This window comes from Tumebacillus flagellatus, assembly GCF_000714935.1.
GTDB classification, from domain to species: Bacteria; Bacillota; Bacilli; order Tumebacillales; family Tumebacillaceae; genus Tumebacillus; species Tumebacillus flagellatus.
The window spans coordinates 57,672-114,463 of record NZ_JMIR01000005.1; the positions used below are offsets into that span (position 1 = coordinate 57,672).

Genomic DNA, 56,792 nt, shown 5'->3' on the forward strand with positions numbered 1-56,792 from the left:
GCAGGTCTTCCTGATCCAAACCTTCCCCAATCACCACCGCGAACGCCTTCACGCCGTCGACGCCGGGGTATTCGGTGACCAGCGGGGTCGGGGGGACGTATTGGAATTCCTGGAGGGTGCCGGTTTCTTCATCGGTGAAAAAGCCCTTCGCCCGCAGCACGCCTTCGGGGAGATCGTAGAGGAAGCGGTAGAGGCGATCAGCGACCACCGGGCCCGTGAACTCGTAGTGCAGCGTCTGCAAGTTGCCAAAGCTCGTGACCGGGCGCGAGGTCGGGGTGACTCTGTCTTGCGCGGCGGATGTGCTGCCTTCCGCACCTTCCGTCCGCTCGCGGACCCGGCGCATGATGCCCTTGGGCAACGTTGCGGCGGGCTGTTCCTTTTTATCCGGGCGCTTGTCGGCATACTGACTGCGCACGTCGAGCAACTGCTTCACATCCACTTGCCCGTTCGTCACGGTCAGAATCGGAGCTTTTGCGTTCAACTCCCGCACGACGCTCTCCACCGCGAATTTGCGCCCGAAATCGGCGGCGTCCGTTTTCGAGATCAGCACGATATCCGCATACCGCACCTGATCAAACTGCGTCCGCTGCAACTGCGTCTGCGAGAACTCCGGCGGCACCGCCAGCGGGAAGCGCGTCGCGCCGACCAGCGTGAACACGCCGCCCAAACTCACCGCGCCGTGCAACTCCGGCTCAAACAGCGCATCCACGATGTCCACCGGATTCGCCACGCCCGTCGCTTCCAAAAAAATCACATCCGGCCGCGCCGCTTCGATCAACTGCAACATCGCGTCTGCCAAACCGCCCTTGACCGTGCAGCAGACACAGCCTTCCACCAGATCCATCACCGGGACGTTCGCGCCTTGCAACGACAGCGTATCGACGCTCTCCATGCCGAATTCGTTCATCACCACCGCCGGACGCAAGCCGTCCGCTTTGACCGCCGTGAGCAGATTCTTCAATAATGTAGTCTTCCCGGCCCCCAAGAAGCCGGTCAATATGTAGACGGGAATCATGCCGCAAAACTCCTTTCACATCCATACCCCTTTACTATACACGAAAACGCAGGAACGAAATAAGACCCTGTCATTTCACCTCTGCCTCGACATACATATAATACTGCCGTCCGTGGGCATTGCCCCAAAAATGGGCGGGCCGAATCTCGTGCGGTCGTCACCATACCAGGGCATGCGCATAGGATATAGGGACAGATGACCCAAGAACCTCAAATTCCTACAGGGTCGTGCAGACGTCGGAGCCTGACGTGATCAACTTCGCACCAGAGGCGAATGTCCCGCATAGTGATGGTACTACGTGCGGCATCGGCCCACTTCAACGACGTCGCAACGTGACCGTATCACACGAAAACGGCCTGCACGTTCTGTTAACCTAAGAGGAGGTAGCGAGATGAGCACAGAGAAAGACTATCGCGCCCGGGAGATCATCACCAACGCGGTCTGCGGCAAAGGCAGCAAATACTCCCAGACCACCTTCACGATCTTTCCGGCGAACCGTCCTACCACCATTGGTGGCTGCTGGGTGATGAACCATATCTTTGAGGCACAATTGGTGGGAGACAGCGTGGAAGTGGTCGGCAACTTCGACATCAACGTGTGGTACTCTTACGACGGGAACTCGGAAACGGCGATCGCCAAAGACACCGTCTCCTACACCGAGACCATCCCGCTCAAAGACCTCGACCCGCACTGCACCCGCGACGGTCTGCGTGTAAGCGCCAAAGCGATCCAACATCCGAACTGCCTCGACGCCAACGTCGTCGACAACGGCAGCGAGATTCTGGTTCGCGTAGAAAAAGAACTCTACGTCGAAATCATCGGCCAAACCAAAGTCTGGGTGCTCACCGTCGAAGCCCCGAACTTCAAGGACGTGGAGGACGACGGCGAAGACGACGTGTACGAAGACGACGATTTCGAAGACTGATGGGGCGACGCCTTGCGCGTCGTCTTATTTTTTTGTTCGGGAACCTGCGCGGAGTTGGTATGGAACCTGCTTGGAACCAAGACAACCCTTTCCGTCATAGCTTGAAGGCAACGGATCGGGAAGGAGGAGACGCATGAATCCGTTTGTCCCGGACCGTGCGCCCCCAACTGCGCCGCCCGATTTCCGACCGCGACCTCAAGCAGATCAATCGAGAGGTCGAACGTCTCGAAGACCGGTTGCAATACTAGACGACCCGATCTCTGCATCGGGTTTTTTCTTTCCGGAGGGATCGTGCAATGTCCCACACTTGGCTTGGCACCGCGAACATTCAAACTTGGCCCGGCACGGACGAACTCCTCCTCACCGTGCCGGGCGAGTGGCATGAACATCTCACGCTGATCCACAAGAACCGCCGCGACCAAATCCGCATCGTGTGCGGCAACCGCGAGGCGCTCGCCGACGTGGTGTTTACCGATGAACGCGAAGTGCAGGCGACCGACGAGCTGCGGCGGACGCTGCTGTTGCCAAAGGGAGAGATCTCCGCGAAGGCGGTGGACGGCGTGCTGCACTTCGGGCCGTTCATCGGGCTGTATGCCGCGCCGTCCGCCCGTCCGGAACGACCGTTCGGCGGGCTCACCGCGCTGTTTCGCGACATGATGCCGCTCGCCGAGCAACTCGGTCTCTCGCTGTACGTGTTCACGCCGGGCGACGCGAAGTGGCAAGAAGGCTGGGTGAACGCTTCGGTCTACAACCCCCGAACCAAGCAATGGCAAAAAGCCAAACGCCCGCTGCCCGACCTCGTGCTTCCGAAAATCCTCGGCACGCCCCCCGCGTGGCGGGAAGAAGTGTTGCACGACACGGAGCAGTTTCAGCGCCGCGTCCCCTGCGGCACGTTCAACAACGCCACCGGCAACAAATGGACGGTGCACGAACAGCTCCACGCCAACGCCGACTTGCGCCGCTGGCTGCCGGAGACAGAGCGGATCACTTCACCCGGCGTTGTCGACGCGATGCTCGCCCGCCGCGGCTCCGTCTACATCAAGCCCGCCATCGGCACGCAAGGGATGAGGATCTACCGGCTCGACACGCAGGACGGAAAAGTGCTCGTCCAACACCGCTCCAAATCCAAAACGGTGCACCGCAAGTTCGCGCCGGAGAGCCGTGAACTCCACGCTTTTGTCAAAAAAAACTTCCTCGCCCGCCGCACGTTTCTCGTTCAGCAAACCCTGCCGCTGCTCACCCTGCGCGGCGGACGGCCTGTCGATTTCCGCTGGCTGGTGCAAAAGGACGGCAGCAACGAGTGGTGTGTGACGGCCCGCGTGGCGCGCGTCGGCGCGGCGAACCGCTTGACGACCAACTTGCACACGGGCGGGTCGGCGGTCTTGGCAGAGACCCTTTTGCAAAAAAACGGCTGGGGCGACGCAACGGCCCGCCGCCGTCTGCTTGAAGAGCTCGACGAAGCCGCGTTTGCGATCTGCCGGACGCTGGAACGACACGCCGGACGAATCGGCGAACTGGGGCTTGATTTCGGGCTGACGAGGCAGGGGAACGTGTACTTGATCGAAGTCAACCCGCGCCCCGGACGGCAGATGCTGCTCGACACGTCTCCGGACCTGCGGCGATTGTCACTTCTCCGCAACCTTGAATATGCTAAGAGCACAACAGGGTATCAGCCCTGAAAGTGACAAGCACAAGGGGAGGGACGGCAGATGGCGAACACCACCCGCATTCGCATCGACACCGTTTCCTCGTTGCAGAGCGGGACGCTGTGGTTGCCCAAAAGCGCGATGAAAAGTCTGCAGCTCCAAAGCCATTCGACGTTGCAACTCGCGTACGGCGGGAGGGAGATGCGGGTGCACGTGCGCGAATTGGGGGCAAAGTCGGAGCAAGCGCGCGCTCAGATCGCGGAAGATGTGCAGCGCGCGTTGCTGGTGCCCGACGGTGTTCGCGTCGAAGCGATGCTGGCGGGAGATCGCCTGCGCTTGGGCTACTTGCTCGGCATCGCGGCGCAACTGAAAACGGAGGGCGAAACGCTCGTCGGCCAACAAGCTCCGGTGTTTAAACATCTCCTCAACGCAGCTGAAGAAGCGGGGATGAGCGGTTTCGTGTTCTCTCCGCTCGACATCGACTGGGAGAACGACTTCATCACCGGCTACGGCTGGGATGCCAAGCGGCGCGTGTGGCGGCGTCGGAGGATGCCGATGCCCGACGCGGTGTACGACCAGATCGTGTCACGGGTTTTTCAAAAGCGCGCCGACGTGGTCGAACAACGGGAGCGCTTGTGGAAGCAGCTGGGAGCTCGGGCGTTCAACCCGGACTTTTTTGACAAATCGCAAGTGCACCAATGGCTGTCGGGCTCTCCGCTCACCAAGCCGCACGTGCCCGACGCGATCACCTACAAGAGCATCACGCAAGCCAGTCAGTTTCTCTACCGCTACGCCGACGTCTACATGAAACCGATCCACGGCTCCCTCGGCATTGGCATCTTGCGGTTGAAACGCAAACCGGACGGCCAGGTGCACTACCAGATGAAGAAAAAAGGCGGCGCCCTCGTCAAAGGCACCAGCGGCTCGATCTCCATCTTTCTGAAAAAATTCGCGCCGCGCCTGCGCAGAGGCCCGTATCTGATCCAAGAGACCCTGCACCTGAAAACTTGGCAAGGACGTCCGTTTGACATCCGCATGCTCCTGCAAAAGGACGGCACGGGCCAGTGGCACCGCACCAAGACGTTTTGCCGCATCGCCCAAGACGGAGATATCACGAGCAACCTCTCCACCGGCGGCGACGCGCTTGCGGTCAAAGCGGTGCTCAAAGAGATACTGCCCGGCGACAAAGCGGTCAACCGCGTGATGCGAGAGCTGAGTCGGATCGCCGAAGATGTGCCGGCCGTGTTGGAAGCGACGGTGGAGGGCACGCTTGGCGAACTGGGGCTTGATCTCGGGCTTGATGAGAACGGCAAGATCTGGGTGATTGAAGTGAACGCCAAACCTTGGAAAAAACCGAACATCGAAGACGGCGAATGGCGCGAGTTGTCGCTGCTCGCGTTCGCGCGGCCTGTGCAATATGCCAAATATCTGTGCCAAACGACCCGCGACCGCTAATCTACTCGCAGAAAGGAGACATGGCTATGGGGTACCTGCTGTTGCATTCGGGTCAACCGTCCGCCAAGCGTTTGCAAAGACGCGTGGTAGAGTGCACCGGCGTGGAAGACCTAGACCCGGTGGCCAGTCACGATGTTGTAATTCGCTTTGGTAATACAAACGGGGACGACAACCGGGCGGCGTGGACGCTGAACCCCCGCCAAGCGATTTTAAATACAACGCCGCGCAAAAAAATGCTGCGGATCTTAAAACAAAACGGCGTCTACACCCCGTCGGTCAACATGGAATGGGGAGCTGAACTTCCGACCGACGTCATCTTGGAGAGCGGCACGCGCGTCAAACTGATCCGGTACTACCGGGTGCCGGTGTTTGATTTGCAGGCGATCGGGCTGTACCGCGCCGACAGCAAAGACGTGTGGCTGGAATCGAGAGTCAACCAGACCAAGGACCGCTTTCAAGAGATTGCGTTTGACGAGGACGTTTACGCCACCCGCGCCGTGCGCTTGGCGATTCGCTCTCTGCACGCGCTGGGGCTGGACTTCGGCTTGGCGACGATCGGCATCACGGCGCGCGACCGCACGATCTGCCTGAACGTCAACGCCGCGCCGATCTTGCACGGGCGGATGCTGGAGCAGTTTGAGGAAGCCCTCAACGCGTACATCACCCGCGACACCACGGAGCAGGCGGAGTGGGAGCGGGCGGGGCGCTATCCCAGACCGTTTCAGATGGGCACCGATCTGGAATTCATGCTGCGCTCGGCGCAAGGGCGGATGGTGCTGGCGTCGAAATACCTGCCGCGCCGCGGGCGGGTCGGCTGCGACGACCGCTCGCTGGCGCAAGACGGCGAGAGGTTTCCGCTTGCGGAAGTGCGTCCCGATCCCGCAACCAACCCGGAGGAGCTGATCACCAACATTCGGGAGACGCTGTCCGAAGCGCAAAAACTGATTCGCCCGCGCAACATTCAATGGCTGGCCGGTTCGATGCCGTTTAAAAACTTCCCGCTCGGCGGGCACATTCACTTTTCCGATCTGCCGTATTCGTCAAGGTTGGTCAAAGTGTTTGATACGTACTTGGGCCTGCCGGTGATGATGATCGAAGCGAACAACACCGCCGCGAAGCGACGTCCGAAGTACGGCTTCCTCGGCGACGTGCGCTTCAAATCGCACGGCGGCTTTGAATACCGGACGCCGGGCTCGTGGCTGGTGTCGCCGGAAGTGGCGCTCGCCGTCACGGCACTGGCGTACGTCGTTGCCGTTCACCACCGCGATCTGCGGGTAGATCTGTTCGTCTCCCCGCGCAAGCAACGGCAGTTTTACCTCGCCGACAAGCGGGAGTTGCGCGCCGACTTTCAGCGCATCTGGGCGCAGATTGAAGCGACGTCCACCTACCGCCGTTACCAAGGCGTGCTGCGCCTCTTCCCGGAGATGGTGCGCGAAGGCATTTCGTGGGACGAAGCGGTCGACATCCGCCGCTCCTGGGGCTTGCCGGTGGAAAAAACACCGCAACCGCGCCTCAGCGCGCCCGCTCCGAAACGCAACAACAAAAAGAGGGGGAGGAACGCGTGAACCAACCCAACACCAACCCTTCAGCGCTCGTTCTCTCCGTCTCCCGCAAGAAATTGGAGGAGTGGGGATTGCAAGCCGGCCGCACCGTCCGCGTCCGTTACGGCTCCGTGCAAGGGCAGGCGATCATAAGGCGGCTGACGCAGGGCGGGGAAGACAGCGTCACGCTGCAAGCGGCGGGCGACCGCATCCAATGGAGTCAGAATTCGCTTTCCGGCAGGCTCGTCTTCAGCCCGGGCGAAGGCGTGCAGGTGGGACCCGTGATCGGGATTCTGACGCTTGGGGTCAAAGACGATCCGAAGCGGCCGGTCGGCGGGCGCACGAAACTGCTGGGGAGTTTCGTGAATGCGGCAAGGGAGCTTGGCGCGCTCTGTTTTTTCTTCAACGCGTCCGATGTCGACTGGTCGCAGAACCTCGTGCGGGGCGTGACGCTGGTGCAGACCGGCAAGAGCCTGCCCGTGTGGCGGATGCGCACGTTCCCGCTGCCGGACGTCGTCTACAACCGCATCCCGCACCGCAACGGCGAGATCGCCGACTCGGTCGTGCGCGCCAAGAAAGAATTCCGCTCGCGGGGCATTCCGCTTTTTAACGAGCGGTTTGTCAACAAGCGCGAGATGTACGCGTACATGCTGGAGCAAGACGCGACCAAGGATCTCGTCCCGCGCACCGACCGCCTGCGCACGGCGGACGGCTTGGAGCGCTTCACCCGCACGCATCCGTACGTGTATTTAAAACCGATCGGCGGTTCGCTTGGCATGGGCATCCTCGCCGTCAAACGCCGCGCCGATCACTATGTTACGCGGTATCGCAAACAAGGCCGCCACCAGACGGCGAAGTTTCGCGAGGCGCGCTCGCTGTATTCGTTCGTCAAGCGCTACAACCCCGACCGCATCTACATGATGCAAGAGGGAATCCACCTCATGCAGCATGACGGAAGCCCCACCGACTTCCGCGTGCACATGCACAAAAACGGAGCGGGCCAGTGGCAAGTCGCCGGGATCGGAGCCAAGATCGCGGGCAAAGGGGCGGTGACGACGCACGTGCACAACGGCGGCCACGTGCTCGCCGGCGACGTCGTGCTGCGCGATTGGTACGGAGACGAAGCGGCTGCGATGCGCAAAAAAATCGAAGAGACCTCCGTACGGGTGGCACAGACGATGGAAGGCATGCTCCAAGGGCCGGTCGGCGAATGGGGTTTGGACGTCGGCATCGACGAAAGCCGCCGGATCTGGGTATTTGAAGCAAACGCCAAGCCGGGGCGGGCGATCTTTGATCATCCGGATTTGCAAGCGGACGGGCGGAGAGCGGCGCATCTCCTCATTGAATATGCGTCTCTCCTCGCGAATTTTCCCGCGCGCCGTGAAGGGGGAATGGGATGAAAGCCAAGGGAGACGTTCTGATCGGCATCTTGACCGTTCGGCGGCCGGGCACGAAGTCGTTTCGCGGCAACCATGAAAACTTTCGCGACATCTGCGAGATGGGGCGGCGGCTGGGGTTGCAAGTCGCCGTGTTTCCCGCCGAAGCGATGAACGGATCGGAAGACCGCATCGAAGCGTACCTCGACGCCCGCCGCAACGGCAGACGCGTGTGGAGAAAAACCACCTTGCCGTACCCGACGGTCGTCTACAACCGCGTACCCGACCGCAAAACGGAAGTCCAGCCGGCGGTTCGCCAAGCGAAAAAAAAGCTTGCCGAGCGCGGCATCCCGCTGTTCAACCAGCATTTTTTTGATAAAAAACAGCTGGCGGCGTGGCTGTCCGGCGAACCGGAGACGGCGGGGTACTTGCCGAAGACGGAAGAGATTCGCGATCTTCACCACTTGGAGCAGTGGATGGAGCAGAGTACCCTGCTCTACGTCAAACCGGTGGACGGCAAAGCGGGAGACGGCATCCTGCAGGTGACGCGCTCCGGTTCCGGCTGGCCGTATCGGGTGGTGGCGCAACAAAACGGCAAGCGCACCCGGATGTTTTACAAGACGCGCCAAGAAGCCGCTCTGGCGGTGTGGGGCCGCGTGCAGGGCCAAGAGTATCTGATCCAGCAGGGCATCGACTTGGCTTCGTGGCGCGAGCGCAAGTTCGATCTGCGCATGCTGGTGCAAAAAAACAGCACCGGCGCGTGGAAAGTCACCGGCGTCGGGGCCAGGGTGGCGGACCGCGACGGAATCACCACGCACGTGCCCAACGGCGGCGAGATCGCCCGTGCCCGCACGACGCTGCGGGCGGCGTTTGGCAGTGCCAAGGGCGACGCGATTCTCGTCAAAGCCCGCGAGACGGCGCTGGTGTTCGCCCGGACTTTGGAGCAGAGCGTGCAGCGCGAAGGCGGATTGCTCGGCGAGTTGTCGCTGGACGTGGGCGTCGACACGGCGGGAGAGTTGTGGTTTTTTGAAGCGAACGCCAAGCCGATGAAGTTCGACGAGCCGTCGATTCGCGCCAAATCGCTGATGCGGCTGCTCCGCTATTGTGAGTTTCTCTCGCGCACGAAGTAAAAAACCCCTCGCGTCTGCGGGACGCAAGGGGTTTTCTTATGAAGTCGGATCCGGGGTGAGACGGTCTTGGATGCGGCGCAGGATCTGGTAGCGGTTTAACAGGCGAACCAGATGGTGTTGGTCCGCTTCTCGGATGAACATGAATTGCACGCCGTAGTAGAAAACGCTGTCCACCTGGCGCTTCCAGACGATGCGCCCGAGCAAGTTCAACTTTTCTCCACCCAGCTCGATGAGAAACTGCCACGCGAGCAACTCGCTGTTGGGCAAGTCGCGCCGGGACATGAAGCTCAATCCGCCGCCGGAGATGTTCTCCACGAATCCGTCCAACATCTCACCTGTGCGAAACGTGCGGTTTCCAAGCGTTCGGAGCCGGAATCGGCAGGTGGTCCGCAAATTGACCCGGTGGTACTGACGCGCGTTGTTTTGTCCGTTCATGACGGGGGCTGATCTCCTCGTAGTTTTCTGAAATCAACGTCTACTCTTTACAAATATAATACGGTGTGCAGGCTCAGTTTGTCAAAGTCATGCGGTGTTGGAAGGGAAGTTTTCCCTCCATGAAGAACAAAGTAAGGAGGAAAGCGTTAGGGAAGAGAGGATGAGCTCGATGAAAGAGGTTCGAATCTACCAGATGGACGCATTCACACACATCCCGTTTGGCGGCAATCCGGCCGGCGTCGTGCCGGAAGCGGACGGCTTGACGGCGGAGGAGATGCAGAACATCGCCCGCGAGATGAACGTCTCGGAGACGGCGTTTGTTTGCAAATCAGAGCGGCAGGGCGCGGATTTGCGCGTGCGGTTTTTTACCCCGACGGAGGAGATCGATCTCTGCGGGCATGCGACGATTTCGACGTTTGTCGTGCTCGGGATGGAGGAGCGCTTCGGCGCGAAACTGCCGCTGACGGTCGTGCAGGAGACCAACGTGGGGCTGTTGCCGGTGATGATCTCCCGCGACGAGGGAGGCCGCATCCAAGCGTTTATGACACAGGCGGCGCCGGCGTTTAAACCGTGCGACGTGTCGCGCGAAGAAGCGGCGAAGCTGCTTGGGATCGACGCGGCGGACATCGACCCGAACTTGCCGATGGGACTGGCGTATACGGGCTTGTGGGATCTGTTCGTGCCGATCATCGGCTTGGAGCCGTTTTCGCGCATGCAGCCGGACCTTGCGGGGTTGACGGCGATGAACAAAAAATTGGGAGTCGCGAGCACCCACTGCTATTCGCTGGCGACGGCGACCCCGCAAGCGCACGTGCACACCCGCGATTTCTCGCCGGCGGTGGGCATCCCGGAAGACCCGGCGACGGGAACGGCGAACGGGGCGCTGGGAGCGTTCTTGCTCCATCACGGCGTGTTTGCCCCGGAGCGGGAGAGCGTGCGGCTGTTGGTGGAGCAAGGCTTTGAAATCGGGCGTCCGAGCTACATCCACGTGGAAGTGGACGGCGAGCCGCGCAGTCCCCGCACGGTGCGCGTCGGCGGGACGGCGGTGCCGATTTTGCAGGGTGTCATGAAGTTTTAGTTTGCCGTTCGTTGCCGTTTTCAGGAGATTGCAGTTGACAGACAGGAGCATCCCGCTTAAAATTTCGTGGAACTGATACCCTAGTACATAAGAATCTTTCCAACAGGCGGAGGAGTTCCATGAACGATCGTTTGCAATTGTTTCTCATGAATTTGATTCCCAAGAACGCGATTTCCCGCTTGGTCGGCAAATTTGCGGCGAGCGGGTTCAGCCGGTTGTTCATCCCGCTGTACGCCCGCAAGTTTCAGATCAACTTGGACGAAGCGGAGCACCCGCTGGAGCACTATCCGAGCTTGGTGGAGTTTTTTGTCCGCCGTTTGAAACCGCATCTGCGGCCGCTGGCGGAGGGCGAGGACGTCGTGGTGTCGCCGGTCGACGGCAAAGTGTCGCAGTACGGCCCGATCACCGACGGGCGGATCGTGCAGGCGAAGGGCGTGACGTACACCGTCGAGGAGCTGTTGGGCGGCGACCGCGAGCGGGCGAAGCGCTACGAGGGCGGGACTTTCCTGACCGTGTACCTCTCGCCGACCGACTATCACCGGATTCACACGCCGCTTTCGGGAACGGTCACCGGCTATACGTACGTGCCGGGGACGCTGTTTCCGGTCAATCCGTTCGGCGTGCGGGCGGTGGCGGGGCTGTTTGCGAAAAACGAGCGGCTGGTCACGTACTTTGACACGGCGGCGGGCGAAGTGGCGCTGGTGAAAGTCGGAGCCACGATCGTCGGCTCCGTGAAAGTGCTCTACGACGTCAAAGCGGGCACGAACATTCGCGGCGGTCGTCTGGAGCGCAAGGATGTTGCGAACGGCCCGCACTACGCCAAGGGCGAGGAAGTCGGGCGGTTTGAGTTCGGCTCCACGATCATCCTCTTGTTTGAGCCGGGCGCTGTGGAATTGGACGGCGGCCTGCACACGGAGGGGCGCGTGCTGCTCGGGCAAGCGATCGGGAAAGTGAAGGCGCAGGTGTCTGCGCGCTACTAGGAAAAAAGAGCCGCGTCCCATGGGGGATTCGGCTCTTTTTGTGTGTGCAGGGGTTGCGGGATTGGGATTTTTTCGTGAGGCGGGCGCGGGTTATGCTTCGTTCCCGCGCTCGCGTTCGTGCTTGGGACCTGCGTTCGGGTCGATGATGTGGCGCGACTCGTTTTGCTTGTTGATTTCACTGAGCGTCGTGCGGCGGCGACGGTCGTTGCGATCGTCGTTGACCGGGCGTTTGACGTTGGACATGGAGATCACCTGCCTTTCTGTGAGCTAGGGTACTCTGTTTTTCGACAAACATGTTGTATAATAGAACGAATACCCGCATAACAAACAATACACGAGTGCCTTTACGCGGAGAGGAGATGACGAGAATGAACCGATTTATTAACGTCAAGACGTTATCAGGAGAACTGAAACGCACGGAGATTCGCCGGGGGATGGGGTATCGATTGACCAACAAGGAGATGATCCTGCTCCGGGATGACATTTCGTACCACATCTTGTTGGAGGACATCCTCGGCCTGATCTCCCGCGACGAGGAAGAAGATAAATTCCACGACCGCAACATCGGGGACATGCGAGTGAGCGCCAACGGGGTCGCCGGCGCGAACACGTACAAGATCGTCGTGAACAAGATGCGCGTCTACAACCGCAGCGGCGTGCACGAGCGCGGCGCGTCGACGTTGTACGCGAACTTGTCCAACGGATTCTCCGAGCAATTGGTGGAACTGCTGCAGGCGATTTGACATAGGATATCCCAGACCTATAGCTCAATGTCTGGGGGAATTCAATCATGGCAGCAGCAGCACCGAAGAAACCGGCTGCGAAAAACAGCAAGAAGAAAGTCCAACTCGACAAAGTGCGCCAACCGCAAATGCAGATCGTCACGGTCGATGTGTGTCTGAAATGCCCGACCGTCTGCGCGCGGGGAGCTCAGTATATGGAGAACATGAAAACGCCCGGAGCCATCGGGTTCGGCGTGCCCTGTCACCTGCGCAAGAAGTAAGCGGCGCAGGGGAGGTCGCGGAAGGCGCGGGCGGAGAGGGGAGAAAGCCTGTGTCAGAGTGGCCGAATGTCGAAGAGATTCGCGCCAAGGTCTCGGACGTCCGCGTCCGCTCCGTCAACCCGCGCGACCCGGTTCATGTCAACAGCCACCCGGAGACCTGGCGGGTCATCGGCGTGGGGAATTCGGCGGCGGTGTTTCAGCCGAAGGAAAGTCCTGAGTTGGCGATCAAAGTGTACGCTCCCGAGTTTGCACAGGTCTGCGCGCAAGAGGCGGGGATTTACGAGCAGCTCGGGGAGAATGAGTTTTTCCCGCGGTATTACGGGCGGGGAGAGCGGTTTTTGGTGATCGAGTACCGGGCGGGGAAGAATCTGTACGACTGCTTGGTGCAGGGTGTGGAGATTCCCGAGCAGGTGATCCATGATGTGGATACGGCGATCGAGTTTGCGAAAGAGCGGGGGTTGAACCCCTCGGATATCCATGTGAAAAACGTCCTCGTCCATGGCGGGCGAGGATTTTTGGTCGACGTGTCCGACTACCGCAACGAGGGTGATTGCAAGCGCTGGCCGGACTTGAAGGCGGCGTATTACCAGTATTACCGCGAGCTGTACCGCCCGGGCTTGACGATCCCGGCGTGGGTGCTGGAGACGATTCGCAAGTGGTATAAGTCGCCCGAGGGCGGGTCGTCGAATATCGCGGTGTTTGCGGAGCGGATTATTCGGATGTTCTTCTAGTCTAGCGATATTTACCTACTGAAAATTCACATAAACCGTGGTATACTCTTCTCGTAACCGTTTCTTACTCGAACAAACAATCTGGTTGAGACCCCGCCGGTGCCCGGCGGGGCTTTTTTTGTTTTCCTGAACAATCAGGTGGCATTTTCTAGTCGTCTTTGCCAATGGACATGCGTGAAATCCCCCTTGCTGATCTTGACTGTTGGCGTCGAGATAAAATATGGGCATCACGCCTGTTCGCGTTTGCGTAGCCGATTGGCTTGCCGCTCCTTACCGAGCCACGGCGGGTTGCGCGTACGCAGGGATGGCAGCAAAGTCTGTAAACGAAGCGGTCACGGCATTTTCGCGCCTCAGCGTGTTGCGCAAGATCACCGCCGCCACTTCGGCGCGTTTCAAGAAGGGTCGCACGCGCGTTCCTGCCTTTCCGAAAAACTACAAAGTGTTCTCATTGTCACACGAATGTCACAACTGCGCATTGCGAAAATGCTGGAAAGGGAAGGGACGGCGACCGTCAAAAAATAAAACTTCCCGACTCGATACGTTCGGGAAGTTAGTCGGTCAGTTTGATCTCTCGGGAAGTCGTAGTCCAACCTTCGCCTTCAATCTCCAAGGAATAATCGCCCGGCGCAAGGCTTGAGGGAAATTCGAGGGGGAGGTTGAAATGACCGTCCTTCGGGTGGGCGATCAGGGTCAAGAGGACGTTCTCGCCCTGTTTCAACCGCACGTTGACGCGGTCGGTGAGCCATTCATTTCCCTCCACCTGAATTTTGCGTTCACGTCCAAGGCAGGCGCTGTCGGGCACGATGAGGAGAGGAACGTCAGGCCATGTCCGGCTCATATGATCCACGTACTCATAAAGTTTTGGCGAGAGGGCAGGGTAGGCGTCGGCGCTGTCGGATGTTTGGATGAGGACATGGTCGGGAACCGATTTGCAAGTGGTCTGAGTAGAGGAGGGGGACTGGCAGGAATACGCAAAGTCCACGTAGGTCTTGGTGCCGTCCTTCCTGACGATTGTCACCGTCGAGGGGAACGCATGTGTCGGAAAGATCAAGTTGTCGTCCTTGACCGGTTTTGCTTCGCGAATCTCCTTCAACAACTCCACGATCTGCGGACCGTCCCGGTCGGGAAACAACGGGTTCACAGAAGTGCCTTTCGGACCGCGATCGAGATACACCCATCGCACGTCAGTCAGCGGACTTGAAAACCACTGCACGCCGAAAAAAACAACCACGGCCGCCGCTGCGACTCCGGTCGCGCCCAAGACCATACGATGTTTTGGTATTTTTTTTTAGTACCAAATGGAAACACCTCCTTGGTCTGGTAGACACAGGGAGGTGTGGGGGAGTTACTTTTTCCTTAGACGGTTTGCAAAAACTCGCGCACGACGCGCAGGTATTCGTCCTTCTCCTCGAAGTACGCTTTGTGCGCGCTCTCTTCAAACACATGCAGTTTCGACCCCGGCACGAGGCTTTGGTAGTATTCCAGCGTCTCCGGGCGGGTCTCGTCGTAGCGCCCGCAGAGGAACAGCGTCGGGATCTCAATTTCGTGCAGGCGGGGCGTCACATCGTACGTCTTCAAATTGCCGGTCGCGCAGAATTCGGAGGGGCCCCACATCGTGTTGTACACGACGCCGCCGAACGGGCGGTCTGCCGGGCGTTTCGGCGATTCGACGCGGCAGAGGTGGCGCTTGTAGTATTCGGCCATCGCTTGTTGGTATTCTTCGGAGTCGGTCGTTCCTTCCGCTTCGCAGCGGGCGACCGTCTCTTGGAACTCCAGCGGGAATCGGAACAGGTGGAGCGCTTGGTCTTTCTGCCAAAGCGACGCGCTCAAGCACGGACTGGAAAAAATCACGCTCTTCACACCCTCCGGACGCGTCAACAGGTACGACGCCGCCAGCATCGTGCCCCACGAATGCCCCAAGAGGTGGACTTCCTTCAACCCCAACTGTTCGCGCACTTGGCCCAACTCTTCCACGAAACGGTCGAGGTTCCAAAGCGACAGGTCTTCCGGGCGATCGGAATAGCCGCAGCCCAGTTGGTCGTAGATAATGACCGGCCACTTGTCCGACAGCGGCTCCAACGCCTCCAAGCCAAATCCGGTGGAACCCGGCCCGCCGTGCAAGGCGAGCAGCGGCACGCCGTTTGCCTCTCCGAAGATTTGGTAATAGACTTTGCCGCCTGTAACGTCTACATATCCTTCTCTCATCGTTCACACTCCTGTGGAAATGACAATATCCTTATTATACACGGAATTCTCAGAAGGTGGCAGGATCGAGAGGAAAGATGTGGAATCTACTGTATGAAAAAATAACTCCCTACAAACCCTTCAAGGAGGAACGCCACTTCAATGCCTGCCAAAACTCCGATTCAAGCTCGAATCAACAACACGTTCATCCCGGTGCGCGACATCGAAAAAGCGCGTGCGTGGTACAACACTCTGTTCGGTCTCGACGGCGGCGAGATCGTCGCGGGGCATCTGTACTTCCCGCAGATGGACGGCGACGCCGGGTTCACCCTCGACACCATGCCGGTCTGGATCGGGCAGGGCGGCGAGTTCCGTCCGCTGCCGTACCCGTCCGTCTCGTTCTGGGCAGACGACATCGAAGCGGCGTACGCGTTCATGCAGGAGCACGGCATCGAGCTGGTGACCGGCATCGAGAACGGACACTGGTTCGTCTTCAAGGACCTCGACGGCAACCATTTGATGGTGTGCAGCCAATAGAGAGCAGGAAACGACGAAGGACGCCTGGCCCGTGCGGGGAGGCGTCCTTTTTATTAATGACCTAAAGAAAAAAGCCCGGTACGCGGACCGGGGCTTTTTTCACTGTTTCGACTTGTTGTGGAAGCTGGCGAGCGTTTTGACGACTTGGCGAACGGCGTTGTAGTTTTCGGGTGTGAGGTAGTCTTGCAGTTTTTTGGGTTGAGGCTGTTGGGGCGGTAACGTCGGAGTTTGTCCATTGGGCCGAGGCGGGTCGCCAAGACGTCGTTTCACACCGCGGTGGATCATTCTGGACATTTCATGGAAGGAGTCATGCTGCAGAATGCTCGCGGCATGTTTCGTTAATTTGAGAAAGGTATCGAAATTCATCATCCATCACCCAACACATCATATTCACCTCGTCCGAAATGTGTTTTGGTTGCTTGTACTGCTCGCGCGACTCGTTTTTCCAGCTAGGCAAATTGGAGATTTGTGGTAAACTATTACCAAACTTCACGAACATTCAGGAGGGATTGTCTTGTCGAAAGAGTGGGAGATCAAAGCGGTTTCCACCCCCGGCGAACGAGATTTGGATCAACTGGCGGAGTTGCTGGTCGAAGTCGTCGGGCAGGGGGCGTCCGTGGGATTTTTGCCGCCGTTGAGCGTCGAAGCGGCGTTGCGGTATTGGCAGGGGGTCTGGTCTCCGAACGTACAGGTGTGGACGCTCTCGGAGGACGGAACGATCGTCGGCACGGTGCAACTGCATCGAGCGTCGAGCCAAAACGGAGGGCACCGCGCTGAAATCGCCAAGCTGATGGTGCATCCGAACGCGCGCGGCCGCGGGTATGCGCGCGCCCTGATGCACACGGCTGAAGAGCAAGCCCTTGCGGACGGCCGCACGCTGCTCGTCTTGGACACGCGGGCGGGCGACCCGTCCAACAGCCTCTATCAATCTCTCGGGTTCCTCGAAGCCGGGCGCATTCCCGACTACGCGCAATCGGCGGACGGCTCCTTGCACGAAACGGTCTACTACTATAAAAAACTGACCTGATCCGCAAGACTCCGCCCGCACCGGCGGAGTTTTCTACTTCTACTTCTCGATCTCAAGTTTCAAACCGTGCACCGTCGCCGGGCGGTCGGTCGGAAACCACGGACGTCCTTCCTGCACCACGACGAAAACGCCGCTGGTATCCCCGTAAAACGAAAACGTGTCCGACTCCGCTCGAAAAATTGTCGGCCATGCTTGCGCTTCCTCCGACGCAACAAACTCGGTGACGTTACGCACTGGGCGACCGACTTCCAGCAAGCGAATCCATTTGTCGGAGCTGACTTCGGTTTTTTGCGGGAGACCGAGGATTTCCACGACATTTCGCTGAGGGTCGTCAAAATAAATCTGCTCCGACGTGTGCCAGATCTGGGATTGAAACAACGTGTAGCCGTTTTTGCCCAAGAGAGGCGTGCGCTCCGTCACCCGCGCTTTCATCTCTTCAAAAAACTCTGTATTCAAAGCGAACGCAAAGTGGTAGAATGGCACATCATCGACTGTCTCTTCAAACGTCACCAACGTGGCGCCGGCCCGCACGGTAAACCGGGTTTCAGACTCCGCTTCCAAGGGCATCTGGAGCACGTTCGTATAGAATTCTTGCATTTCGCGCACTACATTTGTGAAGAACGTGACATGACGAAATTTCATGGAGATACCTCCTACAAGATTTTGGAAACTGTTTCGACGAAGATCTCAACAAAACCTTCTAAATCTGGAGAGCTAGAGAGAAAAGGGGCGGGGTTCCTTTGAAAAAAGCCAAATACGCACTCTTGCTGACCTGCGCCGTCGGCTTGATCTCGGCGGGTTGCGGCAACAGCGGCCAACGTGTCAGCGACAGACCGTCCGCACCGCCCGTTCAGAACGCACAGGAGCCGGAAGAAAACTACGACAACGTGCAGGTGCAGTCGAAATCCCAAGAAGACCTCGACGGACATATCAAAGTCGAATATCCGCAACTGTCGGGGCTGAAAAACGAAACGATCCAAAAACAGATCAACGCTGACCTTGAAAAGCAGGGGAAATACAGCGACGAGACGATACACGAGATTCAAGGAACGTTGGATTACCAGAAAGAGCACCCGGAAACAGGCGGCAGCGCCGGGTACACCAGCAAATACGACGTAAAATTCCGCAAAAACAACGTGTTCAACTTCGTCTTCAACAGCTACATGGACACCGGAGGCGCGCACGGCATGCCGTTTCGGTGGTCGTACATCGTGGATGTGAAGACGGGCAAAAGTTACAACCTTCCAGACCTCTTCAAGCCCGGTTCCGGTTACCTCTACCGCTTGAGCGAGTTGGTGAAGGAACGGGACGTGAAGAAAGACCTCGATACGTTCCAACCGTTTTCCGGTGTCGAGCCTTACGACAGCGTGTATCTGACGAACGAAGGGCTGACGGTCTTCTTCCAGCCGTACGAACACGCTTCGTATGCGCAAGGATTCTTGGAGTACTCCCTGAACGCGCAGGACTTCATCGACCTGATCAACCCCGACACGCCGTTTGCGAAACTCTGGGGCGATGTCAAGCCTGCTCGCACGAAGGAAAGCCAAGAGACGTTGGTGCGCGACCTCGTGCGCCGCTATGAAACGAATATGGTAGACGCGGTCAACGATGGGAATCTGCGTGCGGTGAAGCCGTATCTCAAACCGGGCAGCCAGCTCTACCAAGACCAAGAAGCCCTCGTCAAGAAATTGCATGACCAAGGGATTTACGAACATCTCGTCTCGTACAACATCGACCGCATCGACGGCAATCAAGTGTATGTGACCGACACGATCGAGATTACGGAATCTGCCCAAAACGGCGGAACAACCAAGCGCACCGAGACGTACCGCTGGATCTACACGGTTGACCCGGAGGTCTTGCAATTGACGAATCTGGCAGCTTGGAAATAAGGAAGGAGACAAACTCGTGTTCAAGTCAAAAATTCTCGCATCTTGCGCCGTGCTCTTGCTCGCCGCGGCGGCGTCCGGCTGCTCGTTGGCCAGCCAGCCGGCGACGGTCTCCAACATTGACGGCAGCGCGGTGCAATGGGCGTTTACGCAAGCGGACCAGCATCCGGATCAGGTGTTGGAGCAACAGATCAACACCGCGCAGAAAACACTGGACATCGCGATCTACTCCCTCACGGAAAAAGGCATCGTGCAAAGCATCCTCGATGCCAAGAAGCGCGGCGTCAAAGTCCGCCTGATCACCGACAAACAGCAGATGGCAGGGAAGTCGCAAGCGGAGCAGTTGAAAAACCTCGCCAAAGCGGGCATACCGATTAAGTACAACTCCCACTCCGGGCTGATGCACTTGAAAGTCAGCATCATCGACGGGACGGAGTGCACGACGGGTTCCTTCAATTACAGCAACCAAGCGTCGACCGACAACGACGAAGTGCTGCTCGTCGTCAAGGACCCCAAAGCCACCGCCGCTTTCCAAGCCCAATTCGACCGCATGTGGAGCGATACAAAGGGATTCAAAGACTACAAATAATAAGCGCGTGCAAAAAGCCCCTGTCCACACCATTGTGAGCAGGGGCTTTCGATGTGCCGCAAGGACAGCTGATGATGCAGAGCTCATGCGTGGCAGAAATAAGTTTGCGTCACGTAAGCACGATGAGAGTGTTTCGTGCCAGGACGATGCATCAGCTGTTTGCACACCGTAAGCACAAGATGTGCGGCACAGATTCTTTTTTACTTCACGGTCACGGCTTGTCGTCCGAGTTGCTCCCAGCGCAAGCGGAACAGGTCGCGGGGGTAGTGTTCTTGGTTGCCCGTGTGCGGATCGTTGATCACGACCGCTTCGTCGGTGTACCCGACCAGCGTCATGCAATGCTCCGGCGACTGCCACTGGATCATCGTGCCCGACCCGTCGATGTCTTCCCAGAGCGTCGTCTTGCGCGGTTCCTTCAATTCAATGGTCGCCCACACGACAACCGGCCGCCCGCGGTCGATTTCCGCCAGCAACTCCTCAAACGACAGCCCCGTCACATCCAACGCCCGCCCCGGCAAAAAACGCTCCATCGTCTCGGCGATCGGCCCGTGAAACGTGCCGTAGCTTTCCTTGTCATACGGATCGCCGATAAACGCCCGGTACGGATTGCCGCCGAGCAACTTCCCGTCCTGTTCAAACGGATTCGGCTCTTTCACCAGCGCGTCCGCCACCGTTTCTTTTTCCACGTCCACGCCCGCCCAGCAGAGCACCATCGTCAACGCCGTCGCTTCACAGCCGGTCGGAAGCACCGGATACTGCCCGATCACCGGCACGTTTTCTACAATCTTGCTCACGAAATTCTTCCTCCATTCTCCAAACAACGAGAGTGCCTTCTGAATTCGACGCGTATACCGCCCAGTACCTTCCACGCATACTAAGAAAAAAGCGGATGGAAAGGGGAGGGGGTTGCCATGTCGATTCCCAACGCGATGATCGTCCAGTCGGACGGCACTCTGTTGGTGGAAGCCGCGCACCCGGACTATCCGGAGTTGCGCGATCACTTGGTGCGGTTTGCTGAACTCCTGAAAAGCCCGGACCATTTTCATACGTATCGCCTCAGCCCGATCTCGCTCTGGAACGCGGCGGCAAACGGCCACACGCCGGAGGAAGTGCTGACGCTCCTGCATGCGCACAGCCGCTATCCGCTTCCGTTGCAGTTGCAGCAGGACGTGCTCGCCGAGATGAACAAGTACGGCTCGCTGCAACTCGTCCCCGGCGACGGCTGCCACGTTCTCAAGGGCGACCGCGCGCTGCTCGACGAAATCCGCGAGCTGGGGGGCATCAAGGAATTCCTCCAAGGCCGCAAACGCAACGTGCTCGAAGTCCGATCGCAATCGCGCGGCCCGCTCAAGCGCCTGCTTGCCAAGCACGGCTATCCCGTACAAGACCTGATCGGCTTCGTCGAAGGCAAGCCGCTCGAACTCAGTCTGCGCACCAAAACCCGCGAAGGCCGCGCGCTGCTCTTGCGCCCTTATCAAGAGGAAGCTGTGCGCGCGTTTCACGCCGAGGGAAGCGGTGTCGTCGTGCTGCCGTGCGGCGCGGGAAAGACGGTCGTCGGCATCGCGGCGATGGCCCAGGCGAAAACGCACACGCTCGTGCTGACGCCAAACATCGTCGCCGCCCGGCAATGGCGGCGCGAACTGCTCGACAAAACCGATCTCGCAGACGACCAAGTCGGCGAATACACCGCCGAGCAAAAAATCATCAAACCCGTCACGATCACCACGTACCAGATGTTGACGTACCACAGCGGGAAAACCTACCCGCACTTTGAGCGCCTCAACCAAGAGCCGTGGGGGCTGATCGTCTATGACGAAGTGCATTTGCTGCCCGCGCCGATCTTTCGCTTGACCGCCGATGTGCAATCGACCCGAAGGCTCGGGCTCACGGCGACGCTCGTGCGCGAAGACGGGGCGGAAAGCGATGTTTTTTCCCTGATCGGTCCGAAAAAATACGACGTGCCGTGGAAGGAGATGGAGCGGGGCGGCTTCATCGCGCCGACCACCTGTTACGAAGTCGGCGTGCCGATGTCCCGCGACTGGCGCGAGAAGTACGTGGAAGCGGGCGTTCGACAGAAGTATCGCATCGCAAGCGTTAACCCGCGCAAACTCGATGCGCTGCAACATCTGCTGACCCGCCACCAAATCGACCGCGTGCTGATCATCGGGCAATATCTCGAACAGCTGCGCGAAGTCGGGGAGCGGTTCAACGCCCCCGTGCTGACAGGCAAGACGCCGACAGCCGAACGTGAACGGCTGTTTGAAAGCTTTCGCAACGGAGCGTTGCGTGTGCTCGTCGTCTCGAAAGTCGCGAACGTCGCCATCGACTTGCCCGACGCCAACGTCGCGATCCAAATTTCCGGGGCGTTCGGCTCCCGGCAAGAGGAGGCGCAGCGCATCGGGCGTTTGCTCCGGCCGAAAGGGGACGGAGGCGAGTCGCACTTTTACACGCTGGTCACGCGGGACACGGTCGACCGCGAGATGGCGAACCATCGACAGCTTTTTCTCACCGAGCAAGGGTACGCCTACCGCGTGCTCGACGCCGAAGACTTGGACAAGCCCCCGGAGGTGCATCCCGTATGAGACTCAGCGAATGCTTGAACTCGTCCGACATCGAAACCCTGCGCAAGATCGCCGACGCGTACTCGTTTGACTGCTCGAAAAGCTCCAAAAACGCGCTGATGCAAGAGATCATCACGCATTTTCAAAACCGCTCTTTCATCGCCGAAGCGCTCGACGGGCTCAAGGAAGCTCCCTACCGCGAGGCGGTCTCGCAACTGATGCTCGACACCCGCCAAGAGTTCTCCCGCGAGGAAGTGCTCGCCACCGTCCGCCGCACGATCCAGCCCAAGAAGGAAGGCCATGATCAGAAGTGGATGAACCGCTTGCTTGCCGAGGGCTGGCTGTTCCGCTTGAACGCCAAGGGCGGGCGGCAGTGCTACTTCATCCCTGACGACTTGCGCCGCACGATTCGCGACTGCCTCTCGCAATCGTTGAAGCAACGGGTTTCCGTCACCGAGCAGACGCCGATCGTCTACCGCGACGAGAATTTGGCGCTGGTGCGGGACACGGGGGTTTTTCTCCACTATCTGGAACGCCATGAGGTGCGGATCACCAAGGACGGCACGATTTTGAAACGCCAGCAGCAAGAGATCTTCTCGTTGCTTGAAATTAAGGAAGAAACGCTCGGCAAAGTCTCCTGGCGCTTCGGCTTCGGACGGCGGTTTCACGATTATCCGGACCGGTTTGCGCTGCTGTATGACTACTGCTACGCCCGTGAACTGATCGCGGAGACGGCAGAGGGCGCGCTGGTGCTCGGATCGAAAGCCGCCGCCTGGCAAGCGTCTGCGGAGAGGGAGCGCGCCGCCGACCTGTTTCGCTATTGGCGTCTGCTCTACCGCCGCCCGATCCCGCAGTTGCGCCGCACCGTAAATCTGATCGCCAGCGCCGCCCGCGACGAGTGGGTGTATGCCGCTTCGATCAGCGAACTGATCCGGCCTTATGTGCAAGACTACTATTATGAAAAAGCGCCTGCCGTCATGGAGCGGCGCATCTACAACATGCTGGTGCACCTCGGCTTGCTCGCACACGGGCAGCTCGCCGACGGGTCTCCCGTGCTCAAAGTGACGGCGATTGGCCGCGAATTGCTGCTCCAAGAAGAAACCCTCGCCGAAGAGCCGGAAGCGCAAGCGGCGGAAGCGGTGCGCACTCCGTTGATTCTGCAACCGAATTTCGACTTGCTCGTGCCGATTCAAGGGGCGGAGCGCATCGCATGGGAGCTGGAGGAAGTCACCGAACTGATCCGCGTGGACACCTTGCGCGTGCATCGGATCACAAAATCGAGCATCGCCCGCTGCCTCGACAACGGCTGGACGGCAGAGACGATCCTCGATTTCCTGCGCGAGGAGACGGCCGATATGGTGCCGGGCAACGTCGAGCGGATGATCCGGCAGTGGGAGTCGGAGTTCAAGCGCGTGCAACTGCACCGCACCGTGCTGGTGACGTGCCAAGACGCTTCGATTGCCGCCGACCTCAAAGCCATGCCGGAAATCGCGCCGAGCCTGCACGCCGACATCTGCGACACGCAATTCCTGATCGCCGAGCGCGGCGCGCGCCCGCTGCAGGAGATCTTGCGACGGATGGGGTACCAAGCGGATTTGCAATGACGGCACATCACGAAACGAGCGTACACAGGACGATCTCGCCGAACGGGATCGTCCTTTTTCATTTCCTCTAATTCCCCCTTCACAGACAAACAGGGAGGTGTATACAATAGGAATACATCTCACCCGTGTCGGAGAACTTGTCACTCTAGGCAATCGTCCAATTTCAGAAAATTTATAGAAATAGAGGAAAATGAGTGCGGGTGCCGAATAGAATGGAGTAAGTGAGAAATAGTCGAAACATTCATGAAAGTGTTGCCGGCAAAGAACTTAAGTGAGAGTACAGTGCGAATTGTAGAGTGAAGTGAAGGAGGGAACGCAAATGGGAGAAGTAATTACAATTGCTGAGAAGAAGACGTTCATCAAGTGGTTCCTCGAAAAATACGACCTGCAAAACCGTGAGGCAGAGTGGCTCCTCCAATATATTGCTTCCTCGGATCAACTGCTCGAAAAAGTCCACTTCATCGATAACTTCCGCAACCTGCCGAAAACGATTTTGATCTCGACCAAGTGCGTTCAGATGACGCCCTTCAAGTTCTATAAGAACAAACGCGTCACGTCCGATGTGGAGAAAGCCTTCCTCGACATTCACAACAATCCGAACGAAGACATATATATCGGCCTCTTCTTCAAAGAGCGCACCGTCTCCCCGGAATATGCGGCCGTCCTCGAACGCAACCCGATGGATGACACCAAAGAAACGATCGACGCGCTGGTCTCGCTGCAAGCGGAGCTGATCCTCGACCACGCGTTCAAGCAGTACCGTTTGAACTCCCTGTACGAGCGCATCGACCAAGCGCTGGCGAACGGCGATCAAGCGGCGTTTTTGGAATTGACTTCTGAACTGAAGACCGTGCTGGAACCGGGTGCTTAGGCGCCCGGTTCTTTTTGTTTGGGTCTGCAAAAATTGCGGTGTCCGGAGCGCAACGACTGCAGAGAGCGCAACGGGTCCGTGAAGTATGATCAAATCAAGGAAAGCACATCACACCTTCAAGGAGGAATCACTTATGAAACGCAACCTCAAACTCGCTCTGGCTGTTGCGCTGGGCATCATCGTGATCGGCGGCGCGTCCACCGCGTCGGTCTCCCACGTCGCGGCGGACGGTGGTCCGTCGAAGTACATGGCGCGCGGCAACTAACGTTCGACCCGTACTTTCGAAGCAATTCTCCCAAACCTTGCGTCCCCCTGTTGCTCTTCCCGAGAGCGGCGGGGGCTTTTTTATGAGAACGTTCAAAAAATTGCCGTTTTCAATGAGAGTTATGCACTGGAAGAAAAGTTTCCAAACGAGTAGAATCATGGTGTATAGTGGCTCCTTCTGCGCAGCCACGAGAAGCATCCTTGGAAAGGAGGGGGAGAAACATGCGTCTCACGCACGTACATATGAACAAGTTCGAAGAGTACTCGCCCTACATCGACACGCTGGTGCTGCCGATCGGAACGATCGAAGCGCACGGGCCGCACGCGCCGCTGGGCACCGATGTGTTGATTCCCAAGAAACTGGCCGACTTCATCGAGCGCAACTTGAGCGGTCGAGTCTGGACGGCTCCGGAGATTCCGTACGGCAACACGTGGCATCTGCGCGACTTCCCGGGCTCCATCGACGTGCCGAGCCGGATCTTTGCCGATTACGTGCACGCGGTCGTCTCGTCGTTTGCGCGCTGGGGCATCAAAAACGTCGTGCTCCTCAACGGTCACGGCGGCAACAACACCGCGCTGAACGAGGCGGCGACGAAACTCGCCGAAGAAGGACTGCGCGTCTTGGTCAGCAACTATTGGATCGACTACCGCGAAGAGATCAAAACGATCACGCCGGGCGTCGGTCACGCCGGAGAAGACGAAACGTCGCTGGCGATGGCGGTCGACGCGTCGTCTGTCGATCTGGAACTCGCCGGAGCGCCGTCCAATCCGGAATTCGGCCGCGTCCGCTCGCAGAACATGGGCCGGGAGCTGTACCCGAACGCGTACTCCGGAGACCCGAAATCGGCGTCTGTGGAGAAGGGAGAGCAGCTGTTTGAACTGATCGGGAACCGACTTGTCCAAGAAATCACGGGGCTTTGGACTCACAACTCTTAATTTTTTGTGACATTTCTCGATAACAGAAAAATTGAACGACCCCTTGCTTGACACTATAAAAGGCAGACAGTATGATTGAAACGAGATGCACGGGTCAGGATTTACCTACCATTTTATCTGTCGAATTTGCAGGAAATGACGCGGATGAGCAAGTTTTGGTGTGGAAATTTTTGGCCGGTACGATTTTTTCTATGGTAGGGAGGTTAGATGGACAATGAGTGACAAGAATGGCAAACAGGGGCTCTCCCGCCGTCAGTTCCTTTCCTACGCACTTGGTGGCACTGGCGCGTTCATGGCAGCGACTATCGCAGCTCCGCTGGTACCGTTTGCTATTGACCCGCTTACCCGCACCTCCGGCGGGGGCTTTGCTGACAGCGGTCTGAAGGAAAGCGATGTCAAAAGCGACTTCCCGACGATGGTTGACTTCAAAGTACACCGCAAGGATGGGTGGATTGAAGAGAACGTCAAGATGCGCGCGTGGCTGATCAAGGACGAGTCCGGCAAGATTATGGCGATGTCCCCGATCTGCACCCACTTGGGTTGCCAAGTAGCGGGTACTGTCGATGGCAACGGCAACCCGAAACCGTCTGAAGACGGCGAGTGGTGGTTCCATTGCCCGTGCCACGGCGGTCGTTATACCATTTACGGGATCAACGACAAAGCCAAGCCGCCGCAACGTCCGCTCGACTTGTATGAAGTCAAGGTCGAGGGCGGCAAGATCATGCTCGGCGCAATCTCGCAACGCAAAGCGTAAAAGGGAAGTAGGTGAGACTAACAAATGTTCAAGAAAACGTATGACTGGATCGACGAAAGGCTTGGGATCACGCCGATCTGGCGTGACATCGCAGACCACGACGTTCCTGCACACGTCAACCCTGCGAACAAGATGTCGGCGTTCGTCTACTGCTTCGGCGGCCTGACTTTCTTGATTATCGTCACGCAGATCCTCTCCGGGATGTTCTTGGCGATGTATTATGTGCCTGATATCGTAAACGCTTACCGTTCTGTTCAGTACATCACCGACGAAGTCTTGCTCGGACAAATCGTTCGCGGCATGCACTTCTGGGGAGCAAGTTTGGTCATTATCATGATGTTCCTCCATATGCTCCGGGTCTTCTTCACCGGTTCTTACAAGGCACCGCGCGAGATGAACTGGGTTGTTGGCGTTTTGATCTTCTTCGTCGTCATGGGCTTCGGCTTCACCGGCTATCTCTTGCCGTGGGACCAAAAAGCGTATTGGGCGACCGCGGTCGGCGCGCAAATCGCAGAGTCCGTTCCGTGGATCGGGAAGTATATCAAAACCGTCCTGATCGGCGGCGACGTGCTCGGCGCGCTGACGCTGACCCGCTTCTTCGCGATTCACGTGTTCTTCCTGCCGGCTGGTCTTCTCGGCCTGTTGGGCTTGCACTTCATCATGATCCGGAAACAAGGTATCGCTGGTCCGCTGTAAGATCTTCGATGATGGCAATAGAAGCTCAACAATGCACAGAGAAGGAGGTAGCCTAGAGAATGGCACACGATCATTTTCGCGAACGTATTCCTGGGACCCCGCGTTTCAAGGAAAAAGATAAAAACAAACCGATCGGAACGGAACCGTTCTTCCCGAACTTTCTTCTGAAAGAATGGATCGTCGGTGCGCTGTTCCTGGTCGCATTCATGCTGTGGATCGTCTTCAACCCGGTTGAATTGACCGACGTGGCGAATCCGTCCGACAGCAGCTACACCCCGATGCCGGACTGGTACTTCCTCTTCCTGTACCAACTTCTGAAATACTTCCCGGGCTCCGTTATCTGGCTCGGTTCTGTCATCCTCCCGGGGATCGCGGCTACGCTCTTGATCCTCGCTCCGTGGCTTGACAACTCCAAAGTGCGTCACCCGTTCAAACGTCCGGTTGCGACCTCCGCGATGGTTCTCTCGCTGTTGCTCATGATCTGGATGACTTACGAAGCGCACGTGCAACATGAGGAGCACTTGGCTTCCCAACCGAAGAAAGTCGACCAATCTGCGATGCCGGCTGACACGACACTCGTCGATGCCAACGACCCCGGCGCGAAGATTTTTGCGACTTCTTGCGCAGGTTGCCACGGCGCCGACCTGAAAGGTCAGATCGGTCCGTTCCTCATCGGTGTGGGGAACAAGTACGACGAAGCAAAACTCGTCGACACCATCACCAAAGGCTTCCCGCCGAACATGCCGCCCAAAGGCGGTCTGGCGAGCGACGACCAAGTCAAGCAAGTTGCCGCTTGGCTCGCGAAGCAAAAACAAAAATAAGCAAGACCGACCGACCTCGCCCGAGGTCGGTTTTCTTCTACATACTGAGTCCTCACATTCTGGGAAGCGGGTGTCTTGTTTTGAATTGGTCCTTGCTCAAACACTACTTGCTGAGCCGGTCGTTTCTGTGGCTGTTGTTCCTGTTTAACTTCCTTGGTTCGATCTACGGCTTCTACTGGTACGGCAACCAGATGGCGCACACGGAGTGGTATTGGAACTTTTTCGTCCCGGACTCTCCGACGTCGAGTTCCTTGTTCACGATCGTCGTGTTGCTGTGGCTGCTCGGCAAGCGCTCCAAAGTGCTGGAGATGCTCTCGATGGTCACCAACCTCAAGTACGGCATCTGGGCGGTCGGCGTGATCATCACGTACTGGAACGCCAACGGGAGGGTCGACGCCACCGACCTGATGCTGATGATTTCACACGGCGCGATGGCGGTGGAAGTGGTGCTCTACAACTTCAACTACAAGTTCGACAATCGCGTGCTGTGGATCGGCGCTTGCTGGCTGTTGTTCAACGATTTTGTGGACTATGTGTACACGATCCATCCGTGGCTGCAAGATGAGCGCTTCACGGCGTACATCCAGTTCTGGACACCGGTGCTTTCCTTGCTGGTGCTGACGTTTACGGCGTTCCTGCGCCGCGAGAGAGCTCGTTCGAAATAGCATGTCTAAAGTATCGCTTCCACCCATATTTTGATGGTGGAGGCGATTTTTTTATGGTGCGAAGACTCACATGGGCAATTTGCTTGTGCTTGCTGGTGGTTGGCCTGTTGGCACCGCGCGCCGGGGCGGTCACGGCGCTGGTGCACCCGATCACGCTGTATCAAGAGGCCGTCAAAGTCGAGAACATGATCAAGAGCGGCGAAAACCAACCCGCCGTGCTGCCGGAACTCGACGTGCTCTCCGACATGTACACCCGCCTCGACACGAGCAAGATCGTGCAGAAGGTGGAAGGCGTCCAAGCGGTGACGAACGAGCTGATCGCGCTCAAGATGATGTATGCCGCGGTCAAAGGTCCGGAGCAAGCGGTGGCGGAGTTTCGCATCCACCGGCTCGTCGTCGCGTTCGACTCGTTGGCGTACCCGACATCGCCGACGTGGTTGCCGGTGGCGCGCTCGATGGAGAACAACCTCGACAAGATGATCGACGCGGTCGCCAAAGGGGACTACAAGACCGCCAAAGCGGTGTTCCAAAAGTTCCGCAACGAGCGCGACCAAATCGCGTTGGCGCTCGCGCTGCACGGCGACCCGACGGAGCTGCAAACGCAACAGTCGGCGTTTCGCTTCCTCGACTCGCAATTGCAAGGCGAGACCCCAACCGACAAACAGGGCGTGCTCGACGCGCTCGGCCACTACAAGGGCTCGCTTGGCAAGCTGACTGCCGGAATCCGCGCGGTCGACGACCCGCCGCTGCTGCCGGTCTTTCATCTGACCGTGGGGCCGGGCACGTACGGCACCGTCTGCGGCGGACTGCTCTGCTTCGCCGGGTGGCGCGTGTGGCGGAAAAAGAAAAACTAGGAAACCCGTCGGTCTCCTAGTTTTTCGTTTTTTCGAATTTCAAGTTGAGTTTCTTGCCGGGCTGTTTGAGCGGGTTGAACCCTTCGCCGAGCACGTCGTGCACTTCGTTGACGACGAGGAACGCGTGCGGGTCGACGGTGCGGCACATCTCTTGCACGCGGGAGATCTCGTCCCGCGAGACGACGACGTAGAGCACTTGCTTGTCGCGCCCCGTGTAGCCGCCCACGCCGTGCAAAAGCGTCGTGCCGCGCTCCAGTTCGGTCTGAATCATGTCGGCGATCTTCTGCGTCTCGTCGGAGATGATGAACATCGCCCGCGAGTTGGAAACGCCCTCGTTGACGACGTCGATGACGCGGGCGGAGACGAAGAGCGCCACCAGCGAGTACATCGCGGCGTCCTTGCCGACGATGAACGCCGTGGACGTGATGACGATGACGTCGATGGCAAACATCGTGCGGCCCATGCTCCAGCCAAACTTTTGATTGACGTAGCGGGCGATGATGTCGGCGCCGCCGGTCGTGCCGCCAAAGCGGAAGATGATGCCAAGGCCGATCCCGGAGAACACGCCGCCGTACAGCGACGCCAGCAGTTTGTCTTGCACGCCCATGTGGAACAAGTCCATCGTGAACTCCGACATCACGGAGACACCGACGACGCCGATGACCGTTTTCAAGATAAACGTGCGGCCGAAGCGGTACCAGCCCAAGAACAGCAAGGGAATGTTCAACACCAGAAACGACACCGAGAGCGGGATGTTGTACAGGTAGATCCCCAAGAGCGAGACTCCGACAAATCCGCCCTCGGCGAGGCGGTTGGCGATGATGAAATTGTTCAAGCCAAACGTGTACAGAAAGCTGCCGGCGAGGATGCCGAGAAGCGAAAGGACGGCTCGTTGTGTGCGGTTGTCGCGTTGAAGCAGCATAGGGTGGTCCTTTCAAGGTTTTTCCTTAGTGTACCTTAGAGTTTTCGACAAATGCAAGAGGGGAAAAGGGGGGAACCCTTCATGAGTGTCAAAGGGATGCGGGCGCGCCGGGTGCAACTGACCGGCGCTGTGCTGTTGTGCGGGGGCTACCTCCAAGACGTCTTGATGACGCTCCAATCCCTGTCGATCCGCCATGATGCGAACGGCAACTGGCAGGTCCTCTCCGACCCGTCCGGCGTCTCCCGCATCTGGAGTCTGCTTTCGTTTTTTCTCGTGTCGGCGGGGTTGTTGACGTTTGCCGCGGGCTATCTCGTGCGGCGGTACGGGGGAGGCGGCCGCACACCGACGTTGGAACACAGCCGCCTCGGCTGGCGGCACCTCTGTTTGGCGCTGGGCTGGGTGGGGCTGTTGTTCTTCGGCGGGATGTACGCGTATTATTTCGGACTGTTTGCCTTGATCCCGAGCAGTTGGCGGCACAACGCGGGGCTCGCGTCGCTTGGCAGCGTCTCGATGCAGATCGCGGCGGTCGTGATCGTGCCGTACTACTTCCGCCGCCACCTGCACGAAATCGGGCTGAAACGTCCGGTGTTGTCGTGGAAGATCGCGGGCTATGTGCTGGTGTTTCTGATCACCCTCTACGCGGTGACGCTGATCACGGGATCGCTTGGCTCTTGGCTGGGCGTGAACACCGATTCCTACCGGGAGCAGCGGATCACAAGCGAGTTGCAGAACGCGTGGTGGCAAGGGAGCTTCCTGCTCAAACTCTTGCCGCTGCTCGCCACGTCGGTGATCGCGCCGCTCGGTGAAGAGATGCTGTTTCGCGGTCTCGTGCAATCGACGGTCACGGCGAAATGGGGCAACCTCGCAGGAGTTCTGCTCTCGTCCTTGCTGTTTGCGCTTCTGCACGCCGATGTGGTGCTGTTTCTCCCGATCTTCGTCATGGGGATTTTGCTTGCCGTCCTGCGACGGGTTTCCGACTCGCTGTGGGCTCCGATCTGGCTGCACGCGTTGAACAACTTCTACGCGAGTCTGATCGATCTCTTATAAGAAAAAAGTACAAGAAAAAAGACCTTCGCCGCCGAGGCAGAAGGTCTTTTGCTTATCGTTGCAGGTTTCGTTTGCGCCATTTGTAGATCGCGTACGCCGCGCCGAGGACGACGAGCAGCACGACGACCCAGAGCACCATCTGGTGGGACATCTCCGTGACCTGCGCCCAGTGCACGCCGAGCGCTTTGCCGATCGTGATGAACGTGAACGTCCAGATCAGCGCGCCCAAGTACGCAAACAGCGCGAAGGACGAGAAGCGCATGCGGGAAATCCCGGCCGCAAACGCCGTGACGTGGCGGATGCCGGGGATGAAGTAGCCGATGACCAACACGACTTTGCCGAAGCGGGCGTACCAGTTGTTGACGATGCCAAGCCGCGCTTCGGTGATGCCGAACCGGCGGCCGTACTTCACCACGAGCGGCGATCCAAACCGCCGCCCCATGCCGTACGAGATCGAAATCCCCGCCACGCTGCCCAGCAGCGCGGTCAGGAGCGTGATCCAGTAGTTCAGCACCGACTGGGAAACGAGGTACCCGCAGTAGGTCATAAGAATTTCGTCCGGAATCGGAAGTCCGACTATGCCGAGTATGAGCGAGAGAAAAAGTCCGTAGTATCCGTAGTTTGTTACAAAGTCCAAGACGAGTTCCTTGACCATGAAATCCTCCTCAACCCAGACGCTTCCAAAACTAGAATATCACATCCAGTCCGCGTTCGCTAGTTTTTCAGCTTGCGGCGCGGCCAGAGCAGCACGAGCAAGAGGAGGAAGCTCAAGTTGCCGAAGATCGGGTAGAGGTACTGCACGATGTTGGAAAACCCGACCTGCGCCACGAAGAACGCCGCCGTCAAGATCAAGATCGTCACCAAGTAGCCCTGTACCGGACGGCGCGGCGACGCGAGCTGCGAGCCCAAGCCGTAGACGTTGGCGATCAGCGTGGAGTAGATTTCTCCAAACAACGCCACCGTGAACAGCGCCTTCATCAGCGGGTTGAACGTCGAGGCGAGGAACCCCATCGGCACTTCAAACTCCAAGATGCCCGGCAGCCGCGTGGACATCGCATACTGCGCGCCCAACAGCATCAACCCGAGCCCCGCCGCGCCGAGCAGACCGCCGATCTTCAGCGCCCGCGCGCTTTTGATCTCGCCGCCCAGCGGCACCAGCACGGAGACGGCGAGCCCCAAGTTCAGCGCGGCGTACGAGATGGCGGACGTGATCCAGCGCCACGGAGCCACGTTTTGGATCGTGTGCAGGTTCGGCAGATGGTCGCTTTGCAGAAAGCTTTTCGCAAAGATCGTCAACGTCACCGCCAGCATGATCGGGACGATGATGGAGTTGGCGAGCATGATGCCTTTCATCCCGCGCAGAATCGTCAGGAACGTCAGCACCATCGTCAGCAGCACGCCGATCTGGAAGGAGATCCGCAACTGCTCTTCAAACAGCGCGCCGACGCCGGCCAGCATCGCCACCGTCACGAAAAACAGCATCACCATCATGAACGTGTCGATGGTGCCGGCGATTCTCGGCCCGAACAGATACGCGGTCAACTCGCGGTAGGACTCGGCTTCCAGCTTTCGTCCCAAGAGCAGGATCTTGATCCCGATCCAGCCAAACAGGAACACGGCCAGCAGAATGCCCGGATACGCATACGGCCCGAGCATCGTAAAAAACTGCAATATTTCTTGCCCGGAGGCAAACCCGGCGCCGACCACCGTTCCGATGTAGGTGAAGGCGATCTGCAACGCCAAGCGCAATTCGGTTCGTGTCATAGCCATTCCCTCCCTCAGAGGAACCATATTCGGGACGAGGCTGAAACATGTCCCTCTCACAAACGAAAAAACCGTACTATTTGAAAGATTGAGAGTCGTATACTGCTAGCGGTGGCATACGAGATGAAGGAGGAGATGCTGTTGTCTCTCTTGGAGGCGATCTTTCTAGGGATCGTACAGGGTTTGACCGAATTCTTGCCGATCTCCAGTTCCGGGCACTTGGTGCTCTTCCAGCGCTTGTTCGGCTTGGAAGAAGGGGCGCTGACGTTCGACGTGCTGCTGCACTTCGGCACGCTCATCGCCGTGTTCGCCGTATACTGGCGCGACATCGTGGACATGTTGCGCAATCCGTTTGGCAAATTCGCCCGCTTGATCGTCGTCGGCGCGATTCCCACGGCGGTTATCGGGTTTTTGTTCCAAGACTTGTTTGACGAGCTGTTCTCGTCCGGGGCCACGCTCGGTGCGGAGTTCGTCATCACCGGCGTGATCATCTGGTGGGCGGATTCGGCGCGCCGTGGGACAAAGGGCGTGCGCGAGATGGGCTACGGCGACGCGCTGCTGGTCGGCACGCTCCAAGGCGCGGCGATTCTCCCGGCGATCTCCCGCTCCGGCCTCACGATCATGGGGGCGCTGTTTCGGGGGCTCGACCGCGAGTTTGCGGCGAAGTACTCGTTCTTGCTGTCGATACCGGTCATCCTCGGCGCGAACGTGCTGGAGCTCAAAGACATCGTGACCGGCGAAGCGGCAAACGCCGGCACGTTCGGCGTGAAAGAACTCCTCGGCATGCTCGCGGCGGCGGTCGCCGGCTATTTCGCGATCAAGTACATGATCCGCCTGATCATCAGCAAGGGCATGCGCATGTTCGCTTGGTACGTCTGGGTGTTGGGCGGGCTGATCCTCCTCGACCAACTGTTCACGCAAACGTTCTTCCACTTCTAGCACAAGTCGAAAAAATCACGAGAAAAAAAGCCCTGGTTCTCAACGGAACCAAGGCTTTTTCTTCGTGCTCCACGCCACCACGCGCGCCGAGCGGAGGAAATGCACCACCAGCGACAGCACGACGACGCCGCCAAACAGCAGGAACCAATTTTTCACGAGCAGGTACGCCAAATCCCAATGTTGGCCGGAAGAGCCCGCCGCGGACACCGCCGCTTGGACGTTTGCCATCACCGGCGCGGCTTGCTGACCCCAGCCCATGTTCCAAAGCACCACGGCGAGGACGGACGCGAACAGGGCGTGCAAGAGGCGCGAAATCAGATACGGCCCCATCCGCAAGTCGGTGCCGACGATCAGCGACGCGACCTGCGCGTGCACGGAAATCCCCGCCCAGCCCGTGATGAACATCACCACGACCGCTTTTGCCGCCAGCGGCGCATGAGCGGCGGCGACGGCGGACGCGCCGAGATCGACTTCAAACAGCCCGGCGAGGAGCGGCTGGAGCAGGGAGACGTCCAGCCCGAGCAACTGAAACAGCCCTTGCAGCGGCACAGCGAGCAACGTCAGCACGCCGGTGTTGAGCAGAAGCTTATACAGCACCGCAAAAAACATAATGAATCCGAGGATCATCAGCGAGATTTTGATCGATTCGTTGACCGCATCGCCGAGCAGTTTGCCAAGCGTACGCCCGTCTTCGTGACGCACGCGCACCATCTCGCGGTAGGCGCGGCGGAAGATGTTGACCTGGGGCGGGCGTTGTGTTTTTTCTGATCTCATCGCTTCTTCGGCGCGCCCGTGGAACTTGAACAGGAACCCGACGAGCAGCGCCGCGCCGTAGTGGGCGAGGGCGAGCAAGAGGCCGAGCTGCGGGGAGTGCAGCAGCCCCACGGCGATCGTCCCGACGAGAAACAGCGGGTCGGCGGCGGAGGAGAGGGCGAGCAACCGCTCTCCTTCGATGCGGGAGAGCAGTTTGTTTTTGCGAAACTTGCCCGTGACCACCGCGTTCATCGGGTAGCCCGCCGCCACGCCGAGCGACAGGGAGAAAGCGCCCGCGCCCGGCACCCCGAACAACAGGCGCATCAACGGCTCCAAGAGCACGCCGATGCCTTGCATGACGCCGGTGCCGAGCAACAACTCGACCAAGATCAGAAACGGCAGCAACGACGGAAACACCGAATCCCAAAACAACTTCATTCCGGACAGCCCGGCCCGATACCCTTCCTCCGGGTACAGGACCAAAGCGACCGTCAAACAGACCACCACCAGCGCCAGAAGCGACGTTGAGTATTTCTTGGCCGCACGCGTAGGTTCTGTGGACACCGGTTGCCTCAGCTCCTTTGCACAAACAATCTGCGGGAAACCCTTGTACCATGCTTATGGCGGCCTGTCTTGGGACATGACGTGTCTTGGGGCAGCGCATGAAAAAAACCTGCCGAGCTGCGCGGCAGGTTTTCTTATTACAGTTCGCCTTTGAGAGCTTCGTACGCTTCTCGCAAGAACTTGGAGTCGTTGTATTGTTTCTCCACGTCGTAGAGAACATTCTGGGAAGCACCTACTGCGCGCAGGTTCTCCAACACCACACGGTTTTCTTCGATGCGTTGATCCAACAGGGCTGCGGTGCGTTCGCCGTTGATGGCAACCATGCGTTCAAGGATTTCTCTCTTGCGTTCAAAACCTTCCATACCAATCTATCCTCCTAATCCTCGTCATTTTCTTAGATTGTGACAAAACAGGGCGTTTCATACCTTGTAGCATCCTACATTATAGACGATGAATGAAAGAATTGGTAGGGATTCCTGCGAGGAATTATAAGTTGACAAAATCAGGCACATCGAATAATCTGGATTTACAAACCGATCTGCAATTCCAGATTGATCTAGAATGATCCAGATCGTGTGCAAGGAACGTGAAATCAGGAGGCCGTCCATATGGAGAAGAAGCAGAAGAAAGTCATTGACGTCACGCTGGAACAGTCCAAATTGCTGGCGAGCGCGTTGCGGATGCAGATCATGAACTTGATTGCCGAGACGCCGCGCACGGCGAAGCAGGTCGCCGATCTGTTGCAGAAGACACCGGGCAACATCCATTACCACATGCAGCGCTTGTATGACGCCGACTTGTTGGAGTTGGTCGACACCCGCACGGTGGGGGGCGTCGTGGAGAAGTATTACCTGTCGAAAGGCACGCAATTCAACACGCAGACGCTGGCGGAAGATTCGTTTCCGATTTCTGAGCAACTCTTGGAGAACCGCACGCGGGTGGCGTCGCGCATGATCTTGTCGGCCGAGGAAGCGCAAGCGTTTCTCGAGGAGTTTCACGGGCTGTTGCACAAGTACGAAATGCGCGAGGTGACAGGGGATGAGTACGTGATCAACCTGTTCTTCGGGAAGATGAAAGCGGAAGGCGAAGAGTAATTTTTTTCAAAAAGGGAGAGGGTTCGGGTGAGCGAAACGCTGTGGTCCCGCAATTTCAGGTTGTTGTTTCTCTCGAAGCTGTTGAAAGTGTTGGCGGACAACTTCACGTGGACGGCGTTGGTGTGGTTGATGCTCGATCTGGGCGGAGGCGGGGTGTCGTCGTCGCTGTTGAACTTGGCGGCGCTGGTGCCGATGATGGCGCTCGGCTTGTTTGTCGGCCCGATGCTGTCGCGGGGGAAGCTGACGCGCCGGATGTTTGAATCGGATGCGCTGCGGGCGTTGATCGTGCTCAGCGTGCCCGTGACGTATGCGCTCGGCGTCTTGCCGGTGTGGCAGTTTTACGTCGTCGCGTTTGTGCAGTCGGTGTGCGGCTCGATCTACAACCCGGCATCCGTCGCGCTCTTGCCGCAACTGGTTTCCAAAGACATGTTGCAAAAAACAAACGCCTTGATGGAATCGTCCAACCAAGTGTCCCGCCTCGTGTCGCTCGCCGGGGCGGGGGCGATGATCACGTTTCTCTCTCCCGCGATCACGTTGACGGTCACGGTCGGGCTGTTCTTGGTTTCGGCGTTGCTGGTCTTGGCGATTCGTCTCCCGAACGAACAGACGGTAGAGGCGGGTGCACGGAAAAAAGAGAAGACCCCGTACTGGACGCAAATTCGCGAAGGCTTTGTGATCTTGCGCCGCTATCGGATTCTGATGGCGTTGAACGTCTATTGCATCTTCCTCAACGCGGGGTATCAGCCGTATGAATCGCTGTTGCCGGTGTATATCCATGATTCCCTGCATTTGAGCGCGTTTCAGCTGACGATGCTGCGTTCCGGCAGCATGATCGGGGCGCTCCTCGTCGGGTTGTGGCTGTCGAAAGTGACGATCAAGCGCAACGGCTTGCTGTTTGCCGGGGCGGGCATCTTGCAGGGCGCGATGCTGATGGCGGTCGGGCACTTCACCGGCATCTGGCTGATTCTGGCGGCGAGTTTCGTGATCGGCGCGAGCATGACGGCGATCAACGTCCCGGAGTTGGTGATCATCCAGTCGGTCGTGCCTCAGCACCAGCAAGCGACGGTATTCAGCGTCGGTACGGCGATTTCCACGATGTTCATGCCGGTGGCGGGGGCGCTGGTGGCGGTCTTCTCGCACTCGTATGACAGCGGCCCGCTCATTTTCTGCGGCGGGGCGTTGATGGTGCTCGCGGGAGTTGTTACCCTGTTTTTCATGCCGCGCGATTCAGAACATTTGCAATCTAGAGGAGAGAGAACTGCCGCATGATCACGTACTCGACAGAACGACGCATCACGACCGACCAATACATCACCCTCTGCGCCCGCTCGGGGATGCAGCGCCCGCAAGACCCGGAGCGGGCGGGGCGGATGCTCCGGCATGCCAACTTGCACGTCACCGCCTGGGACGGCGAGCGGTTGGTGGGCTATGCGCGAGGTTTGACCGACTTCGCGTTCGACTGCTACCTCTGTGACCTCGCCGTCGACCCGGATTATCAAAAAAAGGGCATCGGCACCGCTCTGATCCAAACCGTGCGAGACCTGCTCGGCGAAGAAGTCCTGATCCTCCTGCTGGCGGCGAAGGCCGCCATGGAGTATTACCCGAAAGTTGGGTTTACCGAGGCGAAGGGCGGGTATTGGATTCCGAATACGAAATAGAGAAATCCGCCTGTGAGGGCGGATTTTTTATTTTCTATTCTGCCACCATTGGGCAAAATTGATTGTTTTTTTAGAAACTATGTGCAGAACTATCCGAATAGATGTATAATACTTTCTTGGAATAGGTGATTTTTTACTTAAAAGAAAAGAAAATTTTTTGTATAGCAGGAGGGAGTGCTATGGCAACCACTCTTGAAGCACCTTCGAATACTTTGGCTGACCGAATTCCATTGGGCCGCAGAATTGAGGAGTTGAAGAAAGAAAAAGGCGCTCGGTACTCGACTGCTGCGATGTCAGTTCGGATTGGTCTGAGTGAACAAACATTTCGCGACATGCTGAAATCCCGCAGGGTGATTTACACATTCGAACTCGATGTGATTGCAAAAGATTTGAAGATGCCTGTTGCAAGGATTTTGCAAACGGATTCACATCAGGAAGTTGAGCGGTTAACCCAGCTAGTGAAGGCTTTGAAGAATCCTGTGGAGGCATTGGAGTTGGCACTGCGTTTAGAAAAACAGGCGAATGGAATATCTGAACGTTGCCATGCCTTGCACCGACTTGGTATCGCGTATATTATGTCTTTCAAGTTTCATGATGCCTGTCAGGTCTTGACGGAAGCAAGACGATTGGCTGGACAGTTACACAAGACTTACGGTGAGACCGACGTGTTATTTGGTGTTGTAAACCAATTAATGGTTGTCTATACTGCAAAACAAGAGTTTGAGTCAGCAGCTCGATTGCTTGATGAAATCGACCCTTGCTTTTTGGCGATTCCAAGTAGACAATCAGCAATTAGTTATCATAAAGCAAAGGTTGAAGAATCCAGAGGAAATCTGATCTTTGCGAAAAGATACGCGATTGATTCATTACGATACGCGAGGGAATCAGAGAACCCCGTCCAAGTGGCAAGGGCTTGTTTGAACTTGTCGCACTACCACTATCTCCTGAGGGAATATGAAGAATCAGAAGAGCTTCTCTATAAAGCGATCGAAGGATTGGAACAAGACACTCGAACTCGTTTGATCGCTCGAAAAGAATTAATCAAAACTTTGCTTAAATTGAGGGCAACAGACGAAGCCAAAAAACAAATTGACATTGCCTTATCAGAGGCTAGCAACTCCGAGACGGTCGATTTGAACGGGAAATTAGTGATCCTCTTGACCGCCGTTACAGGTGATCCAAGCCATGCCAAAAGTGTACTGGATGATGAGGGTTCCAGCGTAAAGATCCGATACGTAGCTTGCAGATGCTTGCAAGATCATTACAAGGCACTTAATGACTCACACAACTATTTATTCTACACTACTCTTGCGGAGCGGATTTGTGTTGGCGCTGCAAACTTTTTGGATTGGGGTGAGTTGTAGGATGAGAAAAGTAGTATTGCTTTCAGGGCTGATCGCTGTTTGCGGAATGCTGTTGCTCGGCATTTCTACTACTGCTACTGGAAAGCTTGCAGAAACAGTACCGATCATTCCTTCTTCGGTCAAACCAACAATTCTCTAGCACGTTGGCACCTCCAAAACGGAGGTGCTTTTTATATGGATACGGAATTATCAGATTTATTTGTTGTTTATAACGTATCCACGATGCGCGATAAACAATCGGTACTTTTGTAAATCTAGATGGTAACATAGTAACAGTTACTAAGTGAAATGAGGTGGTCACAATGGAAACCTTCGGGGAACGTCTCCGCATGTTCCGAATGAAAAAGGGTCTGACCCAAACTCAACTAGCAGAAGGCATCGTCACGCCTTCCATGTTATCACAAGTAGAAGCAAACAAAGCCAAACCCTCCTGGCACGTCTTGGAACAGATCGCCAAGAAATTAGAGATTTCCGTGGACGAACTGATCGGCAACTCCAAGCTGGACATGGCGGTGATCAGCGAGTACCGCCTCGCCAAAGGAATGCTGTCAGCCGGTGAGTTTTCGAGTGCGTTGCCGATTTTGAAAAAAATCATGGAGGACAACACCGGGAAGCTGGACCCGTTTGAGATTCGTTATGACCATGCGTTCTGTCTGCTTCATCTGCATCAACTGCACAAAGCAGAAGAAGCATTTCAACAACTGTTAAATCATACGTGTACTGTTAACGGCAGTCTGATTCTAACCGTTCGCGTCTTGCACCAACTCGGGCATGTCGCGATGAAACAAAAACGCTACCAGATCGCGGAGCATTACTTGACTTTAGCCTTGGATAAAATCCGCTCCTTGGAAAAAAACGATGTCCACCTCCAAAGTTCTCTCCTGCTGACACTCGGTGAAGTCCAAAAGCGGTCCGGCCACTTGAAAAAAGCGAGGGTCACTCTCCAATTGGCGTTGCCGATCTTCGAGGAGCGAGAAGACCTGCGAGGACTGGGAGAGCTTTATCTGAAGTTGGCTCAATCCTCTCGGGCGACAGAAGACTATGCACAAGCATCTGATTTTGCTCACCGTGCTCAACTTTGCTTTACAACCTTGAACGATCAAAAAGAAAAATTGGCACTCCAACTCCAACTGGCTCTGCTGAATGGAGAAACGGGCGATGTAGAAAAAGCGATCCACATCCTGGAGCAGGTCGCAGAGGCATACAGACGATTGCAGCAGTCGGAAGAAGCAGGAGTCGCCGTCACCGAACTTGCGAAGCTTTACTTCAAACGAGGGAACCTCGATCAAGCGGAGGAAGCCTGCCAGACAGCGAGAAGCCTCCTGCCCACCGTGCATCCTTATCAAGCGTGGGTCGCCAACGTGTACGCAAAAATTGCACAATCGCGTAATCAGCAGGCTGCCGCAGTGAAATATATGAAGCAGGCGGCTGACTGCTTTAAGCTCACGGAGTGCCAAGCGGAGTATGAAGAGACCATGCAGGAACTTTCTCGTTTGTACGAGGCGAACCACGATTGTCAGAGCGCGTTGCGCGTGATGCATGAGATGTGGTCGTTCAATCGCCAAGTGAGAGAGCAGAGGGGGATCGTGTTGTGAGTCAGATGGTGTTGCCGAGGAACGTGAACGAATTTATCGGAATGGAGTCGGGGGCGCACCTCCTCATGATGATGTTGGAAAACGCCCTCGGGCACTCGCTTCACAGAATCAATCCGGTGGATCGGGCCAACGTGGCACACGAATATGGTCAAGATTTGACGGTGGAGCTGGATTTGGAGGAGTTGTTGAACCATCTCTCGCTTATTCGTGTGGTCGCGAACCTAAACAGTCGTGCCGAAGAGAGCCTGATTCACTACTGGGCCGCTGAGGAGGGGGCCGTTTTTCTGGCAGACGCAAGGCGATATGTTGCCGATGCGCTGCGAATTGCGCCGCAAGAGCATCCAGAGCGGGGGCGGGCGTTCAAAAACTTCGCGTATCTCCTGTTGGCTCGTGATAAGCCGAAACCCGCTTGTGCGTTTATCGAGAAAGCGATGAAGATTTTTCAGGCGAACGGGTTGTTGGAACCGATCGAGGAACTGTTGGAGATGTTGTCGAGTCGGATGGAGCAGGAGTGTAAGGTGATGCACGCGCGAGTGGCGGCTGTGCTTGATCGAGGTGTGAAATAGAAAAATCCGCCGATCACCGGCGGATTTTTTCTATTTGTCCTCGTCCTCGCCTTACGCCGCTGATAGGGTGTCTTATTTTAACTTATAGTAAAATATTAAAATTATCTTTATTTAACTTATTGAATTCATGTTGTTACAATTATTTATAATATAGATAAAAGGATTTGTATTTTGAAAATGAGGCTTTTCAGGAATCTGGCGATTTTCTCTGTAGTGGCAGGTGTAGGTCTTCTTCCCGTAGTAACTCACGCATATACTCTTAACTCTTGGTCGTGGAATTCCAGCGTTTCTGGTCTTAACTATCGATGGGGAAGTAATCTTCAAGTTTCGGGATCAGTTGCTCGCACAGCATTTGAAAATGCAATTTCTGATTGGAGCGCTACACCGACGAAGGTGTATTTTTCTTACAACAGTGGTTCCTCCAACACATTCAACACGATCAATGTAGCAGACGATGCCTTGTATGGTCAGAAATATACAACGACTCAAGGCAACGTTATTCTTTATTTTAACGCAAATATCAATATCGGAAATAATGATATTACTACCGCCAATGTCGCGAGAAGTGCAGCTGTTCATGAACTAGGACATGGTTTAGGATTGGCTGACACTTTTTCTTCCCCTGCGATTATGAACTCAAGTCGAAATCGGGCCGTAACCTATATCCCGCAGCAAGATGATATCAACGGTGTAAACGCAAAGTACGGATATTAATTGTTGAGTGGGGTTATTTTAATGAAAAAAACCATTGTTAAGCCCTTGGTTCTTGCTGTGCCGTTTCTTGTAGCAGTCATTTATTTCAGTAGTACCACGGTTGGAAACGCAACAAATCAGGCGGCTTCGGTAGTTACAACAAGTCATTCAGACATACCGATCCATCGAGATATGACCAGTCTCGTGAATGCTGCAACCTATGTGCTTGTTGGGAAAGTGGAAGGAGTAGCGGGGACACGGAATTTTGCCCGTGATGTGCAAGATTCGGCCAAAGAAGACCCGGAAAATTATGTAGAAGGCGTAGACTACAAAGTTAAAGTATCCGAGGTACTTAAGGGGGAAATAACAGAGAAGGAAATCTTGGTGACAGAGACCCGGAGCGTTCGGTTTGGTAAGAATGCACCTTCCACTGTTTCTGACCAATATGTAGGCTTAAAGGAAGGCGAAGACTATGTCTTCTTCGCACAAAAGTCCGAGACTTCCGGAAGGTTTTTCAATGTAGGACAACCGTTTTTCTTTGCCTTGAAAAACAATCAAGTTGAGTTGAAGTCGAATGAAAAGCAACTCGCCGATAAATTTCCGATAATGAAGTTCGAAGACTTCAAGACCAAGATGAAAAACAAATAGCAGCAACAAGAGGACGTCGACCTTTGAATGGTCGACGCTTTTTTTCTGTAAAAAGGGTTTGGAGAGTCAAATGTTCAGCGTGTGTGGTTCTGCGGGTCCGAAATAAGTAGAAATGAGATCTCTATCAAGACTATCTACAAAAAAGATATGATACAATGTACCTATCGACAATTACAGCTTTTAGGAGGATTTTATTGTAATGGCTACAGCCAACATTGGATTTGAAGAAAAACTGTGGAGTCTTGCAGATAAATTGCGCGGCAGTATGGATGCCGCCGAATATAAGCATGTGGCACTCGGGCTGCTGTTCTTGAAGTATGTATCGGATGCATTCGAGGAAAAATTCGAAGCTCTTAAGAACGAGCCCTACGCTGATCCTGAAGATCGGGACGAGTATATCGCGGAGAACATCTTCTGGGTGCCGAAAGAAGCGCGTTGGAGCTACATCAAGGACAATGCGAAGAAGCCGGGAATCGGTCAGATCGTCGACAACGCCATGATTGCGATTGAAAAAGAAAATGCGTCGCTCAAAGGGGTTTTGCCGAAAGATTTTGCACGTCCGGCATTGGATAAGACGCGCCTTGGCGAAGTCATCGACCTTTTTTCCACCATTAAAGTGGGGGACACAAACAGCCGAGCGAAGGATATCTTGGGGCGTGTGTACGAGTATTTCCTTAGTAAATTCGCAAGCGCAGAAGGCAAGAACGGCGGCGAATTCTACACGCCGAACAGCGTCGTAAAACTGCTGGTTGAGATGATCCAACCGTACAAAGGACGTGTCTACGACCCGTGCTGCGGTTCTGGCGGCATGTTCGTCCAAAGTGAGAAATTCGTCGAGGAGCATCAAGGCAAGGTCGGCGACATCGCGGTATACGGTCAAGAGTCGAATCCGACCACTTGGCGCCTGTGCAAGATGAACTTGGCGATTCGCGGCATTGACAGCAACCTTGGCGAGTCGCATGCTGACACGTTCCACAACGACCTGCACAAGAACCTCAAGGCGGATTACATCCTCGCCAACCCGCCTTTCAACATCAGTGACTGGGGCGGAGAACGATTAGTGGATGATATACGTTGGAGCTATGGTGTTCCACCAATGGGAAATGCCAACTATGCGTGGATTCAACATATTGTAAATAAGTTAGCACCTAGCGGGATAGCGGGATTTGTATTGGCGAATGGCTCAATGTCGACGAGTAATGTAGCAGAAAGAGAGATTCGTAGAAAGCTAGTAGACGCCGATTTAGTGGATTGTATCGTAACCTTACCGGGACAGCTCTTCTATTCAACACAAATTCCAGTTTCTCTTTGGTTTATTGCCAAGAATAAAGCACCGAAGGATCTCCGTGACCGCCGTGGTGAAACCTTATTTATTGATGCACGAAAGATGGGCTTCATGGTGGATCGAACGCATCGTGAGTTAAGTGAAGAGGATATTCGGAAGATTACTGATACTTATCATGCATGGCGTGGGCAAAGCAAAGCAGGATACTACGGAGATGTACTAGGATTCAACAAGGCAGTAAATTTGAGTGAAATCAAAGGGCATGAATATATCTTAACACCTGGACGTTATGTAGGAATTGAGGATGTTGAAGAAGATGGAGAGCCATTTGAAGAGAAAATGGAACGCCTGACATCAGAACTAGCTGAACAATTTTTAAAATCCAGACAACTTGAAGAAACAATTATGAAGCAACTCGGGGGGATTGGTTTTGAGTTCTGAGAACATAGGCTGGGAAGAAGTATCAATTAGCGATGTTTGTGAATCTATCGTAGATTGTGTTAACAAGACAGCGCCTACGATAGACCGCGTTTCCGAATATAAGATGATAAGAACAACCAACGTAAAAAACGGAAAAATTGACCTTGCTTCAGTAAAGTATGTCGATGAGGATACCTATAGGATTTGGACAAGAAGGTCTGTCCCACAAATCGGAGACGTAATTCTCACTAGAGAGGCACCAATTGGTGAGGTAGGAATGGTGACCACGGATGATAAAATTTTTTTGGGTCAACGGCTTGTACAATTTAGAGCAAATCCACAAGTGCTAAATCCAAAGTTTTTATTATATTCCATGCGAAGTCCTTATATGCAGAGGCAGATTCTTTCTCATGAAGGCACCGGTTCGACAGTAAGTCATATACGAGTTCCTGACTGCATGAAGTTTAAAATTAGGGTGCCTAATATCCAAATCCAAGAACAGATCGCGAATATTCTTGGAGCACTTGACGAAAAGATCGAGATTAACAATGCAATCAACCGTAATCTCGAAGATATGCTTCAAGCACTTTTCAAACATTGGTTTGTCGATTTTGAGTTTCCGAACGAACATGGAAAACCTTACAAATCGAGCGGTGGTGAATTTGAGGAGAGCGAGTTGGGATTGATTCCAAAGGGGTGGAGAGTAGCCTCCTTAAATGAGTTCTGTATGCTCAGCACTAAGACAGTAAATCCTTCTACTTTCCCTGATGTAACTTTTGAACATTACAGTATCCCTGCTTTTGATCAAGGAGGTATGCCTGTATTTGAAGCGGGCTCAGAAATTAAGAGTAGTAAGTATGTAGTTTGTAGAGATTCTATATTAGTTTCGAAGCTGAATCCAGCAACTAAGAGAATTTGGATGCCATTTTGCTTGACGGACGATGCAGTTTGTTCTACAGAGTTTATGAATTATGTTCCTAAAGCAAGAGAACTTTACGGATTTTTCTATTCATTACTTGATTCAGATGCATTCACGCAATTTCTAATTAGTAATGCCACTGGTTCGACAAATAGTCGGCAAAGAGCAAATCCTAAAGCCACTCTTACTTATAAATTTGCATATGGTGGTATGGAAATGCTACGAAAATTTAGTGAGGCTGTGTCGAGTATTCACATAAAGAAATCCTTGAACTCTATTCAGAATCAATCTCTTGCTAATATCCGGGACACCCTGCTCCCAAAACTCATGTCCGGAGAAATCCGAGTGCCCATCCCTCAAGAGTGACCAAGGAGGTGCGCCATGTCCCAGAACACCCCCAATCCCTACACCGAGAGCGACCTGGAACAAGCCGCGTTAGAATGGTTTGAAGAACTGCACTACGAAACAGCCTATGGCCCCGCCATCGCCCCCGAGGGAGAATCCGCCGAACGCGAGACCTACCAAGACGTCATCCTCAAAGGCCGTCTGCGTCAAGCGTTGCTCCGTATCAACCGCGGCCTCCCTCTGGAAGCGATCGAGGAAGCCATCCGCATCATCGAAGTCCCGCGCAGCCCAAGCTTGCTCCTCAACAACAAAGCCTTCCAGACCATGATCACTGACGGCATCGACGTCCAATACCGAAACGCCGACGGCGAATACCCGACGGTGAAAGTCTGGTTGTTCGACTTGCACCCCGACCGGATCGAAAAAAACAACGACTTCCTCGTGGTCAACCAGTTCACGCTCCTCGAAAACCGAGGTGAAAATCGAGCGGATCAATGGGCAGACAAACGCCCTGATCTGGTCGTGTTCGTAAACGGCTTGCCCCTCGCCGTCATCGAACTCAAGAGCGCCTCCAACGAAGAAGTAGGAATCAGCGACGCGTTCAACCAAGTGCAGACCTACAAAAAAACAATTCCGTCGCTCTTCACCTACAACTCCTTCCTAGTCATCAGCGACGGCGTGAACGCCCGTGTCGGAACGCTGACCGCCGACGAGGAACGATTCATGATGTGGCGCACCATCGACGGGGAGGAAGTCGCCCCGTCGTCCTTGCCGCAACTGGAAGTGCTGATCCAAGGCATGTTTGAAAAAAACCGCCTGCTCGACATCATCAAGCACTTCGTCATGTACCAAACAGACGGCGAACAACTCTACAAAATTCTCGCCGGCTACCACCAATACCACGCTACGAACAAAGCTGTGCTCAATACCATTCGTGCAACCACGACGGAAGGAGACCGCAAAATCGGCGTCATCTGGCACACCCAAGGCTCCGGCAAAAGCTTCTCGATGGTCTTCTACGCGGGGAAACTTGTGCTTACGCTGGACAACCCCACGCTCGTCATCGTGACAGACCGAAACGATCTCGATGAACAGCTGTACACCACGTTCGGCAAATCCAAAGACCTGTTGCGCCAAACACCGCAACAAGCCAATGACAGAGCGCACTTGAGAGAGTTGTTGTCCGTGGAGTCCGGCGGCATCATCTTCACGACGGTTCACAAATTTACACCGGAAGAGAACGAGGGTCAGTACCCCGTTCTCACCGACCGTCGAAATGTCATCGTCATCGCCGACGAAGCACACCGCAGTCAATACGGTTTCCAAGCTGAGTTGATTCAAGACCAAGACGAAGCCACTATCAAATACGGTTACGCCAAATACATGCGTGATGCGCTGCCCAACGCCTCTTTCATCGGTTTTACGGGAACTCCAGTCGAACTCACGGACAAAAACACACCTGCCGTCTTCGGCGAATATATCGACGTTTACGATATGACCCGCGCCGTAGAGGACGGCACGACGGTGAAGATCTATTACGAAAGCCGGATCGCCCGTCTAGAGCTTTCACCCCGAGAACTGCCGATTATCGACGAAGAGTACGAAGAAATTACAGAATACCAAGAATACACACAGCAGGAACGCTTGAAGTCCAAATGGGCGCGTCTGGAAGCATTGGCGGGTGCGGAGAAGCGTGTTAAGTTGGTTGCCCGTGATCTCGTGAACCACTTCGAAACTCGTAAAGGTGCCATGCGCGGCAAAGCTATGATCGTCGTCATGTCGCGGCGAATCGCCATCGACATGTACAAAGCCATCACAGCTTTACGCCCTGATTGGCACAGCGACGACGACAGCAAAGGCAAGATCAAGATCGTCATGACGGGCAGTTCAAGCGACCCGGAAGATTGGCAGCCCTTTATCGGCACGAAACGCCGCCGTGAATTTTTGGCAAAGCGGATGAAGGACACCAACGACGAACTTGAAATCGTCATCGTCCGCGACATGTGGCTGACAGGGTTTGATGTGCCCAGTATGAACACGATGTACATCGACAAGCCGATGAAGGGTCACAATCTGATGCAGGCAATCGCCCGCGTCAACCGAGTCTTCCGCGACAAGCCGGGCGGACTGATCGTGGACTACATCGGCATTGCCGACATGCTGAAAACCGCGCTTCAACAATACACCGAAAATGACCGGAGAACAGCGGGAATTGATACGGACCAAGCTGTCGATTTCATGATGGAAAAGCTGCAACTCATTCGTGAACTTTTGCACGGGCATAACTACGACAAATTCGCCTCGGAGAAAGCCTCTGAGCGAATGAAGGCCATCGTGGGAACCGTGGATTATGTTCTAGGGCTTGGGGAGCAGAACAAACGTAATTTTCTCAACTTTACGACTGAACTTGCCCGTGCCTATGCGCTTTGTTCAACCACACTTGCAGCGGAGCAAGCGAATTTAGAAATCGGGTTCTACAAAGCGGTCAAGTCCGGGATCGTCAAACTCATTACCACGGAAAACAAAAAGAAAACCGGCAACGAATTGGACGCTCAACTGAACCAACTGATTTCCAAGTCGGTCATGTCCGAGAAAGTCGTGGACATTCTGAAGGAAGTCGGTTTGCGCAAGCCCAACATCGCGATCTTGTCAGATGAGTTTTTGGAGCATGTTCGAGGTTTACGAGAAAGAAACCTCGCCGTGGAACTGCTCCGTCGTTTGTTGCAGGGCAAAGTCAAAGCCGTTTCGCGAGTGAATGTCGTGCAGTCGAAAAAGTTCTCCGATATGCTTCAAGAAGCGGTTCGTAAATACAACAATCGTACCGTGGAAACCACCGCCGTCATCGAAGAACTGATCAAGATGGCAAAGGATATGAACGAAGCCGTCAAGCGCGGCGAGGACTTAGGGCTGATCCAAGAGGAAGTCGCCTTCTACGATGCACTCGCTTCCAACGAGTCCGCCAAGCAAGTGATGGGGGACGCCGTCCTCAAGCAAATCGCCCACGAATTGACCGCCGCGATCAAAAGCAACATCAAAGTGGACTGGACGCTGCGGGAAAATGTGCGGGCGCAGATGAGGATCACGGTAAAACGCCTGCTCAAGAAATACGGCTATCCACCTGATCTTGAGAAGATGGCGATCGATTTGGTGCTTCAACAGGCCGAGCTGATGTGTCAGAATGAGTCGGAGGAGGAATAGACTCCGAACCTAAGAATCGAAAACAAAAAATCCGCCGATCACCGGCGGATTTTTTCTATTTGTCCTTGTCCTCGTCGCCCTCGCCTTCCTCCTTATCCTCAGCTTCCTCATCCAACTTGCACGTGAACAGATCCCCCGACCCGACCGGCACGAGCACGTTGGCCGCATCATCCAGCAGGTCGACGGTAAACTTATACGCCTCAATCCCGATGTACCCGTCGTGGGAGAGCATGTTGTCGGCGACGACCAAGCCGCCGGGGCGCATCTTGGGCCAGAGGGAGGCGAGGTAGAACGTGTACTCGTCTTTCATCCCGTCGAGGAACACGAAGTCCCACGGGCCTTCGAGCTCGTCGATTTTTTCCAGCGCGTTGCCTTCCACCAACTCGATGTACTCGGTGAGCCCCGCTTTCTCGAACGTCTCGCGGGCGAGTTTGATCTTGAACTCGCTCATCTCGCACGTCGTGACTTTGCCGCCGTTCGCACGCGCCGCTTCGGCGAGGAACAGCGTCGAATAGCCGCTCGACGTGCCGACTTCCAAAATTCGCTTGGCGCCGCTGTGGCGCAACAGCACGTTGAACAGCATCCCGGTCTCAAACGAGATGCGCCACAAGCCTTCTTCCAAATCCGGTTGGTTCTCCAGCTCTTCCAAGTCTTTGAGCGTCTGCAAGATGCGCTCGTCTCTCATCGGGTATCCTCCTCGGACTCTTGTTGGAGCGCTTTTTTCAGCATCAGGCGGTAGCGGACTTGCTGGGCGTCGGAGCGCACGTGCACTTCCGAGCTCACGTCCAGCGGCACGTGCTTCGGACGCAATCCTTCCACCACCGGGCGGTCTTCGTCGAGCACGGTGACGTTGTGTTCGTAATGCACATCGTCGATCACGTCCACGTCTTGCAAAAAATTCCGCAGCGCGAGGCCGTAGATCACCGTCTCGTCAACTCCGTTCTCGCGGGTGGGCGTCAGGGCGAGATACGTCGCCATCTGGTTTTCTTGCGCCATGTTTGTGCGCAAAATCAATTGGTTGGGAAAGTAGAGCGTAATCGTGGACGCTTCCCGGTGATCCGGTTCGTTGAGCGGCGTTCGCAAGAGTGGGTGAAAGGGCTTGGCGACCACGCAAATCTCGTCGTCCGTCGCTGTGAATTCCGGGCCGTCGACGCGCGGGTCCACGTCGCCCGTCGTGATCGGGTGGACAAACGGCAGATGCGAAACGTCGAGAACGCTTTCCACGACGCGGGTGAGGTGCGCTTCCCAGCGCGCGGAAAAAGGAACGGCATGCCACGCCGGGGCGGTCAGTTCCGCCGGCAGTTTCAACTCCGGCGGGGGAAACGAACTGCCGAGATAGACCCAGATGTGACCGGCGACTTCTTGGACGGGGTAGACGCGCACCGCCGCAGCGGGCGGGATCGGTGCCTCCGCGCCGTTGGACGGGATGTACGTGCAGCGGCCGTCGGGGTCGAATTGCCAACCGTGAAACGGGCAGGCGATGCTGTTGTCCGTTTGGGTGCCGTCCGACAACCGCGCCCCGCGATGCGGGCATTGGTCTTGCAGCGCGCGCGCCGTGCCGGAGGAGTCGCGGTAGAGGACGATCTCTTCCTCCCCAATCGTGCAGGAGAGCAGGTCGTCTTCCGTCAACTCGGCGCTGGTCGCCGCGATGTACCAGGCATTTTTCATCGAATCACCTCGAAAAGTCGTGCCGTGTGACAATGCAGACTATGCAGGGGAGAGGAGATGTGAAACGAAGTCAAAAAAGACTCGCGCAAGGTCAAGAGCCTGCGCGAGTCTTTTTGTAGTGAACCAGAGAGCGGACGTAGAGATTGCGCCGCATCAGAAACCGACGCATGTATCGTTTCAAAAAAAGGACATCCGCAAGCCTCCCCAGCCAGCCCAGAGGAGAGACGTAGGCAAACGTATCCACAACCAACGTCCCGCCATCGTGCGGAAAAAACTCATGCGTATGCTTCATCTCGCGAAACGCGCCCCGCACCATCTCGTCCACGAAGCGGTGCGGCGGCTCAAACTCCGTAATCCGCGCCGTCAACCGCAAACGCAGCCCGAAATGACGGGCTTCAAACGTCACGTCTTCGCCAAGCCCGATCAAGCCCTTCGTGCCGGAGATCACGCGTTCACGGGTCTGACCCGCCGACTGTTCGTGCAGCGTCATGTCGCGAAACAGGTCAAAACAGACCTCCGGCGTCGCTTCTATGTAGACTTCCGTTCGGATGACCGGCATGCCCGGAACCTCCTCGCAACTCACTCTGCTCTCATCCTATCACAAATTGCTTCTAGAACCATTCAAAAGAAACCTCATGAGGACAAGTACGTAGTACCTAGTGACAGCAGGAGTTCAGCGGCTGTGGAGAGGCTTCGAAAAGCCTTGCGAGAGATGGATTCTACCAAACGAGTGGCTGAGATCCAACTTATACAGTATTATTTATGTATCAAATATCGCGGATGGAGTTGAATTCGATGCTGAAGAAAAAAGCGTTCATGGGGGCTGCGGCGGGGTATCTCTTCGGTTTGGTCACAAGTCTGTTTGTGCCGGAGATCATCTCGTTGTTCTTTCCGCTCATCGGACTTGGTGTCGGACGGATGATGGACAAATTCGAAAGTGCGAGGATCCGCGAGGTTCTGCCGGATGAAGTAGAAGAGGAACTCGCCTCTCTCAAAAAAAGATCCGCCAAGAAGCGAGGCACTTCACCCGCCGACGCAAAACCAGTCAACGTCCGGACGAACCGGATGGCCGACACACAGTTTGCGGAGGTCGAAGAGTATTTGTACATCTTGGAAGACATGGTGCTCTCCGAAGGGCAGAAACAGAAGCTCGATGAAGAGATCGTCGACCGCTGCTTAAGTTTGTTTCTGCGCATTCATCACCTGTTGCCGCTCTTGGATCAAATGGAAAACGGAGACCTCAACCACATGGTTCGCCGTCTGGTGCTGAAAGACCTGAACGGATTCATCGCTCCGTACTTGCGCTTAAGCAGGGAGACCAAGATCAAGAATCGTCAAACGCTGCTGAACGGGTTGAAAGACATTCACATGAAAATCACCTCCATCACGGAGCGAATCGAGTACAAAGACCTGATCGAACTGCAAACGAAGGCCGATCTCATTCACCAGCGATACAGCGAATCGGAAGGCTACTAATGGACTAAGGGAGGAATTCTCGTGACGACGCAAGCCTTTGAACTGAAAGCAGAAGACCGCGAAAAAGCCGAGCAGGAAGCGTTCTACCTCATTCAAAAAATCTCCACCGCCGACACCTTGTCCTTGGACAGCTTGATGGACGAAGTGGGGAAGCTGGGGACGAAAACGCAAGAGAAAGCCGGTCAGACCTTGCAGATGTTGGACAGGCCCGTCAACGACCTCATGTCCGGCAAAAGCAACGAAGTGTCGAACATGATCCTCAAACTCCGCGATGAGTGCGAAGGACTGCAAAACGCCAAAAACGTCGGTCTGTTCGGGAAGATGCTCCGCAAAAGCCCGCTCAAAAACTACGTCTACAAATACCAATCGGTCAAAACCAACATCAATGCGATCCTGAGCGGGTTGCGGGACGGCAAAGACATGCTGCAAGAAAACACCTCCTACATGCGCCAACTGAAACGGGCGTCGATGGAGGAAATCTACAATTTGCAGACGAAGATCGCTTTCGGGCAAAAGCTCAGCGAGATGTTTGAAATCGAGATGGACCGCACGAACAACGAATCCCGCCGCGCCCACTTGGAACGCGGGCATCGCAAGGTCGTCTCCCGCATCCAGTCGATGACGGAGATGATCATGCTCTACAACCAAGCGATCGCCGCCACCGACATCATCAACGACAACAACGACAAATTGGTTGACGCCGTCAACAACGCCATCGACAAAACGTCCAACTTGATCACCGTCTCCGCCATGATCGCGATGGCGCTGGGCGATCAAGAAAAAGTGATCGCCGCCGTCAACGCCACCAACAAGACGCTGGAGGAGCAATTCAAGGAGAACGCCCGCATGCTGCGCACCACCACCGAGCGCACGACCGAACTGCTCAGCAAGCCGTCGATGTCGATCGAATCGGTCAACCAAGCGATCGGCGACCTGATGGCCGCGCTTGATCTCTCGGAGAATTCCAACCGTCAGATCATTGAAAGTTGCAAGGAATACACGGCCAAGATGACGTCGATCAACGACCGGATGAGCGTCCGCCTCGGCATGAACGCCAACTCCAAACCGGAGAAACTGCTGGCTGCTGAGAACGAGGAACTGAGCCATTTTTTGAATTAAAGCGGTTTGCATACCCTCCAGACGGTATCCACGGAAGAGCATCAGCCCGAAGCATGCGGGCTGGTGCTCTTTCTTGTTTTTTATCACAAAAGATTCGAGATACGCTATAATAAGTCCAACCTACATATGGTAAAAAATCAAGGGGTACGAATGGGGGGCGCTCCGATGGAACTTTCCTTTCGGCTTGCTTCTGTAGAAGACGCGCCGTTGATCCACGAGGTCACGCAGAGCGCGTTTTCGGAATACCGCGTGACGGAGGAATACTGGGTTGAGCGGCCCGCCGGAAACATCAGGACTGTGTACATGAGCAAAGACTTATCAGCATGAAAAAACTTCGCTTTTGCATAAGACTAGGAGGCAGATGATGACCGTCAAACTGAACCAACCGACCGCTCTGCGTCTGGAGCAACTCCGCGCCAAGGGCTTCGCCGACGCCGACATCCTCGCGCATTTGCGATCCGGCGACCTCGCGCCGTTTCAACAAGCGCTGGGCGAGGACGTCGAGTTTACCGCCTTGCTCGATTCCTACCACGCCAACCCGGAGGACTTCGCGCAAGCTCTTGCCAACGGCTACGAGCTCTCGTTCATCTCGATCTTCGGCGTGAAAAACTTACTCAACGCGCGCTACGGCCTCGTCGCCGGACGCGACTATCCCGATTCCGACGAATCGCTGGAAGACATCCAACTGTCCCTCGAAGGCGCAAACTGGCTGAAATCCACGCTCTCGAAAAACTGGCGGGTGCTCGACCTCGACAAAACCGCCGAATCCGGCAACGCCTGCGTTGCAGTCAAACACGCGACCCACATCAACGGAGGTGTCCTCTAACATGGCAGACATGAAATACCGCAACCTCGGCAAGTCCGGCCTGAAAGTCTCGGAAATCGCACTCGGCTCTTGGCTGACGTACGGTGGCTCCGTCGAAGATCAAACGGCGGCCGCCTGCATCGACCGCGCGTATGAACTGGGCATCAATTTCTTTGACACCGCCAACGTCTACCGTCGCGGCGAAGCGGAGAAAGTCGTGGGCCAAGCCCTCGCCAAGTACCCGCGCGAATCGTTCGTGCTCGCGACCAAAGGCTTTGGGCAGATGGGCGAAGGCCCGAACGACCGCGGCCTCTCCCGCAAGCACATCTTCGAACAAGTGCACGCGTCGCTCAAGCGCCTGAACGTGGAGTACATCGACCTCTGGCAATGCCACCGCTACGACCCGGAAACCCCGCTCGATGAAACCTTGCGCGCTATCGACGACCTCGTGACGCAAGGCAAGATCCTCTACGCGGGTGTCTCCGAATGGACGGCGGTGCAGATTCAAGACGCGCTCAACATCGCCGACCAACGCCTGCTCGACCGCATCGTCTCGAACCAACCGGTCTACAACATGCTCAACCGCTACATCGAGAAGGACATCATCCCGCTGTGCGAGCGCGAAGGCATCGGCCAAGTCGTGTTCTCGCCGCTGGCGCAAGGCGTGCTGACCGGCAAATACAAGTACGGCCAACCGCTTCCGGAAGGCTCCCGTGCAACCGACCCGTCCACGTCGCAATTCGTGGAGCGCTTCTTGACCGAATCGAACCTGCGTAAAGTCGAGAAACTTGGTGCCGTCGCCAACCGCCTCGACTGCTCGCTGGCACAACTCGCGCTGGCGTGGGTGCTGCGCCAACCGAACGTCTCCTCGGCGATCATCGGCGCCTCCCGCCCGGATCAGATCAACGACAACGTCGGCGCTCTGCGCGTCAACTTCTCGGAAGCCGACCTGACCGAGATCGAAGCGATCCTTTCCGGCGAGTAAGCCCTCAAGCCTCAAGGGTATAGAAAAAAATCCCCCGTCCAACAGGCTCAGGCCGCGGACGGGGGATTTTTTAATACATAGAACATCATTGAGTCTAATAGAAAGTGTGTAATAAAGAGAGTGTTGTCCAGATAGGATATTTTGGAATATAATAGAACTAGATATTAACTTGGAATAAGTGGGGTGGCGATTCAGATGGATATGCGTATTGGGAACTATTGTATTGGTAAAGTTCGGAGTGTTGATGGAAGTAACATTCTTGTGAAAGCCGAAGCATTGAAAATTCCAGAATACGATGGGCATCCGGCTATGCATGTCGAGGTAGGTGCTTACGTCAATTGCGGAGACTTTCATGGGGATACTATCTGTATGGTTTCACGGGTTCGAATTGAAGAGGTAGAAAAGAAAGGTATTTGGGAAGAGAATAACCTTGTTGAACTTTCTATAGTAGGAAGCGTTAATGATGAGGGGAGATTTACAAGGGGAGTAGATCAACTCCCACACATAACATGTGATGTATATTTACTAAACGGTGAGCAAGTGAATTCAATCATGGGAATTGACGACCATCTTTCTGAGGATGAAAAAAGGAAGTTTTTTAAGGTCGGGAAACGATCTATGAAAGGTGGAGGAGATGTTTATTTTGATTTGGATAAATTGCTCGGGAGACATGTTGCGATAGTTGGTACCACTGGGAGTGGGAAAAGTAGTACTGTAGCCAGAATTACACAATCGATTTTAACTGAGTACCCTCAGCCACGAATTATGTTCTTTGATTTACATAATGAATACCGTGATGCCTTTGGTGGTCAGTGGGCAGAGAAAACCAACCTGATAGATTGGGATAATTTCTCATTACCATATTGGTACTTAGATTTGGAAGAGTTCATTGGCATTTATTATCCCGGTGCTGGTGGAACACAAGAAGTGATCTTAAAGGGATTAATAGAAGAATTGAAAAAAGATAATGTAGAGGAAGACAAGAAGTCAAGAGTATCAGTTGATAGCCCGATATTCTTTGATATTGAAGAATTAATCAAGAAACTTGATGCTTTAGCCACTGCGGAAACAACTGCCACCAAGAAAGAACCATTTCAGAAATTAAGCAATCGCATAAGCGCTATTAATAAAGACCCGCGGTTTGATTTCCTTAATCGAGAAAGATTGAGCCAAAAAAAGCTTGGGGAATATTTTACTGAGTTACTTGGAGTTTGTGAAGAAACAAAGAAATATATTACAATTTTGGACTTGAGTGGATTACCCGCAGAAGTTCGAACTATAAGTGTTGGAGTCCTCGCAAGACTTTGTTTTGATTACAGATACTGGGATATGGACCCGGAAAATCTTCCTCTAGCACTTGTTTTAGAAGAAGCCCACTCATATATTCCTGATGAACGA

The 56,792-nt window shown here is 55.7% G+C and carries 62 protein-coding genes (2 of these 62 cut by a window edge); 45 read left to right on the plus strand and 17 right to left on the minus strand.

Features of this window, described 5'->3' with window-relative positions:
• Positions 1–1,015, minus strand: the 5' portion of a protein-coding gene (locus tag EL26_RS05210) for a CobW family GTP-binding protein (protein WP_038085299.1). Its footprint begins 35 nt before the window's first position; only the first 1,015 of its 1,050 coding nucleotides appear in the window; its start codon is at positions 1,013–1,015; the stop codon falls past the left edge of the window.
• 391 nt (positions 1,016–1,406) lie between these two features.
• On the opposite strand from EL26_RS05210, the gene cotE reads away from it, so the two are divergent.
• From cotE to EL26_RS05240, 6 genes are all read left to right on the plus strand, one after another.
• Positions 1,407–1,940, plus strand: a complete 534-nt coding sequence (gene cotE, locus EL26_RS05215) for an outer spore coat protein CotE (RefSeq protein ID WP_038085301.1) — start codon at positions 1,407–1,409, stop codon at positions 1,938–1,940.
• A gap of 296 nt (positions 1,941–2,236) precedes the next feature.
• A complete protein-coding gene (locus tag EL26_RS05220; protein ID WP_038085303.1) occupies positions 2,237–3,619 on the plus strand; it encodes a YheC/YheD family endospore coat-associated protein in 1,383 nt (460 codons plus the stop codon).
• 30 nt (positions 3,620–3,649) lie between these two features.
• Positions 3,650–5,041, plus strand: a complete 1,392-nt coding sequence (locus EL26_RS23470) for a YheC/YheD family endospore coat-associated protein (RefSeq protein WP_052036018.1) — start codon at positions 3,650–3,652, stop codon at positions 5,039–5,041.
• Positions 5,042–5,067: 26 nt separating this feature from the next.
• A complete protein-coding gene (locus EL26_RS05230) occupies positions 5,068–6,606 on the plus strand; it encodes a putative amidoligase domain-containing protein (protein WP_052036019.1) in 1,539 nt (512 codons plus the stop codon).
• Positions 6,603–7,982 (plus strand): YheC/YheD family endospore coat-associated protein, encoded by a 1,380-nt coding sequence (locus tag EL26_RS05235; RefSeq protein ID WP_052036020.1) that lies wholly within the window; start codon positions 6,603–6,605, stop codon positions 7,980–7,982. Before EL26_RS05230 ends, EL26_RS05235 begins: the two co-directional genes overlap by 4 nt.
• The gene (locus EL26_RS05240; RefSeq protein ID WP_038085306.1) at positions 7,979–9,088 is read left to right on the plus strand and encodes a YheC/YheD family endospore coat-associated protein; all 1,110 of its coding nucleotides are present in this window, start codon (positions 7,979–7,981) and stop codon (positions 9,086–9,088) included. Before EL26_RS05235 ends, EL26_RS05240 begins: the two co-directional genes overlap by 4 nt.
• A 36-nt stretch (positions 9,089–9,124) precedes the next feature.
• On the opposite strand, the gene EL26_RS05245 is transcribed toward EL26_RS05240, so the two are convergent.
• Positions 9,125–9,523, minus strand: coding sequence for a PilZ domain-containing protein (locus tag EL26_RS05245; RefSeq protein ID WP_038085309.1), 399 nt, complete (start codon positions 9,521–9,523; stop codon positions 9,125–9,127).
• Positions 9,524–9,692: 169 nt separating this feature from the next.
• On the opposite strand from EL26_RS05245, the gene EL26_RS05250 reads away from it, so the two are divergent.
• Positions 9,693–10,601, plus strand: coding sequence for a PhzF family phenazine biosynthesis protein (locus EL26_RS05250; RefSeq protein ID WP_038085513.1), 909 nt, complete (start codon positions 9,693–9,695; stop codon positions 10,599–10,601).
• Between the two features lie 119 nt (positions 10,602–10,720).
• Positions 10,721–11,581: an archaetidylserine decarboxylase gene (gene asd, locus EL26_RS05255; RefSeq protein ID WP_038085312.1), complete on the plus strand. Its 861-nt coding sequence runs from the start codon at positions 10,721–10,723 to the stop codon at positions 11,579–11,581.
• Between the two features lie 90 nt (positions 11,582–11,671).
• Here the strand turns inward: asd and EL26_RS25330 are convergent, their stop codons facing one another.
• Positions 11,672–11,824, minus strand: coding sequence for a hypothetical protein (locus EL26_RS25330; RefSeq protein ID WP_161780660.1), 153 nt, complete (start codon positions 11,822–11,824; stop codon positions 11,672–11,674).
• Between the two features lie 125 nt (positions 11,825–11,949).
• Between EL26_RS25330 and EL26_RS05260 the strand changes: the two genes are divergently transcribed.
• From EL26_RS05260 to EL26_RS05270, 3 genes are read left to right on the plus strand one after another with little or no spacing between them, the layout of a single operon-like run.
• Positions 11,950–12,324: a hypothetical protein gene (locus EL26_RS05260; protein ID WP_038085314.1), complete on the plus strand. Its 375-nt coding sequence runs from the start codon at positions 11,950–11,952 to the stop codon at positions 12,322–12,324.
• A 47-nt stretch (positions 12,325–12,371) separates the two neighbouring features.
• Entirely contained in the window at positions 12,372–12,584 is a 213-nt protein-coding gene (locus EL26_RS25740) for a hypothetical protein (RefSeq protein ID WP_038085317.1), read from the plus strand.
• A 50-nt stretch (positions 12,585–12,634) separates the two neighbouring features.
• Positions 12,635–13,315, plus strand: a complete 681-nt coding sequence (locus tag EL26_RS05270; RefSeq protein WP_038085320.1) for a serine/threonine protein kinase — start codon at positions 12,635–12,637, stop codon at positions 13,313–13,315.
• A gap of 270 nt (positions 13,316–13,585) precedes the next feature.
• On the opposite strand, the gene EL26_RS25335 is transcribed toward EL26_RS05270, so the two are convergent.
• The 3 genes from EL26_RS25335 to EL26_RS05280 form a co-directional block, all read right to left on the minus strand.
• Positions 13,586–13,723 carry a hypothetical protein gene (locus EL26_RS25335; protein WP_161780661.1) on the minus strand — a complete coding sequence of 46 codons (138 nt, stop codon included), beginning with the start codon at positions 13,721–13,723 and terminating at the stop codon, positions 13,586–13,588.
• Between the two features lie 142 nt (positions 13,724–13,865).
• Positions 13,866–14,456, minus strand: a complete 591-nt coding sequence (locus EL26_RS05275) for a hypothetical protein (RefSeq protein ID WP_152559178.1) — start codon at positions 14,454–14,456, stop codon at positions 13,866–13,868.
• A 215-nt stretch (positions 14,457–14,671) separates the two neighbouring features.
• Positions 14,672–15,520 (minus strand): proline iminopeptidase-family hydrolase, encoded by an 849-nt coding sequence (locus EL26_RS05280; RefSeq protein ID WP_038085326.1) that lies wholly within the window; start codon positions 15,518–15,520, stop codon positions 14,672–14,674.
• 141 nt (positions 15,521–15,661) lie between these two features.
• On the opposite strand from EL26_RS05280, the gene EL26_RS05285 reads away from it, so the two are divergent.
• Entirely contained in the window at positions 15,662–16,036 is a 375-nt protein-coding gene (locus tag EL26_RS05285; RefSeq protein ID WP_038085329.1) for a VOC family protein, read from the plus strand.
• 99 nt (positions 16,037–16,135) lie between these two features.
• On the opposite strand, the gene EL26_RS25340 is transcribed toward EL26_RS05285, so the two are convergent.
• Positions 16,136–16,321, minus strand: coding sequence for a hypothetical protein (locus tag EL26_RS25340; protein WP_161780662.1), 186 nt, complete (start codon positions 16,319–16,321; stop codon positions 16,136–16,138).
• Between the two features lie 229 nt (positions 16,322–16,550).
• Between EL26_RS25340 and EL26_RS05295 the strand changes: the two genes are divergently transcribed.
• Positions 16,551–17,063: a GNAT family N-acetyltransferase gene (locus EL26_RS05295; RefSeq protein WP_038085335.1), complete on the plus strand. Its 513-nt coding sequence runs from the start codon at positions 16,551–16,553 to the stop codon at positions 17,061–17,063.
• Between the two features lie 39 nt (positions 17,064–17,102).
• Here the strand turns inward: EL26_RS05295 and EL26_RS05300 are convergent, their stop codons facing one another.
• On the minus strand, positions 17,103–17,705 hold the full coding sequence (locus EL26_RS05300; RefSeq protein WP_038085338.1) for a VOC family protein: 603 nt from the start codon (positions 17,703–17,705) through the stop codon (positions 17,103–17,105).
• A gap of 98 nt (positions 17,706–17,803) precedes the next feature.
• Between EL26_RS05300 and EL26_RS05305 the strand changes: the two genes are divergently transcribed.
• Together EL26_RS05305 and EL26_RS05310 are read left to right on the plus strand one after the other, a co-directional pair.
• Positions 17,804–18,955 (plus strand): DUF3298 and DUF4163 domain-containing protein, encoded by a 1,152-nt coding sequence (locus EL26_RS05305; protein WP_038085342.1) that lies wholly within the window; start codon positions 17,804–17,806, stop codon positions 18,953–18,955.
• A 16-nt stretch (positions 18,956–18,971) separates the two neighbouring features.
• On the plus strand, positions 18,972–19,541 hold the full coding sequence (locus tag EL26_RS05310) for a phospholipase D-like domain-containing protein (protein ID WP_081856992.1): 570 nt from the start codon (positions 18,972–18,974) through the stop codon (positions 19,539–19,541).
• 200 nt (positions 19,542–19,741) lie between these two features.
• Here the strand turns inward: EL26_RS05310 and EL26_RS05315 are convergent, their stop codons facing one another.
• Positions 19,742–20,335, minus strand: a complete 594-nt coding sequence (locus EL26_RS05315) for a C39 family peptidase (RefSeq protein ID WP_038085343.1) — start codon at positions 20,333–20,335, stop codon at positions 19,742–19,744.
• A 117-nt stretch (positions 20,336–20,452) separates the two neighbouring features.
• On the opposite strand from EL26_RS05315, the gene EL26_RS05320 reads away from it, so the two are divergent.
• The 10 genes from EL26_RS05320 (at position 20,453) to EL26_RS05360 (ending at position 29,567) form a co-directional block, all read left to right on the plus strand.
• Positions 20,453–22,123: a DNA repair helicase XPB gene (locus EL26_RS05320; protein ID WP_038085345.1), complete on the plus strand. Its 1,671-nt coding sequence runs from the start codon at positions 20,453–20,455 to the stop codon at positions 22,121–22,123.
• A complete protein-coding gene (locus EL26_RS05325) occupies positions 22,120–23,706 on the plus strand; it encodes a helicase-associated domain-containing protein (protein ID WP_038085346.1) in 1,587 nt (528 codons plus the stop codon). The genes EL26_RS05320 and EL26_RS05325 overlap by 4 nt, the downstream gene beginning before the upstream one ends.
• A gap of 319 nt (positions 23,707–24,025) precedes the next feature.
• Positions 24,026–24,577: a ReoY family proteolytic degradation factor gene (locus EL26_RS05330; RefSeq protein ID WP_038085347.1), complete on the plus strand. Its 552-nt coding sequence runs from the start codon at positions 24,026–24,028 to the stop codon at positions 24,575–24,577.
• 133 nt (positions 24,578–24,710) lie between these two features.
• On the plus strand, positions 24,711–24,842 hold the full coding sequence (locus tag EL26_RS26420; RefSeq protein WP_274518870.1) for a hypothetical protein: 132 nt from the start codon (positions 24,711–24,713) through the stop codon (positions 24,840–24,842).
• Positions 24,843–25,063: 221 nt separating this feature from the next.
• Positions 25,064–25,777: a creatininase family protein gene (locus EL26_RS05335; protein WP_038085348.1), complete on the plus strand. Its 714-nt coding sequence runs from the start codon at positions 25,064–25,066 to the stop codon at positions 25,775–25,777.
• Between the two features lie 214 nt (positions 25,778–25,991).
• Positions 25,992–26,531, plus strand: a complete 540-nt coding sequence (locus tag EL26_RS05340; RefSeq protein WP_038085351.1) for a ubiquinol-cytochrome c reductase iron-sulfur subunit — start codon at positions 25,992–25,994, stop codon at positions 26,529–26,531.
• A 24-nt stretch (positions 26,532–26,555) separates the two neighbouring features.
• A complete protein-coding gene (gene qcrB / locus EL26_RS05345; protein WP_038085353.1) occupies positions 26,556–27,227 on the plus strand; it encodes a menaquinol-cytochrome c reductase cytochrome b subunit in 672 nt (223 codons plus the stop codon).
• Positions 27,228–27,286: 59 nt separating this feature from the next.
• The gene (locus tag EL26_RS05350; protein WP_038085355.1) at positions 27,287–28,048 is read left to right on the plus strand and encodes a menaquinol-cytochrome c reductase cytochrome b/c subunit; all 762 of its coding nucleotides are present in this window, start codon (positions 27,287–27,289) and stop codon (positions 28,046–28,048) included.
• 80 nt (positions 28,049–28,128) lie between these two features.
• Positions 28,129–28,713 (plus strand): DUF1405 domain-containing protein, encoded by a 585-nt coding sequence (locus EL26_RS05355; protein WP_052036022.1) that lies wholly within the window; start codon positions 28,129–28,131, stop codon positions 28,711–28,713.
• 53 nt (positions 28,714–28,766) lie between these two features.
• Positions 28,767–29,567, plus strand: a complete 801-nt coding sequence (locus tag EL26_RS05360) for a sporulation protein YpjB (protein ID WP_038085356.1) — start codon at positions 28,767–28,769, stop codon at positions 29,565–29,567.
• A gap of 16 nt (positions 29,568–29,583) precedes the next feature.
• On the opposite strand, the gene EL26_RS05365 is transcribed toward EL26_RS05360, so the two are convergent.
• Complete coding sequence (locus EL26_RS05365; protein WP_081856994.1) at positions 29,584–30,489, minus strand: YitT family protein; 906 nt, start codon at positions 30,487–30,489, stop codon at positions 29,584–29,586.
• A gap of 81 nt (positions 30,490–30,570) precedes the next feature.
• On the opposite strand from EL26_RS05365, the gene EL26_RS23475 reads away from it, so the two are divergent.
• Positions 30,571–31,536 (plus strand): CPBP family intramembrane glutamic endopeptidase, encoded by a 966-nt coding sequence (locus EL26_RS23475; RefSeq protein WP_052036023.1) that lies wholly within the window; start codon positions 30,571–30,573, stop codon positions 31,534–31,536.
• A 52-nt stretch (positions 31,537–31,588) separates the two neighbouring features.
• Here the strand turns inward: EL26_RS23475 and EL26_RS05375 are convergent, their stop codons facing one another.
• Entirely contained in the window at positions 31,589–32,191 is a 603-nt protein-coding gene (locus EL26_RS05375) for a DedA family protein (RefSeq protein ID WP_038085358.1), read from the minus strand.
• Between the two features lie 59 nt (positions 32,192–32,250).
• Complete coding sequence (locus EL26_RS05380) at positions 32,251–33,300, minus strand: YkvI family membrane protein (protein ID WP_038085360.1); 1,050 nt, start codon at positions 33,298–33,300, stop codon at positions 32,251–32,253.
• A 138-nt stretch (positions 33,301–33,438) separates the two neighbouring features.
• Here EL26_RS05380 and EL26_RS05385 point away from each other — a divergent pair, with 138 nt between their 5' ends.
• Complete coding sequence (locus EL26_RS05385) at positions 33,439–34,239, plus strand: undecaprenyl-diphosphate phosphatase (protein WP_238546060.1); 801 nt, start codon at positions 33,439–33,441, stop codon at positions 34,237–34,239.
• A 39-nt stretch (positions 34,240–34,278) separates the two neighbouring features.
• Here the strand turns inward: EL26_RS05385 and ylbJ are convergent, their stop codons facing one another.
• Both ylbJ and EL26_RS05395 read right to left on the minus strand, forming a co-directional pair.
• Positions 34,279–35,556, minus strand: coding sequence for a sporulation integral membrane protein YlbJ (ylbJ, locus tag EL26_RS05390; protein WP_038085362.1), 1,278 nt, complete (start codon positions 35,554–35,556; stop codon positions 34,279–34,281).
• A gap of 137 nt (positions 35,557–35,693) precedes the next feature.
• A complete protein-coding gene (locus EL26_RS05395) occupies positions 35,694–35,918 on the minus strand; it encodes a hypothetical protein (RefSeq protein ID WP_038085364.1) in 225 nt (74 codons plus the stop codon).
• A 246-nt stretch (positions 35,919–36,164) separates the two neighbouring features.
• Here EL26_RS05395 and EL26_RS05400 point away from each other — a divergent pair, with 246 nt between their 5' ends.
• From EL26_RS05400 to EL26_RS05445, 12 genes are all read left to right on the plus strand, one after another.
• Positions 36,165–36,650 carry an ArsR/SmtB family transcription factor gene (locus EL26_RS05400; protein ID WP_052036024.1) on the plus strand — a complete coding sequence of 162 codons (486 nt, stop codon included), beginning with the start codon at positions 36,165–36,167 and terminating at the stop codon, positions 36,648–36,650.
• A gap of 27 nt (positions 36,651–36,677) precedes the next feature.
• Positions 36,678–37,919, plus strand: a complete 1,242-nt coding sequence (locus EL26_RS05405) for an MFS transporter (RefSeq protein WP_038085366.1) — start codon at positions 36,678–36,680, stop codon at positions 37,917–37,919.
• Positions 37,916–38,308, plus strand: a complete 393-nt coding sequence (locus tag EL26_RS05410; protein ID WP_038085368.1) for a GNAT family N-acetyltransferase — start codon at positions 37,916–37,918, stop codon at positions 38,306–38,308. The genes EL26_RS05405 and EL26_RS05410 overlap by 4 nt, the downstream gene beginning before the upstream one ends.
• A gap of 179 nt (positions 38,309–38,487) precedes the next feature.
• The gene (locus EL26_RS05415) at positions 38,488–39,672 is read left to right on the plus strand and encodes a hypothetical protein (protein WP_038085370.1); all 1,185 of its coding nucleotides are present in this window, start codon (positions 38,488–38,490) and stop codon (positions 39,670–39,672) included.
• Between the two features lies 1 nt (position 39,673).
• Complete coding sequence (locus tag EL26_RS25345) at positions 39,674–39,811, plus strand: hypothetical protein (RefSeq protein ID WP_161780663.1); 138 nt, start codon at positions 39,674–39,676, stop codon at positions 39,809–39,811.
• A 163-nt stretch (positions 39,812–39,974) separates the two neighbouring features.
• The gene (locus EL26_RS05420; RefSeq protein ID WP_038085371.1) at positions 39,975–41,267 is read left to right on the plus strand and encodes a helix-turn-helix domain-containing protein; all 1,293 of its coding nucleotides are present in this window, start codon (positions 39,975–39,977) and stop codon (positions 41,265–41,267) included.
• Positions 41,264–41,833, plus strand: a complete 570-nt coding sequence (locus tag EL26_RS05425; RefSeq protein ID WP_038085373.1) for a hypothetical protein — start codon at positions 41,264–41,266, stop codon at positions 41,831–41,833. The genes EL26_RS05420 and EL26_RS05425 overlap by 4 nt, the downstream gene beginning before the upstream one ends.
• Positions 41,834–42,010: 177 nt before the next feature.
• The gene (locus tag EL26_RS24430; RefSeq protein ID WP_238546061.1) at positions 42,011–42,547 is read left to right on the plus strand and encodes a matrixin family metalloprotease; all 537 of its coding nucleotides are present in this window, start codon (positions 42,011–42,013) and stop codon (positions 42,545–42,547) included.
• Positions 42,548–42,568: 21 nt separating this feature from the next.
• Positions 42,569–43,174 (plus strand): hypothetical protein, encoded by a 606-nt coding sequence (locus tag EL26_RS05430; protein ID WP_038085376.1) that lies wholly within the window; start codon positions 42,569–42,571, stop codon positions 43,172–43,174.
• A 199-nt stretch (positions 43,175–43,373) separates the two neighbouring features.
• Complete coding sequence (locus tag EL26_RS05435) at positions 43,374–44,900, plus strand: class I SAM-dependent DNA methyltransferase (protein WP_038085378.1); 1,527 nt, start codon at positions 43,374–43,376, stop codon at positions 44,898–44,900.
• Positions 44,890–46,164, plus strand: coding sequence for a restriction endonuclease subunit S (locus tag EL26_RS24435; RefSeq protein ID WP_161780664.1), 1,275 nt, complete (start codon positions 44,890–44,892; stop codon positions 46,162–46,164). Before EL26_RS05435 ends, EL26_RS24435 begins: the two co-directional genes overlap by 11 nt.
• Before the next feature lie 15 nt (positions 46,165–46,179).
• Positions 46,180–49,341 carry a type I restriction endonuclease subunit R gene (locus tag EL26_RS05445; protein WP_038085380.1) on the plus strand — a complete coding sequence of 1,054 codons (3,162 nt, stop codon included), beginning with the start codon at positions 46,180–46,182 and terminating at the stop codon, positions 49,339–49,341.
• A gap of 55 nt (positions 49,342–49,396) precedes the next feature.
• Here EL26_RS05445 and EL26_RS05450 read toward each other — a convergent pair whose 3' ends face one another.
• The 3 genes from EL26_RS05450 to EL26_RS05460 form a co-directional block, all read right to left on the minus strand.
• Complete coding sequence (locus EL26_RS05450) at positions 49,397–50,026, minus strand: O-methyltransferase (protein WP_052036026.1); 630 nt, start codon at positions 50,024–50,026, stop codon at positions 49,397–49,399.
• Positions 50,023–51,009, minus strand: a complete 987-nt coding sequence (locus EL26_RS05455) for an aromatic ring-hydroxylating oxygenase subunit alpha (RefSeq protein ID WP_052036027.1) — start codon at positions 51,007–51,009, stop codon at positions 50,023–50,025. The genes EL26_RS05450 and EL26_RS05455 overlap by 4 nt, the downstream gene beginning before the upstream one ends.
• 91 nt (positions 51,010–51,100) lie before the next feature.
• Positions 51,101–51,568 carry an SRPBCC family protein gene (locus tag EL26_RS05460; RefSeq protein ID WP_038085382.1) on the minus strand — a complete coding sequence of 156 codons (468 nt, stop codon included), beginning with the start codon at positions 51,566–51,568 and terminating at the stop codon, positions 51,101–51,103.
• A 236-nt stretch (positions 51,569–51,804) separates the two neighbouring features.
• Between EL26_RS05460 and EL26_RS05465 the strand changes: the two genes are divergently transcribed.
• From EL26_RS05465 to EL26_RS05490, 6 genes are all read left to right on the plus strand, one after another.
• On the plus strand, positions 51,805–52,485 hold the full coding sequence (locus tag EL26_RS05465; protein WP_052036028.1) for a hypothetical protein: 681 nt from the start codon (positions 51,805–51,807) through the stop codon (positions 52,483–52,485).
• A gap of 21 nt (positions 52,486–52,506) precedes the next feature.
• Positions 52,507–53,604, plus strand: a complete 1,098-nt coding sequence (locus tag EL26_RS05470; RefSeq protein ID WP_038085385.1) for a toxic anion resistance protein — start codon at positions 52,507–52,509, stop codon at positions 53,602–53,604.
• 165 nt (positions 53,605–53,769) lie between these two features.
• A complete protein-coding gene (locus EL26_RS25350; protein ID WP_161780665.1) occupies positions 53,770–53,931 on the plus strand; it encodes a hypothetical protein in 162 nt (53 codons plus the stop codon).
• 37 nt (positions 53,932–53,968) lie between these two features.
• Positions 53,969–54,430 carry a hypothetical protein gene (locus EL26_RS05480; RefSeq protein WP_052036029.1) on the plus strand — a complete coding sequence of 154 codons (462 nt, stop codon included), beginning with the start codon at positions 53,969–53,971 and terminating at the stop codon, positions 54,428–54,430.
• A gap of 10 nt (positions 54,431–54,440) precedes the next feature.
• Positions 54,441–55,394: an aldo/keto reductase family protein gene (locus EL26_RS05485; RefSeq protein ID WP_038085541.1), complete on the plus strand. Its 954-nt coding sequence runs from the start codon at positions 54,441–54,443 to the stop codon at positions 55,392–55,394.
• Positions 55,395–55,589: 195 nt separating this feature from the next.
• On the plus strand, positions 55,590–56,792 hold the 5' portion of the coding sequence (locus tag EL26_RS05490; RefSeq protein WP_038085388.1) for an ATP-binding protein. It continues 429 nt past the right edge of the window; the window shows 1,203 of its 1,632 coding nt (coding positions 1–1,203); it begins with the start codon at positions 55,590–55,592; its stop codon lies off the right edge, out of view.

Bases quoted from the DNA above. Each gene is read 5' to 3' on its own strand.
- EL26_RS05420 (WP_038085371.1), top strand. From the start codon at position 39,975: ATGGAAACCTTCGGGGAACGTCTCCGCATGTTCCGAATGAAAAAGGGT.
- EL26_RS05395 (WP_038085364.1), bottom strand. From the start codon at position 35,918: ATGGAAGGTTTTGAACGCAAGAGAGAAATCCTTGAACGCATGGTTGCC.
- asd (WP_038085312.1), top strand. From the start codon at position 10,721: ATGAACGATCGTTTGCAATTGTTTCTCATGAATTTGATTCCCAAGAAC.
- EL26_RS25345 (WP_161780663.1), top strand. From the start codon at position 39,674: ATGAGAAAAGTAGTATTGCTTTCAGGGCTGATCGCTGTTTGCGGAATG.
- EL26_RS25350 (WP_161780665.1), top strand. From the start codon at position 53,770: ATGGAACTTTCCTTTCGGCTTGCTTCTGTAGAAGACGCGCCGTTGATC.
- EL26_RS05380 (WP_038085360.1), bottom strand. From the start codon at position 33,300: ATGACACGAACCGAATTGCGCTTGGCGTTGCAGATCGCCTTCACCTAC.
- EL26_RS05465 (WP_052036028.1), top strand. From the start codon at position 51,805: ATGCTGAAGAAAAAAGCGTTCATGGGGGCTGCGGCGGGGTATCTCTTC.
- EL26_RS05360 (WP_038085356.1), top strand. From the start codon at position 28,767: ATGGTGCGAAGACTCACATGGGCAATTTGCTTGTGCTTGCTGGTGGTT.
- EL26_RS05375 (WP_038085358.1), bottom strand. From the start codon at position 32,191: ATGGTCAAGGAACTCGTCTTGGACTTTGTAACAAACTACGGATACTAC.
- EL26_RS05415 (WP_038085370.1), top strand. From the start codon at position 38,488: ATGGCAACCACTCTTGAAGCACCTTCGAATACTTTGGCTGACCGAATT.
- EL26_RS05445 (WP_038085380.1), top strand. From the start codon at position 46,180: ATGTCCCAGAACACCCCCAATCCCTACACCGAGAGCGACCTGGAACAA.
- EL26_RS25330 (WP_161780660.1), bottom strand. From the start codon at position 11,824: ATGTCCAACGTCAAACGCCCGGTCAACGACGATCGCAACGACCGTCGC.
- qcrB (WP_038085353.1), top strand. From the start codon at position 26,556: ATGTTCAAGAAAACGTATGACTGGATCGACGAAAGGCTTGGGATCACG.
- EL26_RS24430 (WP_238546061.1), top strand. From the start codon at position 42,011: ATGAGGCTTTTCAGGAATCTGGCGATTTTCTCTGTAGTGGCAGGTGTA.
- EL26_RS05455 (WP_052036027.1), bottom strand. From the start codon at position 51,009: ATGAAAAATGCCTGGTACATCGCGGCGACCAGCGCCGAGTTGACGGAA.
- EL26_RS05485 (WP_038085541.1), top strand. From the start codon at position 54,441: ATGAAATACCGCAACCTCGGCAAGTCCGGCCTGAAAGTCTCGGAAATC.
- EL26_RS05480 (WP_052036029.1), top strand. From the start codon at position 53,969: ATGACCGTCAAACTGAACCAACCGACCGCTCTGCGTCTGGAGCAACTC.
- EL26_RS05300 (WP_038085338.1), bottom strand. From the start codon at position 17,705: ATGAAATTTCGTCATGTCACGTTCTTCACAAATGTAGTGCGCGAAATG.
- EL26_RS05400 (WP_052036024.1), top strand. From the start codon at position 36,165: ATGGAGAAGAAGCAGAAGAAAGTCATTGACGTCACGCTGGAACAGTCC.
- EL26_RS05250 (WP_038085513.1), top strand. From the start codon at position 9,693: ATGAAAGAGGTTCGAATCTACCAGATGGACGCATTCACACACATCCCG.
- EL26_RS05230 (WP_052036019.1), top strand. From the start codon at position 5,068: ATGGGGTACCTGCTGTTGCATTCGGGTCAACCGTCCGCCAAGCGTTTG.
- EL26_RS05240 (WP_038085306.1), top strand. From the start codon at position 7,979: ATGAAAGCCAAGGGAGACGTTCTGATCGGCATCTTGACCGTTCGGCGG.
- EL26_RS05220 (WP_038085303.1), top strand. From the start codon at position 2,237: ATGTCCCACACTTGGCTTGGCACCGCGAACATTCAAACTTGGCCCGGC.
- EL26_RS05460 (WP_038085382.1), bottom strand. From the start codon at position 51,568: ATGCCGGTCATCCGAACGGAAGTCTACATAGAAGCGACGCCGGAGGTC.
- EL26_RS05450 (WP_052036026.1), bottom strand. From the start codon at position 50,026: ATGAGAGACGAGCGCATCTTGCAGACGCTCAAAGACTTGGAAGAGCTG.
- EL26_RS05365 (WP_081856994.1), bottom strand. From the start codon at position 30,489: ATGCTGCTTCAACGCGACAACCGCACACAACGAGCCGTCCTTTCGCTT.
- EL26_RS05350 (WP_038085355.1), top strand. From the start codon at position 27,287: ATGGCACACGATCATTTTCGCGAACGTATTCCTGGGACCCCGCGTTTC.
- EL26_RS05435 (WP_038085378.1), top strand. From the start codon at position 43,374: ATGGCTACAGCCAACATTGGATTTGAAGAAAAACTGTGGAGTCTTGCA.
- EL26_RS05410 (WP_038085368.1), top strand. From the start codon at position 37,916: ATGATCACGTACTCGACAGAACGACGCATCACGACCGACCAATACATC.
- cotE (WP_038085301.1), top strand. From the start codon at position 1,407: ATGAGCACAGAGAAAGACTATCGCGCCCGGGAGATCATCACCAACGCG.
- EL26_RS05260 (WP_038085314.1), top strand. From the start codon at position 11,950: ATGAACCGATTTATTAACGTCAAGACGTTATCAGGAGAACTGAAACGC.
- EL26_RS05430 (WP_038085376.1), top strand. From the start codon at position 42,569: ATGAAAAAAACCATTGTTAAGCCCTTGGTTCTTGCTGTGCCGTTTCTT.
- EL26_RS05245 (WP_038085309.1), bottom strand. From the start codon at position 9,523: ATGAACGGACAAAACAACGCGCGTCAGTACCACCGGGTCAATTTGCGG.
- EL26_RS23470 (WP_052036018.1), top strand. From the start codon at position 3,650: ATGGCGAACACCACCCGCATTCGCATCGACACCGTTTCCTCGTTGCAG.
- EL26_RS05320 (WP_038085345.1), top strand. From the start codon at position 20,453: ATGTCGATTCCCAACGCGATGATCGTCCAGTCGGACGGCACTCTGTTG.
- EL26_RS25740 (WP_038085317.1), top strand. From the start codon at position 12,372: ATGGCAGCAGCAGCACCGAAGAAACCGGCTGCGAAAAACAGCAAGAAG.
- EL26_RS05340 (WP_038085351.1), top strand. From the start codon at position 25,992: ATGAGTGACAAGAATGGCAAACAGGGGCTCTCCCGCCGTCAGTTCCTT.
- EL26_RS23475 (WP_052036023.1), top strand. From the start codon at position 30,571: ATGAGTGTCAAAGGGATGCGGGCGCGCCGGGTGCAACTGACCGGCGCT.
- EL26_RS25340 (WP_161780662.1), bottom strand. From the start codon at position 16,321: ATGATCCACCGCGGTGTGAAACGACGTCTTGGCGACCCGCCTCGGCCC.
- EL26_RS05330 (WP_038085347.1), top strand. From the start codon at position 24,026: ATGGGAGAAGTAATTACAATTGCTGAGAAGAAGACGTTCATCAAGTGG.
- EL26_RS05285 (WP_038085329.1), top strand. From the start codon at position 15,662: ATGCCTGCCAAAACTCCGATTCAAGCTCGAATCAACAACACGTTCATC.
- EL26_RS05280 (WP_038085326.1), bottom strand. From the start codon at position 15,520: ATGAGAGAAGGATATGTAGACGTTACAGGCGGCAAAGTCTATTACCAA.
- EL26_RS26420 (WP_274518870.1), top strand. From the start codon at position 24,711: ATGAAACGCAACCTCAAACTCGCTCTGGCTGTTGCGCTGGGCATCATC.
- EL26_RS05325 (WP_038085346.1), top strand. From the start codon at position 22,120: ATGAGACTCAGCGAATGCTTGAACTCGTCCGACATCGAAACCCTGCGC.
- EL26_RS05335 (WP_038085348.1), top strand. From the start codon at position 25,064: ATGCGTCTCACGCACGTACATATGAACAAGTTCGAAGAGTACTCGCCC.